Here is a 42572-nt window from a genome sequence, read left to right as displayed (position 1 = left end):
GACGCCCCCGAGAAGGACGGTCGCCGCGCGGTGTATGGATTCAGGCACTACCTCCAGGCGCTGCTGATCCGCAAGCTGCTCTACCTGCGTTGTCCCCCGGAGGGCATCCGCAAGACCCTGCAGGGAAAATCAGCCGGCGAATACAAGGAAATGCTCTTCGCCGACCTTCAGATCACCCCCAGCGAGCCGGCGGCCGCGTCACTGGCGTCCTCCCCTTCAAGCGAGCCACACGCCCCGGTGACCGAGTCGTGGACACGCATCGTCCTCGGGCCGGACGCGGAACTCAATCTCAGAAAAACCTCCCGGCGGATGGAACCCGCCAAACGCCGGCAACTGCTCAAACTCATCGAGCAGGAGCTGCGCAAACAATAACCCGACCCATCAACCCCCAACCCCACAAAACCCATGAAACTCCAATCACTCATCCCCCACAAAAACAAGCAGCTCGAACGCCAGCTCCGTGAGGACACCGGGGCACTCGCCATGCCCAAGGGCCGCCGGGTCGGACAACCCGGCCACGACATCGCCCGTGAACACCTCCTGGACCGGCTCGATGAAACAGGACTCGTCCCGTTTTCCGGCGAGAGCTTCGAGCTGCCCTACACCGCCAAGCTCTACGACACCGGGAAGCCACACACCTTCACCAACCTCGTGGGTGTTGTCCCGGGAACGAACCGGAAACTGCCGCCGCTGCTGCTCGGGGCGCACTACGACAGCGTCATCGACGCCCCCTGTGCCGACGACAACGCAACCTCGGTCGCCATGAACCTGGCCATCGCCGAGATGGCGATGGAATGGAAACTCGACCGCGACCTCATCATCGCACTCTACGATGCCGAGGAGCCGCCCTATTTCCTGTCGAAGTCGATGGGATCCACCCGTTTCCATGACGACCACTGCCGGGGGATGACCTTCGCCGGCGTGATTGTCACTGACCTGATCGGCCACGACCTCTGCATCCCGGACCTCATCGAGATCCCCACCATGATGAAACCGCTTCTCCCCAGCACGGAGAAGATCGTGTTCATGACCGGGGCGGAAAGCGACGGTGTGTTCCCGGAGATCGTCGAGGAAGTCTCGGCGGATCACAAGGGCGTCAGGATCTTCCCCACGCTGAACAGCTACGTGGGCAACCTGTCCGACCACCACGCCTTCGAGCGCAACGGGCACCCGTTCCTGTTCTTCAGTTGCGCCCAGGGGAAATACTACCACCACAAGCTCGACACCATCGACTGGATCAACTTCCCGAAGCTGGCCCACATCACCCACTTCATCGCCGACCTGCTCTGCAAGCTGGACGAGTTCCCGGCCGGGGAGCAAGCGGATGCCGATGACCCGGTGGAGTTCGAGATCCGCATGATCAGGAAAGCCCTGGGACCGAAGCTGCCGCTCATCCTGAAGGCCGTCGGTGTCACCATGCCGGAAACCCGCGACGACCTCGACGAACTGATCGGTTATCTTACAGGCAGCGTGTGTTGAGCCACCCGGCAGCAACGCCCCCCATCAAAACGCCCCACCACCCGTGGGGCGTTTTTTTTAGCTGCCAAAATGGGCATCAGGTTCCGATTTACCCGTTCGGCCGAATTATACCGATGGAACATTGGAAGCCTAGTCCCCCTCCCCCCTCGCAACTCTCCTGTTTCCTACCACTCACAGCCGGCCCAAAGCACCATAAGCATCTCGGAAAACCGGACTCTCACCATTGCCCGGTTGCCAGAGATTTTTGTGGGCAAATGAACTTATTATTCGCACAATCGCAACCTAACCATGAATGTGTTCCCAACCAATTTCCACCTTTACGGAGGCTCATAAATTTCTAACCATGAAAAAGAGCCTGGGAGTGACCATCCTACTCTTACTCTCAATTTCTATGCTTATGCCCACCCTACTCGACAAACCAACCACAGGCGACATCGTCCAGGTCCGCACCCGCCATTACGTCGTAGAAAACGCATCTTATGACTCATACGGCACGGTTGTTGACCTCGCTTGCATGGATGACGATGCCCAAGGCAACGAACTTCAGATTATCTGGGAACTTGAGCAGGATGGAAAAGTCATCACCAAACAAGCTTGGGATGCCATCGGCAGCAAAGGCTTCGACAGCCGGGAATACTTCGCATCCTTCTTCAACACCCTCCGCTGGCACTGCGTCACAGCCACCGACCCCCGTATTTTTCAATCCCCTTTCCGGGCTGGCATCCGTCTTGACCCCTATCAGCTTGAGCCTCTGCGCAAAGCTCTCATTCTCCCCAAGGTCAACCTCTTCATCGCCGATGACGTAGGTCTTGGAAAAACCATCGAGGCTGGTCTTATCGCGAATGAACTCCTCCTTCGCCGCCGCATTCAGAATATCGTCGTAGCCTGCCCGCCTGCCATGCTCGGCCAGTGGAAAGACGAGCTGGAAACCCGCTTTGGGCTCAGCTTCGAGATCCTCGACCGCGCTTATCTTGAAAAAATCCGTCAGGAGCGCGGCTACGGCGTGAACCCCTGGACCACCTTCCCCCGCTTCCTTGTCTCCCATCGCCTCCTCATTGATGAGAACTACGCATCGCCCCTTCGCGAATGGCTAGGAAACATCAAACCTGGAAGCCTTCTCATTTTAGATGAAGCCCACCACGCAGCCCCGGCCAGTGGTGCGAAATACGCCATCGATTCACGTATCACCCGCGCCATCCGTGATCTAGCAGCCCGCTTCGAGCACCGGCTGTTTCTCTCCGCCACACCTCACAACGGCCACTCCAACAGTTTTTCCGCACTTCTGGAACTTCTCGATCCACAACGTTTCACACGCGGCGTCCCGGTCACCAAGGCTAACCTCGAAAGTATTATGGTGCGTCGCCTCAAGGAGGACATCCGCCAGATCGCCGGTGGGTTTCCGAAACGCAGTGTGGTCGAGGAAAAAATCGATAACCTCCCCACCGATGCTCCAGAGCTAAAACTCGCAGAGCTTCTCGAAGACTACGCCCTAGCCACCTAGGAGCAGCTTGAACAATCAACCCGTAAGAAGCAAATCGAGTTTCAGCTCGTGCTCTCGAATCTCCAGCAGCGCCTATTCTCCTCCATCGAATCTTTTGCACGCACCTTGGAGGTGCATAAACGAAGCATCGAAAAAGCCACCGCGAAAGATCAGAACCACCCGCTCAGCCTTCTGACAGAGGGATTAAGCCGTGATAGTGACATGGCCGAACTTGAGGGAGTTCACACCGATGACGAGGATACCGATGAAGTGGAAAAGGCCTACCATGCCGAGATCGAATCCGCATCTGAAGCTACTGGAGTCAGTCCATCCGAAAGGCGTAAGGCCCTACTGGATCAGATCACCGATATCACATCATCGGCACGCTACGCCCCTGATGCACGTATTCTGAAGCTTCTTGATTGGATGCGCAAACACCAGTGCGAGGGGCTGGGCACTCCGGGTAGCCAAGCTGCCAAAGCCGGAGCTGAATGGTCAGATAATCGCGTCATTATCTTCACTGAATACGAAACCACGCTACGCTATATCCGCGACATGCTCCAAGCGTTCATCGCCGGCACTGAGAACGCCGATCAGCGCATCGAGATTTTTTATGGTGCGACCCCCACCGATAAACGCGAAGCGATCAAGCACGCCTTTAATACCGACCCCACAAAGCATCCTGTCCGTATCCTCCTCGCCACGGACGCCGCTCGCGAGGGTCTCAACCTCCAGGCATATTGCCAACACCTCTTCCACTTCGACATCCCGTGGAACCCCAGCCGATTGGAGCAACGCAACGGCCGTATCGACCGGAAGCTCCAGCCCGCCGATGAAGTCTTTTGTCATTACTTCCGTTATATCCAGCGACGTGAGGATCGCATTCTAGCGACCATCGTGCGCAAGACAGAAACTATCAAGGAGGAACTCGGCTCGCTCTCCCAGATTCTCGAAAACAAAGTCTTCTCGACTCTCCGCCGAGGTATTCGGCGCTCAGAGATCGACACACTAACCGCCAGTATCGAAGATGCCTCCGATGATTCAGAAAAACAGGCCACGATAGCCGACGAGTTGGAAACTCAGCGCGAAAGAAACGAGGAGCTGAAGCTTCAAATCGATGCCCTCCAGCGGCAGCTCGACCAATCACGAAAGTCGCTCCACTTCAAAACCTCGGCCTTCAAAACAGCACTCTCCAGCTCGCTCAAACTCTCAGGCTTCCCGGAGTTAGTCGAAAATGAGACCGGCGAAATTGATTTCCCTGTGGATCTCAGTGCCCGTAATATTGATCCCACATGGTCCACCACGCTCGATTCCCTGCGCACTCCTCCCAAGGACGGCAAACGGAACTACCAGTGGCGTAAAGACGCTGCCATCCGCCCCGTCACATTCACTCCGCCTGACACCATCGATAACGAAACGGTGCAGCTCCATTTGGGCCACCGCATCTCCCAGCGTCTGCTTTCCCGCTTTCTATCCCAAGGCTTCGTTCACCATGACCTTTCCCGAGCCTGCTTTGCCCAGTCCGATGATAAAATTCCCCGCGTTGTCCTGCTCGGCAAGCTTGGTCTCTATGGCCCCGGTGCCTCACGCCTCCATGAGGAAATCATTACCGTCACCGCTCGCTGGCTTCCAGAAAATGAACGCACCTCTGGCCTCACACCCTACGCACGCGATGCCGAGGCCCGCACTATGCAGATTCTTGAGGAGGCCATGTTCAATATATCCGGTACTGATGAACTCAGCCCCCAGGTCCACAAGCAGCTTACCACCTGCATGGCTGCTGATGTCGAGGCTCTACTCCCTCATCTACAGGAGCGCGGCGAAGCTGCCCAAGAGGCTGCCCAGAAACGCCTCGAAGACCGTGCCCGCATCGAGTCCGACGCCATGACCAACATCCTCGAAGCACAGAAGAAACGCGTCCTGACTGCCCTGAAAAAACACGAGGACCCCAACCAGCCGTTACTCTTTGATATCGAAGCCGCCGATGAGAAGAAGCAGCTCGAAGAGAACATGCGCTACTGGCGCAAATGGCTCGAAGGCGTCGATCTGGAACTTGAGCGCGAACCCGCCCGCATCCGTGATTTCTACCAAGTCAAAACCACCCGCATCGAACCCGTCGGCCTCGTCTACCTCTGGCCTCATGATTAGCCGCCAACCGCTCAAACAATAACACTTGTCTTCCGCCCCACATCGACTAATGTCCCAGTATGGAAATCGCCCAGAAAATGAGGGAAGCTCGCTCCCGTCACTTGTTGCACAGCTCAGAAACAGCTGTGAAGCAACTGCGCGTTTTTAAGGAGGCTACACCTATCACGCAGAAGAGATCGGAATCTTCCGGGACCTTGCGCGGCAAAACGGTCTCTTCCTCCCCGAAGCGCCGCCAGAGCTAGCCACCCCGCCTTGGGATGAGGGAAACGAGCACCAGGTTTGGTTCCAGCCGGAAACAGCCACTTACTTGAAGGCTACCTGGCCGGACCACTTCGGCATGCTCGTCGTCCACCGTCAGCACGAGGAGCCCGCGGCATCTCCCATCGACTACTTGGAGCGCTGGATGTGGCACAACCGCCTTTTCGGCGACAATGTGGAGTTCCTCGGTGCCCTGGATACGGACGCCGGACTCCGCCTCATCATCCGCCAGCCCGCCATCGAAGGCCAGCCCGCCAGCGAGGAGGAGATTGAGACATTCTTCACCTCCTCCGGATGGCAGCGCTTCACCATCGGCTCAGACATCGCATTCTTTGATCCCGCCCGGAGCGTCATCATCTCAGACACTCACCGGGGTAATATCATCGCCATGGAGGATGGTCTGCTTCTCCCCATAGACCTCCGAGTCCAGCCGATCTCCGGCGCTCTCCTTGATATCGTTATCCACCTCACCGCGCAGAACTAAATGCCCACCCCATACGACATTCGCGATCACCAGAACTGGCTTGGCTACCTCCAGCCAGACGGCCTCGTTGTCTCACCTGCCGCCCTCATCGACACTGGCATTTACTATGATCGAAACCTACGCCCTGTACAGCAGGATTTCCTCGATCACCTGACTGAGTTCCAGGGCTGGGATGAAGCATCAGAGCCAGGCATCTCAGACCTCCCTGCATTCTTCACCGGGTTCCTCCACTGGCAAAGTGATGATTTCGTTTCTGGCAATGATGTCCCGGATACCCTCCGCGCCTTTCTCAAGGGCTACAATGAAACCCTTATCCCCACCCACGCGGTCAAATCGCCCGATCACCCCGACACCTTCCAGCTGCTCGTCGTTGAAACCACCGCCGAGGATCTCGATAAACCCACAGCCGAGAACGAGCGCGGCTGGCACGTCTCCCCATCCAAGCGTCTGGAGCGCCTCCTGCGTGAAACCGATGTCCCTATCGGCCTCCTCTCCTCAAGCGCTCTCCTTATGCACCGATACCAAATTGATCGAGGTGCGAAACAAACTCAATGAGTCCAGCGGCACTTTGGGTGCCACACGCCGATCGGGACGCACCCAGCTAGATTTTTTAGCCGGGGCAGCACGCGGAATGCTTGATCACTGTGAAAAATCGAAGGACGACAGCAAGTGGTGGTCGGTTATTGGAAATTTTGAAGTGTCACAACCGAAATCTAACATTACATAGGCTATGCCAAAACTTTTCCAGGCGGATGACTTCCCCACCAGAAAGTCGATAACGAAATCTGCTATTGAGGAGAGCGGTAACGCCTTTTTCAGCGAATTCACATTCTTGGAATGCGTCTCAGAGGATGCTTACAAAGAATCCGTAATGACGTTGCAGAAAGACACCTCGGACAAGGTGATACTTCTTGATCTCGGTTTTCAGGAGAAAAACGAGGCAATTTGGAAGAGCGTGAAGAAGAATTTAGAACTCCTTTGTTCACTAGCGTTGCCCAGTGACGCTAAGCTCGGCTTTACCCCAAGGGATACAAGTGCCGGCCAACCCGATCAACTTCAACTGGTAAAAAAATCGGGTGAACAATTAGGAACGATTTTGGATTCACGGCTTGGTGGCCTCTCTCTTCTTGGAGTCATTGGTGGGAAATCCGAGAACGCGAAAATATTAGTTATCGTTGTATCTCAGCTTAACCCCGACGATATTCAATTGTTCCTGGAGACAATTCAAGCGGGCTTTGCTAAGGATGGCTGGACAAACTTGCGCCTTGAGAGAGATAGCTATTCTCGAAGTCCGAATCAGGCAAATAAAGTGCAGTCGATTCTTCAAGATGCTGAGAAACGATGGAAGGAGCTTTTCCCAACGCTGCACCCGGAGTCACGTGTAGAGAAGATGATCGGATCATGGCTAGAGCAGTATGGGAGTATGCCCCCGGTAGTGCAGCCAAAATTCTGCGCTCATGGAACTGCAGGCGAGCAATTTACAATTGAGGGGTCCCCTGAATTCTACAAAGAGATGCTACAATCTGTGTTGGGTGTCGATGAGGTGACAGCGAGCTCTGTCACCGATCCCCATTTGAAAGCTGTCTTTCAAATGGAGAGTCACGAAAACGCTTACTTGACTGTTGGGGATCGATCACTGGGCTATGGGAAAAACGAGATTTCTTCGGCGTTGCTGGCGTCGGTGATAGGCAGTCTATCGGGGATGGAAGTGGATCTAGCTGGATCGGACTGCACGCGTCTTCCTTGCCAGCCTGGGCTGCCCTTTCTGGCATCATTCCTTGTTCTCTTTGCCCGAATGCAAACGCAGGATGATGGCATGCTAGATACGGATTCTCCGATTTTACTGAGCGTTGCGGAGTCCGGTCCGAACCGTATTTCTCTACCACTGAGAAGGCGTAATGATTTTAAATGGGGTATTGCGAACAGTTGGAAAACAAAGATTGAGGAGTTTCCGACCAAGATCGCGCTTGAGCCAACGAAAAATGGGGGCGTATGTCCCGCATTGTGGGATGTGCTCGAAGCGCGTATCCGCGGAATTTGCTTCGAAGAAGACTCGGACGATGCGGAAGAGAAGCGCTTGATTGAAGGCAAGAAGCAGTTGTTGAAAGTTTTCGGCGGCCCAGGACGCGTCGTAGCTGGCATTAGTTTCGGTCCTCACCACATCCACATTCACTGGTAATGAGCACCCAAACTGACACGATCAATGCATCAGAGGCTGAACGCGTGGTGTTCGATCATGTCGGCGGACAGCTTTTGAGTTCAGCGGAGGCTGCGGGGTTTACAAAGGTTCCCGTCGAGAACGACGATGATGCGGGTGCTGCGGAGTGGCTGATTAAGCACAGTTCCTGGAACCTTGCATATGTTCACGTGCATGAGCCAGAGTGGCAGGAGCTTGTTGCGAAGGTCTCGCAAGGCCGAATCCTGGTGCGGTTTTCGAGTGATGGGTTCCATCCGATGCCGCTGGAGAGCGCGAATCCGCTTTGTCTCCGGTGCTTACGCAAGACGGAAGAGTTGAGGGACACGGAAGAAGCGAATGACGTGGGACGCCTTTCGGAGGCGCTTTTGAAACAAGACGCTTTCAAACAATTGGGAAAGGGGACTGTCGTGCCGCCTGAACTCGCAGGTTTGATTTCGTTTCGTATCCCGCATCGACTCAGGGCGCTCGAAGCCACGCTCGGTGCTTTCCTTGCAGCCAAGGCCGCGTCAGCAGGCGACGCGGATCTCCTGCGTGGGGTGTGTGATGCGTTGCAGATCAATGGTGATCTCCCCCAGCCACCCGAGGGATTCACCCGGATGCAGTCGATTTGGCGGCACCTGAATATTGTTGTAGAACCCGACGAAAAGTTCAAAGAGAGCTTAGCCGCCTTGGAGCGGGATCTATCAGAGGAATTGGGCGTCGATGATTTTAAGGGACATCCGAGTCTGGGGTTAGCGTTGAAGGATCTTTCGGAGAAGCTTTCGAGTTCGCAAGGTGATGACGAGCTGGACTCCAAAGTGGCTTTGGAAGCATTCAAGAAAACCCGTGACTATTTGAGAAAGTGAAGACTGTCGAAGAGTGGAATCGAGCAAGGTCGGACTTCAATCATGGCTGGTTGAAGAACCGGATGATCTTCGCCTTATATCGCGCCCAACGGATCCTTTCTGGCGCGGTTGAGGATCCGGCTGGACTCAATGATCTGATGTCCTTGCTCGCAGAGTGGCCCGAGCGGTGCAGCGAAGCGCTTGAACTGATCAGGCATTATTCAAAGTTTGCGACGATCAGCGCAGGCAAGCCTTCGGAGGTTGCGTCCGACTACGTTCTTGCGGTTTCCGCACTCCGTTGGCGGGAAACCGAGCATCCTGAGCGAAAGGCCGGTGCCGCTCAAGATGCGTTGAACGCCCTAGGCAAGGAGATTGAGAATCTTTCCGGGCTTTCACTGGAGAAAGTCAGAGAGCTCCATGAGAAAGCACGAAAACTTGCAGGGGCGGTATCAGACTTGTCGCTCGACGCCATCCCTATCCACTGATGCTCCCCCGCCTCCTCATCCTCGATGACCTCTTTGGCCGTAACTTGCCGGACGGACCGAATACCGACCGTGAAAGCCTATGCGCCCATTTCTTGTGGCAAGATGTGACTGGCGATGCCTCAACCAAGTCGAGCAAGCAGAAAGTGCTTCAACCCACGGCAGAAGCGGTCTTCTGCCGTGCACAAACTCCCGCAGCAGCCACCATCGGCGACACGGTTGAAAATGATCTAGAATCCGCCCTCGACGCCGTGCGTTGCGGTTGGCCAGAAGCACAGATGAAACGCCGCGGGCGCAAGCCCAAGGTTCCGCCTCCCCGCTGGTCCATGGTTCTCATCGATCTGTGTTTTTACACAGGATTAGTGACGGAAGAGAGCAATCGGCGCACCCCCGGAATGCCTGAGGGACGGCCGGGCGATGACGATCCTCGCTCTTATTTCGGCCTGACCTTGCTCGATGCTATTCACCGAGAGTTTCCCGAACTTCCCATCTTCATTCTATCCAGCAAGCCGCGCAAGGACGTGAGTCTGGAATTCAGCCGCCGTGGGGCACTGGGCTTCATCGACCGCAGCGCACTCGAGGGACCGGAACTCCTGGAACAGGCCTTGTGGAACCACGGCCTGCTTCCCGATCCCACAGGGGAAGTGGTAGGGCACTCGATTCCTTTGCTGCTGGCACTTCGCGAAGCCCGGCGGGCGGCGGGACACCGGGAAAATGTCATGGTTCGGGGCGAGCGCGGAACCGGCAAAGAGCTTCTCGCCCGCTACCTCCACCGCTGCGCCAAAGAAACCGCCACAACCCAGCGTGAAGCCCCTCTTCCTGAAAACTCCAAACTGAACACTGAAAACTCGTCGCGCTTTGTCGCGGTCAACAGCGCCGTTTTCACACCGAACCTGTTTGCCTCCGAATTATTCGGCATTCAGCCCCGGACGACAACGGGAGTGGACGGCAAGGTGGGCCTGATCGAAATGGCGAAGGGGGGTGACCTGTTTCTCGATGAAATTGCGGACATGCCGTCGGAAGTGCAGGCCGCCCTGATGCGGGTCTTGCAGGAGCGCCAGATCACCCGGGTGGGAGGACGTGAATCGCTACCGATGGACGTGCGCTTTCTTTCCGCCACCAATGCTGATCTGGAGGACCCCGACCATACGTTCCGCCCTGATCTTCTCGATCGCCTGCGCAGCGGCGGCACCATCTGGCTACCGCCACTGCGCGATCGCCCGGGCGACATCCCGCTGCTCGCCGAAAAACTCCTCCGTGAAGCCGAAACCCAGAGGGAAGGCATCCGCCCCCGCCAGATCATTCCGGAGGCGATGGAAAAGCTGCTTGCTCACGATTGGCCCGGCAATGTGCGAGAACTGCGTGGCGTGATTTTCGATGCCGTCACCCGTCACCCGGATGTCGAGCACCTGGTGGCGGATCATGTTAGAATCACATCGAAACTCGAAACTCAAAAACCAAAGGCCGACGATAAATCGCGCTCGGCCCGGTCGAAGGAGGAACAGGGAGCCGTTGAGTCATTGTCAGATTTACTGGAGCGTATGCAATTTACCAAGATCGATCCCCTGCTCGTGAACGACTGGGCTGGTCGATTGCCAGACCTTCAGCACGAGCAGGCGCGATTGGCAGCCCGCCTGTTGCAAGCTGCGTTGGAAGCAACCAAACGCCGCACCCCGGATCACCCTGATGACCCAAATCAAACACGACGCCACCGCCAACCTCTTCCAGCTCGCCGCCGGAATCAACACCCTCAAAACCATGCGCTGAATCTAGTGAATTGTTAGTTACGAACCGTGTTCCTCACTTCCACACCAACACCCTTTCCCACGCTCATTAGCGATGCCGGAAACCCGGAGGGACATGGACAAGCTCAGCGGCAGCATCACCGGCAGCCTGCGCTGAGCTGTTCGGACAAAATGCCTCCGTAAAAACGATTATTGGACAGGCGGCTGTGACCCCTCATCCACAATGGGTGATGGGCATTGTTGTTAATGCCCCATGTGGTCTTGATTACAAACCACTCCTTTAATCGTGCGAGCATCGTGTTCCCGTTATTTATATCTTTCAGATATTGAACTTATGAATGCTTTGAATATTGACGGCCTCGTCGCCGCAACCGCAACGCCGATGCACGGGGACGGCTCGATCAACCTCGACATGATCAAGCCACAGGTGGATTTTCTCGTCAACAAGGGCGTCAAGGGAATCTACGTGCTGGGCAGTACGGGAGAGGGGTTCTCCCTGACCGACGACGAGCGTAAAGCTGTCACTGTTGCATTTGTGAAAGCCACCGCAGGCCGCATGAAAACCTTCATCCAGGTTGGCCACAACAGTTGGCAGGCATCAGCCGAACTGGCCGCACATGCGGAGTCGGCAGGCGCGGACGCCGTGTCCGCCACCCCCCCCGGCTACTTTAAGCCCGAGGGCGAGCAGGGACTGGTCGATGGCCTGAAAATCATCACCGACGCCGCGCCCCGAACCCCCTTTTACTACTACCACATTCCCTTTCTTTCGGGTGTGAACATCAACGTGGGAAAATTCACATCCATGGCATCGGAGCAACTGGACAGCTTTGTGGGCATCAAGTACTCAGATGGCTCGACGCTCTACAATTTGCAAACGATGCAGGAAGCCGGCCCCGGCAAGGAGTTCCTCTCGGGCTCCGACGAAGCGTATTTAATGTCGGTTGCCCAGGGATACAAGGGGGCTGTCGGCAGCACCTACGGCTATGGCGCCAGCATCTATCAGAACGTGCGTGCCGCCGTGGAGTGCGGAGATTTCACCACTGCCCGCATGTGGCAGCAGCGCGCCCTGGTCATGATCGACACCCTTTTTGCTACTTGCGGAAGGGCCGGTTTGAAGGCAATCTGGGGTCTGGTCGGTGTGGACTGCGGCCCCGTGCGCTCCCCGCTGCCCGCAGCCTCCGCTGAACAGATTGAGGAACTCCGCAAACGCCTCGAGCACATGGGGTTCTTTGAGTGGGACACTGAAAAACTGCGCGCCACAGCCTGAGCCAGGCATCCACCCATTCGTCAGGCTGTCGCCGCGCTAGTGCGTGAGGCAGCTTTTTTACGTTTCCAAAACACACACCACAGCCAACCACACCATGCGCCTCGCCATACTCCCCGGGATTCTTTTCAGTTGTGCGGCGGCGATGGCGGGTGAAGCCATCCAATGGTCATCCACGGTGCCACCGCTGCCGGACAAGCATGGATATGCAGGCGGCTTTGCCGGTATCGTCGGACAAGATGAACACAGGCTGCTCGTCTTCGCGGGAGGTGCCAACTTCCCTTATGAAAATCCATTTGATGAGGCAAAAAATGCGGACGGCGGCCAGCCCAAGGTCTTCCATCGGAGTGCATTCGCCCTGTCACTGGGCCCCGGGGGATTGTCCCCCGACGGCGGGTGGAAGGCCGCCACACCCTTGCCACAGGCACTGGCGTACGGGGCGTCGGTTTCCCTGCCACATGACCACTCGGCATTGTTCATCGGCGGCAACTCCGGGACCGATGGAGCGGGTCATTCGGCAAAGGTCTATCGAATTACATCCCCCGGCGGGGCCATTCAATATGCACCCCTGGCGGACCTGCCGGTGGGGGTGACCAACATCGCCGCCACCCTGGTGGGCAAGACGGTCTATGTGTTTTCCGGTGACTCGCCGAAGGGGTCCGAGCCGCAGTTTCTGGCACTCGACACCTCGGATCATGACGCCGCCGCATGGCAGTGGAAGTCGCTCCCCTGGCCGCAGCGGGCCGATGGCACACCTGCACGCGCACGCGGCAACTACACCATCGGAAGCATGGGCGGAAAAGTCTATGTCTTTGGCGGCCGCTCGGCGCGCGACCCGTCGGACACCACCATGCACAAGGTGGATATCAACGAAATCCACGGGCTCGATTTTTTCCGCGACTGCTATGTTTACGCGCCCGGCACCAACACCTGGAAACGGATCGCCGACCTGCCCATGGGGATCTCGGCTGCACCCTCGCCGGCTGTCCCGGCGGGATACTCCCATCTGCTGGTGCTCGGCGGGGTTTCGGTGGATTTTCTGCGCGGGCTGCAGGACAAGGACAAGTATCCCAGCCTGAACGAAAGCCGCCAGGGGTTTCACCACCCGGGGTTTTCACGCACCATCCTGGGTTATCACAGCGTTACCGACACCTGGGCCAGGTTCGGAGAAATCCCTGACAATGTCCGCGCCACAGTCACCGTTCCGGTCGTCATTGACGGCGCGGATTTTCTGGTTCCATCGGGAGAGTGGAGCCCGAAACTGCGCACCCCCGCCGTCAGCGGCGGTCAGGTGGCCGCCGACAGACCGGCATTCGGAGCCGTGAACTGGACGGTCGTGGGCATCTATCTCATGGGGATGGTGGCAGTGGGTTACTGGTTCATGAAAAAGGAATCGGCTCGAACGACGGACGATTATTTCCGTGGCGGCCAGCGCGTCCCGTGGTGGGTGGCGGGCCTATCCATCTTTGCGACCATTCTTTCGTCCATCACCTTCATGGCCATCCCGGCAGTGGCCTACAGTGGCGATTGGAACCGCTGGATCGGTCAGTGGCCGATCCTTGTCCTGGTGCCGCTCGTGGTGTTCTTCTACTTGCCGTTTTTCAGAAAACTCAACCTGACATCGGCTTATGAATACCTTGAGGCGCGGTTCAATCTGGCGATCCGGCTCATCGCATCCGCCTCGTTCATGATCTTCCACGTCGGCCGCATTGCCATCGTCCTCTACCTGCCCGCCCTGGCGCTCTCCAGCGTGACCAACATGAACATTTACTTCGCCATCATCGCCATCGGCATGCTGTGCGTGATCTACACCGTGATGGGAGGCATCGAAGCCGTGGTGTGGACAGACGCCATCCAGGCGCTGGTTCTCATCGGCGGGGCGATGCTTTGCTTCGGACTGGTTGTCAGCAAGGTCGATGGCGGTTTGGGCGCGATCACCGCCACCGCCAGCGACGGCAAATTCCTCACCGCCGACTGGTCACTGGACGCAGCCAAGAACTTCAGCGCATCCACCCGGTCAGGCTGGTTGATTTTCCTGGGTTTCCTGTTCGCCTCGTTACCGAGCTACACATCGGGGCAGGATGTCGTGCAGCGCTACGTGACCACCCCGACGGAAAAAGAAGCCGCCCGGTCGTTGTGGCTGAACATTTTCATGACCCTTGTCGGCTCTGCGGTGTTCTTCGGACTTGGCACCGCCCTCTACGTTTTCTATCAACACCACCCATCACTGTTAGACCCTACCATGGCGAAAAACGACGGCATCCTGCCGTTCTTCATCATGCAAAACCTTCCCGTAGGCATCGCCGGACTGATCATCGCCGGGGTCTTTGCCGCGGCACAGTCCACGATCTCGAGTTCGCTGAACTCCGTGGCCACGACATTTGTCACCGACTACTACGGCAGGGTGATCTCCCCCGACAGCACGGACCGGAAACGGCTGTCCGTTGCCCGCTATGTGGTGGTCATCCTGGGTGTCCTCGGGGTCGCCTGTGCCTGCCTGGTGAGCGCGGGCAACATCAAGTCGGCCTTTGACGCCTTCAACATCTTTGTCGGCTTTGCCATGGGGCCTCTTGCAGCACTGTTCGCCCTGGGTATCTTTACCCGTCGGGTGAGTGGCAGGGCGGCACTCATCGGCACCATCGCAGGAGCCGTCGGTTTGGGTATTGTGCATCTCACCAACAACGCGGGAGCCACCCATATCTGGGGCTTGTTCAACGGCCTGATTTGTTTTGTCACCACCTGCTGCGTCGGCCTGGTTGGCTCCATCTTCCTGCCCGCGAACCCCGAGCAGGTCAAGGGGCTCAACATCCACAGCTAACCATCATCCAGCGATGTCCTCATACACCCGGGAACAACTAACAGGTCTGCGCGATTTCTACCGCGACAGCCTGCTGGATGACACGTTGAGGTTCTGGCTCCCCCGGTCGATCGATACCGAGCACGGCGGCTACCTGCTGATGCGCGACCGGGACGGCTCGCTGCTGGATGACGACAAATCGGTTTGGTTCCAGGGCAGGTTCAGCTCGATCCTCGGCGGCCTTTACAACACCGTGGAGGCCCGGCCGGATTGGCTGGATGGCGCCGGAACCGGTATCGACTTCCTGCGGCAACATGGCTTCGACGACGATGGCCGGATGTTTTTCCTCCTTACCCGCGATGGCCGCCCCTTGCGCAAGCGGCGTTATTTTTTCTCCGAGGCATTTGCCTGCGCCGCCTTCGCCCAATACGCCAAGGCCAGCAATGACGACGCCCTCGCGCAAGAGGCAAGGGATCTGTTCAGGCGCTGCACCGAATATGCCGACGGCACGCGTCCCCTACCCCCGAAGTTTACCGCTGAGCGCCCAGCCAAAGGCCTTGGTGTGCCGATGATATTCCTCAACGTGGCGCAGCAACTTTGCGATACCGTAGGGGATGATTTCGCAGCATCAAAAATTGACGATTTCATCAGCGGGATCGAGGGCTGTGTGCATGACGAACTGCAATGTGTGCTGGAATGCACGGCGCCTGACGGAAGTTTGATTGACCACCTGCAGGAGCGCACGATCACGCCTGGCCACGCGATCGAGGGCGCCTGGTTCATTTTACACGAGGCCCAACGACGCGGCGGCGATGAAAAACTATTGAGGCTGGGTCTGAAAATGCTCGATTACTCATGGCTGCAGGGGTGGGACGAGGAGCACGGAGGTATCATCTACTTCCGCGATCCCACCGGCAAACCGGTGATGGAATACTGGCATGACATGAAGTTCTGGTGGCCCCAGTGCGAGGCGATCATCGCCACGCTGCTCGCCTACACGATGACCGGCGATGAGAAATACGCACGCTGGCACAAGATGGTCCACGACTACGCGCACAAACATTTCCACGATCAAGAACACGGCGAGTGGTTCGGCTACCTGCACCGCGACGGACGGCGTTCCTCCGACATGAAGGGCAACCACTTCAAGGGCCCCTTCCACTTGCCCAGGATGCAGCTCTATTGCTGGCAACTGATCGAAAAACATCTGGCGAACGGCCACTGAAATTTCTGGTTTGATAAAAATACCAGTAAGATGTAGGCTGCGCTGATGCCACGCTTACCCCAACGCCATTCCCTACCGGCACAAACTGCCGAAATCATTTTGGAAATGATCAGCTCCGGCGAGTTGACCGACACACTTCCAGGAGAACGCACACTGGCAAGCCGATTGCAAATCGGCCGCGACACCTTGCGGGCCGCGCTCGACATCCTGGAATCACAAAAAGCCGTCTCACCACGCACACACGGCCAGAGAAGATCCATTCTTAAAAAACAGCAGGGAGACAAAGCGAAACGCACGCCTCGCATCGCATTCCTCTCGCCCAAGAAACTGCAAGAGCTACCGCCATGGATGCTGATCGAGCTGGATACGCTGCGCGAACTTCTCAACCATCGTGGGTATGAACTTGAGTATTTGAGCCCCGGGGTGTTCCACATCAAAAACCCGGCTCTGAGGCTTCAACAACTGGTTGACGACAATGCATTCGATTTATGGATTCTCTACCAGTGCCCACTGCAGGTACAGCAATGGTTTCAAAAGAACAAGCTGGCATCGATTATCCGCGGATATTCCAATGTGGGAATCGACATCCCGTCCATTGACGAAGACTGGCAGGCGTCGGCATTCCACGCAGGTGGTGTCCTGACACGCAACGGGCACCGCTCCGTCGGCCTGTTGATGCCGGACGCCAAGCTTGCCGGACTTAAAGCAACGGAAGATGGCCTGCGGCGCGCCGTCGAGCAATCCAATGTGGCGGGCACAGTCCACACCATGATCGATCAGGCGGAGCCTGGCAGTACACAGAACGTACTCGCCAGGGCATTCAAACTCAAGGACCCGCCAACCGCACTGGTAGGAACACGTTCCCGACACACCCTGAGCGCCATTTCCTGGCTCGCCCAGAACGGGCTGAAAATCCCACAGGACATCTCGTATATTTCCCTCTCATACGAGCCGTGGTATCCTTACCTGACTCCGACTATTTCCCACTACCACAGTGACCCGGCGACCTTTGCCCGCACCGTTCTCAAAAAAGCCACCGCACTACTGGAAAACAACAAAACCCTCCCATCAAAACTCCTGATGCCGGAATACTATCCAGGTGGCAGCGTGCAAAAAATCTGAACTCCACCAACAACCGGGCACAAACATCACCATCTGGTGGTTATTGCCAACCACTTATGTGGTATCGCCAAGCCGGTGATTTATTTCCTAGGCTGACACCAGCATGCTGCGTTTCAATATAATTATCTGCGTTTGGCTGACCGCTCAGCCGCTGGCGACCGCCGGGCTGAAACTCGCTGATGTTTTTACCAATCACGCGGTCATACAAGCAGGCAAACCCGTTACTGTCTGGGGCACATCGGATGCAGGCAAAAAAGTCACCGTGCGTCTGGCCGAGGTTTCACAAGCCGTCACGACAGACACCGCGGGAAATTGGCGAGCTATTTTCAAGCCTGTCAAAGCATCTTACCGTGCATTTGCTCTCACCGTGGCAACCGAAAGTGTAACCATTACACGCGAGAATCTCGTCGCTGGCGAAGTGTGGATCGCTACCGGGCAATCGAACATGAAATGGATGCTCAAGGACTCCACCGGAGGCAAGGAGGAGCTGAAATCATGTGCCGACCCACACTTGCGACTACTTCTCCATGAAGGAACACTCCACCCAGACAGCAAAAAATATTCGCGGGATTTCCTCACTCAACTTAACTGCGAAAATTATTACCGTTGCGGTGGCTGGCAAACATGCACCGAAAATTCAGCCGCTCATTTTTCAGCGGTCGCCTATTTTTTTGGCAAAATGCTCAGGGAAAAACTCGATGTCCCGGTCGGCATCATCGCCCTACCCGTCGGTGGCTCACCCATCGAAGCCCACCTGCCTGAAGACGCGTTTACATCGGATCAAAAACTAAAACCGCTTCTGCGCGAATGGTGGAAAAACCCTGACTACCCTCAATGGTGCAGGCAACGTGCCGCCCTCAACATCAGCCACTGGCTGGCAGATCCTGAACAAGGCAAAGACCCACCCCACCCGTTCGCACCCACATTCCTCTGGCAAGCGGGCATCGATCCCCTGCTCCAGTATCCGGTCAAAGGCATTATCTGGTACCAGGGAGAATCCAACGCCACCCTCGATAGAGGTCCAGGTAAAGCCACCCCGAAAGAAGTCAATCACCGTAAGCTCGTCGCTTTGGTAAACGCATACCGCCGCCACTGGAAAGATGAAACACTTCCGTTCTATCACGTGCAACTTCCCGGACTGAACCGACCGTGGGCGCTGTTCCGCGAAATGCAGCACGATGTTACCAAGGATCTCAAAAACGTTGGCATGGCCGTCACGATCGACCTCGGTCACCCGAGCAATGTGCATCCGCCTGACAAAAAACCGGTGGGCGACCGACTCGCTCGATTAGCCCTCCACCAAACCTATGGCAAGCCAATCGCATGTCGGGGACCGGAACCTGACAATCATGTAATCCACCAAGGAGCCGTTACCATCACATTCATCCATGCTGTGGGTTTGGCAACATCCGATGGAAAAAGTCCGCGAGCATTTGAGTTGGCTGGTGCCGATGATATTTTTCATCCTGCAAAGGCAACCATTTCCGAGGACAAGGTTGTAATATCAAGTGCCAAAGTTGGACGCCCCACAGCCATCCGATACGCATGGGCAAACAATCCCGATTCGAATCTCATCAACGCCGCCGGACTTCCGGCCGCTCCCTTTCGCCTCAAGTTCTAGCCCATGAAACCATTGCACCAAAGTGAAATTGATCGGGCCATGGCGACGGTTTGGAATTACCATCAGCTCGGCCACACACTTAAAGAGGCGGATATCATCTGGGCCTTGGGCAGCCATGATCTCCGGGTCGCCGACCGGACTGCCGAACTCTGGCACGATAGGCTGGCTCCGGTCATCGTGATGTCGGGCGGTCTTGGTAATTTTACCGAGGCCTCCTTCCCTGAACCCGAAGCCGATCTCTTTGCCAAGCGAGCCATCGAACTCGGCGTGCCCGCCGATTCCATCCTGATCGAAAACAAGTCCACAAACACCGGTGAAAACGTCGCCTTCACACAAGAAATTCTAACGTCCAGAGGCATCGATCCTAACTCCGCCATCGCGGTGCAGAAACCCTACATGGAGCGCCGCACATTCGCTACCATCCGCGCCCAGTGGCCGGAAATCAATGTGCAAGTCACCAGCCCCCGGCTCGATTTTGACAGCTACTGCAATGCCGACTTTCCAAAGGAAAAAGTCACCGCCATCATGATCGGCGACCTGCAGCGCATCATCGAGTATCCCAGCCGGGGATTCATGATCGAACAGGATGTGCCTGCCGAGGTACTGGATGCCATGCAGCATCTCATCCACGCCGGCTACGATGCGCATTTGCTACGTTAATTCGACAGACGGGTCGAGTATTTCAGGCCGGAGACCTCTCTAACTTGCCCGTCCCGAATCTGGACCGGTGAAAAGGAAAACACCCATTTCCAGCTCGGAGCTGATTTCACAAGTACCTTGTTCCAGCCTTTTTTCAGGTGGATTTTTGTCGGCGGCCTGCTGGTGTAGATTTCATCGGTGAACGCAAACTCCTTGCCCATCTTTCCAGGGTTCTTCCATTTGGGAGGATCGATACGTCGGTCGTTGATCCAGATCTTGCACAACGCGTTGGCATTCCAGTTCCCAGCCTTGGCCACACCCGCACGGTTGTCGGATGATGATGTGGTGTTGAAGCTGATCCACGCATCAATTTTCTGATCCTTGTCGCTGTGGATGTAGGTGTTTGCCCAGACGACCTCCTTGCCCTTTCGGAAAGTCTTCAGGTGACCGGGAAAACCGAAAAAGTGCTTCACGTGGATGGCTCCGCCGTGCAGTGGTTTGGTCCACCTATAGACATCATTATTCGCGTGATAAATATCCTTGATGATGCCCTTTTCCAGATCAGTAACTTCGTTATCCGCCACAGGCCCTAACAAGCGCCATTCCATCTGGTGGGTCTTGACAAAGGGAAAGGGTTTCCCCGCAAAAAACCGGTTCCGCTGCTCGGCAAGCCTGTTTTCAAAATCGGCAAAGGCCTGGTATTCCGCCGATCCCCTGGGCGGCACCTTTGCCCAGAACTCCGGCCGGTCCCTGGCGATGCCTTTCCAGACGGCTTCCGAGTAGGCCACCATGGCTGGCAGCACCGGGTTGTTAGTCAGTGAAAGTCTCTCATCGTCCACCCGGTTGTCCGGCCAGTGGGCGAGGATGCCGCCGAGGTGGATCTCATCGCCATGCGGAACCCGGCACGGCTGCTGGAAAAACATGCGCGGGGCAAAGTCGAGCGCCTCCAGGTGGTTGATGTAGTTCGCGCGGGAGTCGATATGGCGCATGCCCTTGACCGGAGACGAAGTTGCCCAGGTTTGCAGGATCTGCCTTTTGTCGCCCTTCACCAGCATCCCCTTCCACCAGCCGATGACCTCGCGCCCGTTCCGGTGGATCGCCTTGTGCAGCGCCGGTAGGTAACCGGCATTCACATACTCGTCCTTCTGCCGCACCTCGTCGGTGCCCACGTGGATGTAGGGCATGCGCTCCTTGTCAGCGAGGGTGCAGAGTTCATCAATCAGGCCGGTCATCGCCTCCAGTGCTCGCGGATCTTTCATGTTCTTGATACCGAGACCGTGGCGGAATGCCTCGGAGTGCCCCGGGGAGTCAAACTCCGGGATGATGATGATGCCGCGCGCCCAGCAGTAGTCGGACATCTCCTTAAACTCTTTTTGCGTGTAAAATTTACCTGCGTGCCGACCGAAGGCTTTGGCTGATTGCAGACCGGGGTATTTCTTACTCTCCAACCGCCAGCCGAAATGGTCCGTTAGATGCCAGTGAAAGACGTTCATCTTATACGCCGCCATAACATCGATCTGCATTTTCAACTGTTCGATCGATTGGAAATTGCGGCCAACATCGTGCATCAGTCCGCGGATTTTGAATGCGGGGTAATCGTGGATTTTACACGCCGCGACGCTTGCCATGCCGTCCTTGCGCACGATCAGTTGGCGCAGTGTCTGCACACCGTGATAGAGACCCAGCACCGTGTTTGCCGTGATAACCACACCTTGCCGACTCACCGTGAGAGAGTAAGCCGCGTCTTTCTGTCCCTGCCAATGTTGAGGAGTGGAAATTTCACCCAGTTTAAGCGTAATGGACTTGTTGGCGTCCGGAGTGACGGGCACTTTGTTCGTTTTTAACAACGCATCCAGTTCAGCACGCATCCTAGATGCCCGAAACGGACTTCCTTTGAGCGGGGCAACGTTCAATTTCACCCTGTCCAGAACCACAGCACCGTCGGCCCACTCCACCGTCTGGGGCATTGGGAGCAGTGCTGGGACCCGGCATGATTTGTAACCATCCTTACCACACATATAGATATGGTTGAGTTTCTTCGTTGAACCCATGCTCTCGGATCCGAAAACCAAAGGAATGATTGCAAATGAGATGATTACAGTAATGAGTGCGTTCTTCATGTCTTTTCCTGTGATGTGCTGCAGCTTGTCTACCACACCATTAGGAAGCAAGAATCCTGAACAGAAATACAGATTCAAAGGTCTGGACATCCTACCAGTTGCATCCCTTTGCCTCATACACGCGGAATGATACGCTTTCCCTATGAGACCGCTGCTGCCCCTGTTCCTATTTATCCTGTTCTCAACAGTCGCCCAAGCGACCCACTACAAGCTCTTTGTCCTGACCGGTCAGTCAAACTCCCTGGGAACCACCAATGGCGGGGAAACCGATCCCACATCGGGCACTGACCCCGCTGACCAGCATGTAAAATTTTTCTGGCATAACGTGGAGAATGCCACGACCACCATCGGCACATCGGGTGGAGTTTTCACCACGCTCCAAGATCAACAGGGTGGGGTCTATGCCGGCAGTGCCACTCACTGGGGGCCGGAAATGGAATTTGGTCGCACGCTCTACCGTGCAGGTGTCAGGAACTTCGGCATCATCAAGGCAAGCCGGGGCGGCGGTGGAAACACCTACTGGCTGAAAAACTCAGTGGACGACCATATGTATGACCACGTGATAGCGACGGTGAATACGGCAACCACGGAACTGACCAACAATGGCCATACCTTTGAAATCGTGGGCCTGCTTTACCTGCAAGGCGAAAGTGACAACAGCACCGAAGCCGCTGCTGCTGGTACACGCTTGAAAGCCCTTACCGACAACCTACGTGCAGACCTCAGCAATGCGGCATCTATGCACACCGTCTGCGCTGGAATCACGGCACAGGGAAATGCTGATGACGATACCACGCGGACGAACCAAGCTACTATCGCAGCGAGTACAAGCTACATCGATTATTTTGAGAACCTGGATCAACAAAGCAATCTGGCTCCAGATAACCTACACCTGAACAAGGCAGCCAAAATCGTCCTCGGAAATCGTTTCGCCCAGACTTTTCTGAACTCGGGAATCGTCGCTCGTCACTACGGCAAGCTTGTTTTCATCGGCGACTCGATCACCCAGGGAGGCAATGGCGACAACCCGAGCTATCGCTACCAAGTATTCAAAAACCTTGCCGACCAGGGGGTGCCAATCAGCACAACAGCCGGATACAAGTTCACTGGCAGCATTAGCGGAGGATATCTCAATAGCCCGATGACCACCCCGGATGTCAACGGACAGACATTTGAAAACAATCACGACGGGCACTTCGGCTGGCGGGCGTTCTGGATCAACGGACGTATCCCCCTCCCTGCAAACCGTCGCAGCAACAACAGGGGCGAAGGCACAATTGAAAACTGGACCGGCCAGGCTAGCCCCCAGCAATATGACATCAGCAGCCCTACAGCCACGGTTCCGTTTCCCGATCCCACAGCCAGCGGCACAGGCGTTTCCACGCCCTATACTGCCTATACGCCTGACACAGCTGTCATCATGATCGGCATCAACGATATCTCCGAAGGCAGCTCTGCCGCGCAGGTGCGCGATGACATTGGCACGATGATCGATCAACTTCAGTCCTCCAATGCGAACATAAACATCTTCATCAGTGAGACGCTGCACACCAATCAATCTTTTAACAACACAGTGGATACTCTCAACGCGCTACTCCCGGCACTCGCTGCCTCCAAGTCAACCTCTACTTCATCCGTCTGGGTGATAGAAACAAACACGGGCTACGATCCTGTTAGCCAAACATACGACAACATCCACCCTAACACGTCCGGTGAGGAATATGTCGGAAATCGTATTTCCGGGGGGCTGGGCATCATCGAAATGCCATCGCTCACCACGGACCCATCCCCTGTCGGTGTGGAAGCCAAGGCCGGCGAAGACCTCGGGTGTCTGAAGTTCGAGGGCGATGACATTTACAACACGGGAAGCTATACCAACAACTGGACAGCCACCGGCGATATCACAGCCACGCCTGTTGGCTTGGATGATCTTCGCCTGCACCACCCGGGAAGTGCAGGTGACGTCATCGACGGCACGAGCACCGGGTGGTCGGGCATCAACAGCGGGGTGTGGTCACTTAGCACCCGTCTAAAATTTGACGCAAACGCCAATGGTTTTATCCTTTGGTTGGGCACTGGCACTCATCGCATCCTCGTCGAGATCTATGGAGACCGCACACAGGACTTCGGGGCAAACAGCTTCAATGCTTCCCACAATAACCTCGATGGCAATTTCCACACGTTCAAGGTGACACATGATCCGGCTGGGAATGTCTACCACCTCTGGCGCGATGGCGTTTTACTGACTCCAGCCGCAGGCGCTCCATACGATCAGACCGCGGCAGATGACCGGCTCTTATTAGGCGACTACACGGGCGGAACCTTTGGAAACGGATTTGATGTCACTTTCGACTTCATCGACATCTGCCGTGGCTACGAGGGTAATGAGATTTACGACGGAAGTTCGTTTATCAACAGTTGGTCAACAGTCGGTGGTGTTTCTGCAAGCCCATCCGGCACGAGCGACCTTACCATCACAAACACATCCTCCGGCGGAAGCTGGTTAGAAGGGACCTCTACTGAGTGGCAAGACGAAAACGATGGTCATTGGACTTGGGAAGCGAGAGTAAAATTCAACACCAACCCCAATGGCTTCATGATCTGGCTAGGCACAGGAAGCAATCGCATCTTGGTGGAAGTTTATGCCGACCGCACTCAAGACAACGGCAGCAACACATTCAACATCAGTCACAATAACACAGACGGCGAATTTCACACATTTAGGATCACCCATGACCCCGGCAATGGTGTTTACCACGTCTGGCGGGATGACGTCAGACTCACTCCGCTGGCGGGCGTGGGCTACGACTCATCAGGAGCAGACGAACGCATGATCCTTGGCGATTACACCGGAGGCACGTTTGGAAATAGTTTTGATGTCACCTTCGACTACATCCGCTGGGACAGCAAAAATGCCTACCTCCCCCCGGCATCGGACACCGATGCCGACGGTATGCCCGACATCTGGGAATATATCCACTTCAATGACTTTATTTCGGGAGTCGCAGGAGAGGACGACGATAAGGATGGAAAAACGAACTCCGAGGAATACCAGGCGGACACCGACCCTAACAATTCCAGCTCACACCTGAGAATCAAGTCTATTGAGGCAACCTCACCGGACAACTACGACATCACGGTCCCGGACACTTCGCCAAATAGACAATACACGCTCTACGAGTCGGACGATCTAGGCATCACCGATGCCTGGGCACCTGTTTCAGGTCAAGACCCGGTCATTGGAAACGGTGGTAATCTTGTATTCACTCCATCAGACACCGATGACATAAAATTCTACCGGGTCAAGGCAAGCACACTGTAGCTCAGCCTCGTTGCGTCACAACGCGGTAGAAATTCCGCTCTCCCGTTGCGGCTGGCAATGTGATGCTCATCCTAACGCCATCTGCCTTGATTTCTGACATTCCCGGAACCACTTCCCAAGTTCCCTCAGCCATGGTTTCTGAGCCCTCCACCCGGTAGGATAAGAATGGCACCGATGACCAGGTGAGCACTAGGCCAGATTCCGTTTTTTGAATAGAGGCCGTTAGAACGGATTCATTGTCCAGTGGATGCGTCTGGGCGCGGTATTCGTCCAGGTTGCTCATGCCGTCTAGATCAGGGTCGAGGCTGGCATCGGCTCCGTTGTGTTTCTCCAACCCCACCGCATCCTCGTAGAAATCGGGAATTTGATCGGAGTCCGTATCCGTATCCCCAACCAGCCATACCAACGGAAAACGGGCAAACTCCATCTGTGCCACCGAGGAACTGGAACCAGTTTCATAAAAAATACCAATGTGCCCATCGGGCAGGATAGTCATGCAGGAATAAGCGGCTGGGCGGTCGTCTATTTTACGTTTATAAGGCCAGGTCAAACCTTCATCCAGACTGAGGCGAATGCTCATTTTTGAACGATTGGTATTGTCCGGATTGGAAAAAAGTAACGCCGAATACGGGTGGCCATCAAGTTTTGACCGGTAGCGTTCCACACTCGCCATGACAGTGGGGTCGGTCTGGTCATACCATGCTGTTCCCCAACTGCCATCCGCTATGGTTTCGGTATCATGGTTCCAGGAGTAAACACACCACAGTCGGCGTTTGCTGCCGTCATGGTTTCGCATTGAGATGAGTAAGTTCCCGTCATCCTGCTCGACGATTTGAGACTCTGTCGTCCACGGGCTACCTGAAGGGATCGCTGGGGTGGAATTGGCCCAGGTTACACCTCCATCGGTAGAATAGATAAAGTTGGACCGGGGTGTTCCACCGGCGTCCCTGTATTGAGATGGAAAAACCAGTGTGCCGTCACGCATACAAATTCCTTTTCCCGGGCCTTGAAAGTAGAGTTTCCAAGCTGCGTTTTTGATCTGGCTGGTGATGGAAACGGGTGCCGACCACGTGACCCCATCGTCATCTGAGTAATTCAGCACATACTGCCCGGTCTCGTCCGGAGTCAAGCCGGAGCCAGAACCACTCCAGCCATTGTTTCCTTTTGACCAGAGTGCCGCGCACCAGATACGCCCGGTGTTTTTATCCACAAGAATGCTGGGATCCCCCACTCCGTTCCCAAATGAACCTGGAACGTTTTCATCGTAATCCATGACCGTGATCATCGTACTCCATGTCAAGCCACCGTCCGTGGATCGCATCGCCCCCACATCAATATTTCCCGGAAGATCACCAAAGCCGTCATGGCGTATATCAAATACCGCAACCAAGGTTCCCGCGCCGGTTGTGGCAAGTCCGGGAATACGGAAGCCAGCCACGCCATCGTCTCCCCCTGCGCGGACGATGGTGGAGAAAAACTGTGAGTTGATCGTCAGCGCACCCGCTGGGGCGGTTACGGCAGGCGTATAGGTGCCCGCGTCAGCTCCATCGATGGTGAAGCCGGTGATTTCCGCGTCCAGAACATCGCCGAGAGCCGAATCACCGGACATTTTCACCGCCACCCAGAAGTGCGTCTCCGCATGAGTCACTGAAACACGTATATTGAAGCTCATTGTACCGCTGAACGGTGGGAGGATCGTATCGATCAGCGTTGCTTGTGAAGGATCGAAGACGGCAGAGTCACCACTTGAGTAGAGCCGTATTTCATCAATATCCCCCGTGTCCGTGGTACCGCCCAAATTGAACTCCAATGCGGTCAATGCGTAGGCCGGAGCGTTCCCCGTGGATGTGATTGCTAATGCCGCAATCCCATGAAACCCATAGATGGAAACATTACCGGGATTCTGAATGGTCGTTGCCGATTGATAAACTATAGGCAAATCGATTAAATCCCCCCACCGTCCCTCCATGTAGCTAACGACATCACTGCGCTCGGAAACGTCAAGCGAACGGGCATAGACGATGACCTCGGCCAGTTCATAAGCGAGTTTTCCTCCCGTCCCTCCGTTGGAAGCCAAAATAAGACCTCCCAGGCTGGTGTCCACCGCAACGGCGTGCGTTCCCACTTGGCTGCCGTCAATGTAGTGAGTCACTTGAGTTGAGCCACCAGACTCTGCGTAGGTGAACATGTGCGTTTGCCAGGTGTCGACTGATATCACAGTTGTGTCCGGATCCGCACTACCGAACGAAGCACCCGCGTCCTGCACACCCGCCTGCCAGAAGCCAGAACGAACCTGCGCCCTTGTTTTTCCCGGGTTGGTACTGCCGTCGAAAAGAAAACCGTCTACCGCCCCGCTGAGGCGGCAATGCAGCACCACCGTTCTGTTTCCCGCCACCGAACCCCAGTCTCCCGCCGACGCCCAGAGAGCCGATGCACCGTCAAACGACACCACCCCAACCGTGCCTCCTCCACTGCGACCAAGGGTAACAGTGCCTGGGGTGCCGATGACCCTGTCAAGATCCTGCCCGCCCGCCACCTGATCTACCCAGCCGACAACATTGCTGTCGGCATCCACTGTCACTCCCGCATCAGCTTTGTACCATGCATACCGGGTTCCAGGAACATCCGCGTTGAGGCATTGGCTTGCAACTAACAGGAACAGCCCGATGCATTTATGCGTGTTTCCTGACATGGTGATCGCTCCAGAATAATCGTTTGGGTGCTCAAAAAAGCCCGCCCCTTTGCAGGAAGCGGGCTTGGGATGAATGATCTTCATTTTTTACCGCGCAATTACTTGCGACGGCGCAGGATCAGCGCAAGCCCGCCGAGACCGAGCAGGGCTGCGGAGGATGGCTCGGGCACTGCCGTAAAAGTAAACTCGGGCAGGAAGGAGCCTTCCCATGAGTTGATGGCATTGTTCTTATAGGTTCCCGATCCTGCGGGCACGGATCCGTTTGGAGACATGGACAAGCTGCTTGAAACAGAGCGCGCCTGATAGCTGGCCAGCGCATCATCATCCAGGTCTGCATTAACCGTCGCGGCGTTCACGAAAAGATACTGGTAAGTGTTTGCCGAAACAACGGACACGCCGGAGAAATTAAACGTCGCGGATGTGGCGTTGCCTAGTGTCTGGGCATCGGAGAGACCCACAAAATCACCGATATCAGAGTCACCGACATAGGTGTATACCGCGATTTTCATCGAACTGTAGGTACCGCTCGCAGGACGCCCGGTAAGCTCGATGGACGCGATGTCAAAATTCGTCGGCACCGATGGCGTGACGGTGACAACACTGGAACTCAGGTTGACGGCAAAGCCAAAATAGCCGTTGCCGAAATTATTTGCCGCATTGACGTTCACTGCTGTCGTTGCGGCATTCGCTGCGAGTGTCATTGCAGCAAGGGCTGCGAGTGTGTATTTTGTTCTCATGTTTGTGTTTGATGGTTGTTCTCAGTCTGATGGTTGTTCTCAGTCTGAGGGGCACCTTACAGGCTGCCTGCCCCTCCGGCAACCTTCACGCACTGGTTTTTTTTGCATGCCAGTTGGCGACCCGCATGGCCCGGCAACACCAATGTGGGGTGGTACCGGCGCGACGGAATCCCCTTCCCCCGAAACCGCTTGTTTGCGGCAAGAGGGTGATTGGCCACGTCACTCGCTGCGCGATTCGTTGGACATGGGAAAAAGCGTCAGTCCCTTGATGGAGGGGCGTTTGTATTCTTCGTTCCAATAGACGATGCAGACTTCTATCCGTGTCGAGCGCAGACGCCAGGTCGAGGACATCAGCGGGCGCCAACCCTTTTTGCCGTCGTCGTAGGTCTCCACCATGATGGCTATCGGGCTGTTCCGCCCCTTGGTGACTTCCTTGGGTCGGAAAATAACGGGTTTCCCCAAGGGCAGATCGAGCTGCTCTCCGTCCAGCTTTACAACGGCCCTGCCTTTGGTCATGTTGAGGAAATACACCGAGCCTCCCTTTAATTTGCTGTCGTCAATGAGCAGCAGAGCGTACTTCGTTCCGTCGGGCTTTTCCGGTCGGGCAACAAGCAAGGCGGTGGCCCGGTTCACATTCTCCGGCAACTTCCCCAGCGCCAGCGGGTTGACCGGTTTCTCCGGGTCCCCCGAGTCAAGCCCCAGCCGGATCACGCCGTCCGCCGGGACGGCATGGAGCTCACCCGGTGAACGCGTGCTCAACGCCACGTCCTGAAGCCCGCTCCTGCCCAGCAGCTTGAGGGTTTCGGGCGTGCCCTCGGCTATCCCGGTGCATACAAAGCGCACCTGTTTTTTCACCTCCTTCTTTGCATCCCCCCCTGTTTCCGGTGTTTGGGAAAATCCGCTGCCCGGCAGTGCGGCGACGGCGAGGATCAGGAAACGGCGCGTGTTGACGAGCGGGAATTTATACATTGTTAGATTTCGTTAGGTGACAACCAGCGGAACGAGATAATCTTGAGGTGGCGTCCGAAGCGTTGGTTCACAAGCGTCAACGGGCTTGCTCCGGTGGCGTTCCCTTGCGCATCCAGCGCGATGGCGGGCACGGTGGGGTCATTGGCAGGGTCCACGTAAGCGGTCGTCCGCTGGACGGTCGCCTCACAATAGGCGCGCGCCAGCACCTTGCCGTTGCTGTCCGTGGCCTCGCCGTAGGCACGGATTCTGAAGGAATCGTCGCGGACCGTCAATGCGTTCCCCAGCGGCTTGAGGATGTCCGACTGCACGACGTAACCGGGAGCGCCGGTGAACAGGGAGCCTTTCCCCGCCTCCGGGAAGGGATAGAGGTCGGCCACCGCAGCGTCAACCATGTCCTTGCTGCCCTTGTAACGGTAGTTGATCGATTGCGGGTCGGGCGCCTGGTCATCGTAGTCGATGGCGGCCTGCAGTGCCCCGCGCGCGCCCAGCGCATCATTGGAAAGCCTGCGATTGATGAAGTCCGACATATTGAGGAACGGCCCGCGTTTTTTCACCTGCTGCACACATTGCCCGGCCAGTTTGCGCAGTTGGCCGTCATCAAGAAAACGCACACCGGTCCAACTGTAGAGGCCGTTCACCAGGGCGCCGTCCCGTGGGTCCGGCGACTCCGACGCCGCCGTCTCGGTATTGTAGCGGGTCACCACGGCCATGCCCTCGGGAACCGGGATTTTCTCCAGTCGACCGCCGCTGTCCCGATACGCGGCCTCGCGCTCCCGCAGTCCGGTAAACAGGGCATACCATGCATCCACCGAGGTGGAGTTGACGTTGAACGCCCCCCTGTTGACCAGATACACCGCCGAGCGCAGGTAGCCGTCCTCCTTTTCCAAATCCGCGATCACATCCGCGCCCGGGGTCTCGACGACAGGCACAAAATTCTCATTAGGCAGCGGCTCCCTCTTGTTGAACACAGCGTCCAACAAATCCGGCAGCGACTCCGCGGCATTGTCCGACGGACGCTGCGCATCAGCCAGTGAAGAGCTATACCACGAATCCCACAAGCCGTCGTTGACCAGAAGCTGGTGGTCCCAGAAGTCCGAGAAAGCAAAGCTGTCCTCGGGCGCGCCCCCACCCCTGATCTGCGAGTCCGGGTTGTGTTTGGAAATATCGTGGTATTGGTAAATCTGGTCGCCGGGTATCATCGGCACGGCGAAGGAGTTGCCGACGCCCACCCCCGGCACCCCGCTTTTGCAGGCGGTTACCTTGTGCCACCATGCGGTGTTCACATTCTTTGTTCCCCACTGCTGCCGGGAGACCGCGGTGCTCCACCCCGGCTGCAAACGCAGGCCGGAGAACCCCGCGAGCGACTGGACCGGGGCGGTTGGTATCTCGTAGGTTGCAATTGCTGAAATAGGAGCCTCCAGGGTGCTGCCCAGGTAGCCGTTCTTGCCGTTCGGATGGTGGCCTATCAGTTGACTGAGTTCAGCACTGCCGCTGACGGTCTGGAAATGCATCCGGTAAGCGCTGTTCATCCGCTGCAGCTCGAGCAGGTCCTTGTCCTGGTAACTCGCGAGCATCTGCTCGGCATCGATGCCGGGCGCCGCCTGGGACCAGGTTTTGTTGCGCCAGTCCTTCCTCCAGTCAATGGTGTCGTAAACCAGTTTCTCCGATGTCTTGAGCACCGGCCCCATCACCGCGATGGGAACGGGCCCCTCGTCCGCGAACTCCCACTGGGCGCGGGCGCTGACAGAGAAATCCGGGGAAATGGAGACGTAGTCCTGCCGGCTCCGCTCGGCCTGTAGATTCCCGGGGTCGGGTTTGGGTGTTGTCGCGAACCAGTCGATGGTCAGCCCCGTGGATGAACGGTTGCCACCGTAATTGGCAAGCACACAGAACGCCCCCGGGTTGCCCCCCCACCACTGGGCATTGGCACCGTCCCAATAGGGCTGAAGCTGGAGAGCCAGCTCCGGCTGCTCGTCCCGGGTCACCGCCGAGAGCACTTTAAGACGGGCTGAACCAGCCGCCTCGGGATCGAACCCCGGCTGGAAGGCCTGCGCATTCGCCGCCCCCCATTGAATCCCCCCGTCCAGACGCGTTTTGAATGAAAACATCATGAACTCGCCGGACCCAAGCGTCACATGGCTGGATCCGCCTGATGTCTGGAACGGCGATTCAAAGTCGAAGCCAAACCCGCGGTCGAGTCCATAGTCCGCCCCCACCCAGTAGTTCCAATGTGCAAATGTGGTGAACGGCTGGCTTGAACCGTTGATTCTCTTGTACGTCTTGAACCGGACCGGCATGATCTTGTAAGGCAGGGTGTGAATCGTGAACTCCTCATCGATTTCAAGGGGCACGTTGTAGGGGTTCCACAGCTGCACCACCGGCGAGTAGGTCAGGTAGCAGTCGTAGGTGTCCGCACCCTGGTCGTTCTTGCCGACCCTGGCAGTTTGCAGGTTGTAGATGGAGTAAAATTTCGAGATGACCGGCATCCTGCGATAGAAGCCCTCCGGCTCCGCAGGTGAGATTTTCTCACCGTAAGCCTGGGTTTTGGCAGACGGCACCGCTCCCGCCCAGTTGCTTGTGTCCTTGTACTGCCGCGCAAAGGCGTGCATCTGCTCAAAACTGGTGAACCCGCGCTCGGGGATCTTCGGGTTATACGCCAGTAAATCAGCCGACAGCGGACGCGGACTGAAGGCCGTCGTTGCGCTGCGGGTCAGCTCCGGCGGCAGCGTCGGCCGGTTGAAGAGCAGGCTCAGGTCCTTTTTAAGCCCCCCCCACCTGACGTCGGTCATCAGACCCACCCCGTGGGCGGTGAAATCATGCAGACCCTCGCCGATCACAGCGCGGTCCGCCCCCGCGACCGGCAGTTCACCGGTCGATATCAGTCTAGCCGCCGTGCGCCCGTCACGGGCAACAAGCGAAAGACCGTCCATGCCGGACAGGTCTGTGGCGGTGCCGTTGCCATGGGCCAACTCGGCCACGGCGGCCGCAGCCGGCGTGTGCGCGGTGTTCCGGGTGATGTCCGCCTTCTGGTTTTCACCACCCACCCACCACGCCATGCGACCGGACACCTTGCCCTGTGCTTGCAGGGTGAGCAGACCGGCCCTGACATGGTCCAGGGAATCGATGACGCTGCCCTCTCCCACCAGTTCGACCGAAGCCGCGTCGTCAAGGGTGCCCGTTTTTGCAAAAGCCAGGGAGCCGGCCTGTGCGGCATCGAGGGAAACGAGCCACTTGCGGAACATCGGAGGGCGACTGGGTGCATAGGTGTCCGCGATGGCAAGCGAACTGCCGTCAGGGGCTTCCGCCCGGGCATTCAGCCAGGCACCCCACGATTGCCAAACGCCTAACAAATGCGGATGCTTCACGCCATCCGTAGCGGGCGTGGCGTCATTGGAGTCCAAAATAGAGGCGCTCGCGCTGATCCGGGTGTCCGGCCCCAGTGAGCCCTGAATGTCGCCAATCGCCAGCATCAGAGCCATACGGGCATTCGCCCGGGCTTCCGCCACGGCGTCACCTTGGCGCACGTTGCGCATTTCAATCGCACTCAGGCTAAGCATCGCCAGAGCAATCATGACCAGCAGAACCATCACCGAAATGGTTGCTATCAGGGCAAAACCCTGGACCCGCTTCGAGGTGTTGTTAGATTTTGTCATCTGTTTCAACGATTCATTGTGAAGCTTACGCTAGATTCTGTGTATTTACAGTTCAAATTCATATTTATAAACTGCCCGCCGGACGTGTCCCGTCGTTTAGGACGCATGACGGATGAGCATGCAGGTGAAAAGCGAGCCATGCCGCCGTCGGGTTGCGTGCATGGACAGGAAAAACGGCCACCCCTCTCGGGATGACCGGGGCTTGGAAAGCTTGAAATCTACTGGCACGGATCTACCTCCGGCGGCGCAGGATTAAAGCGAGTCCGCCGAGTCCGAGCAGGGCTGCGGAGGATGGCTCGGGGACGGGGGTGACCGAAAGAGTGACATCGTCCACGGCGGGGAAGTTGCCATCACCGACAGTGCGCCTAAATTGCACGGCAAGGGATTGACCAATGAGAGCATCACCCGAACCAACCGTCTTGGATGCACTGAACATCTGGAATGCACCGTTGACCGTGACGTTGCCGGTGCCGTCGGTCGCAAAGGGAGTAAATGTGGTTCCATTGATATCGCCAAGGCTCCAGACGATGACGCGGTCAGTGGTGCCGCTGTTCCTTGCCCAAAATGTCAACTCGATCACATCCCCCAAAGCGATGGTGTGGCCGGTGTCATTCGTGGGGTTGGATGCAAGGCTGGTGGTCCCGCCGTAAGTGCCTGTTCTTTTCAGGGTTCCGTAAAGAGACGTGGTGCTGGTGGCAACGCCGTTGTTTGTCCAGTTGACCCCATCGTTGTATGTGGAACCTGTTCGTGTTTCAAATCCGCCGTTGCGGACGGCGGCATCGTGAACGCCGTTTGCCAGACCGTCATTGTAGTCAATGAGAATGGTCGTTGCTGCGGCAGATGTTGCCACTGTGGCGGCGGCCACGAGGAGTGCTGAAATTGTCTTTTTCATTGGTTGGTTGTTTCGTATGATAATCAGGCAGGCCGGACTTGGTGGAGTCATCCCACCGATCGAAGCGAATAATACCACGTTGCCGTCCCCATGCGAATACTCAGCAGTGGTTTCAATCTCAAACCAGCATGATGGTCTCGTTTCCGCCTGATATGGCAAACATCGGCTCTAACTGGTAGACAAGGTATCACCGCTTGCTCATGTTCTCACCAAGTCACTGCCGTTCAGTTACCGTATCCACCATGACCCAATCATCATTAGTCATTCTTACCACTCTTTGTGTCCTCCTGTGCCTGTCCAACCGTTCCGAAGCATTGCCCCATGCGGATATCGATGGCTGGAAACTGGTCTGGCGCGACGAGTTCAACGGCAGGAAAATTGACATCACCAAATGGTCACCCTGCGATCGTGGTGGATCGGACTGGAACAACACCATGACGAAGGATGCGAAAGTCTTCGGCATTGGCCATGGCCGGTTAAAGCTCCGGGGCATCGTCAACCGGAACCGATCAAAAGACAAATCCCCATTCCTAACAGGAGGAGTGACATCCAAAGGCAAGTTCGCTTTTAAACATGGCAAAATCGTGATCCGGGCACGCTTCGACAGTGCCAAGGGGGCGTGGCCGGCGCTCTGGCTGCTCGGTGAAAAGGGAGGGTGGCCGGGCAATGGCGAGATCGACCTGATGGAGCACCTGAACCACGACAACAAAGTCTACCAAACGGTTCACTCGGCCTACACCAAGAAACCCGGCGGCAAAAACCCCGCCACCTCGAAGACCACCGCCATCAAGCAGAACGATTTCAACACCTACGGCATTGAGTGGGATGAGCACAAGCTGGTGTTCACCGTCAACGGGGAGAAGACATTGACCTATCCCCGCATTGCCGCGAAGGGTGATGAACAATGGCCCTACAAACAGCCGTTCTACATCATCATGTCCATGCAGATCGGCGGGAGCTGGGTGGGACCGGCAGATCCCAAGCAATACCCAGCCGCCATGGAGATCGACTGGGTGAGGGTCTATGAACGGAAATAGTCCTGATTCTTAATAAAGGCTTCACATCAACGGGAGAGGTCAGCTAATGATCGTGTTTGTTATCGATGGTCGTTACCATGGTTGCCACTTTTTCGAATCTTTTGGCGATGATTTCGATTTTTCCTTTGCCTTGCTCCCCTTTTTTTGACCTGACGATGATCTGGGCGAGGCCGTTGAAGGCGGTGATTTCGGCCCTGGTGGGATCGGCGGGTTTCATCGTGGTGTGATCGGTGGGGTCACCATTGCCGATGGCGGCAATTTCGATCGGTCCGCTGACCCGGACATGCACCGGCAGGCGGGTGCGAGGGACTTCGCGTCCCCTGGCATCGAGCACGCGGATGGTGAGGTAGGAAAGATCCCGCCCGTCCGCCGCAATCTCGGCACGGTCCGCGGTGAGTTCCAACTTCTTGGCCGCTCCGGTGGTTTCCTTGGTGGCCTTCGCCCAGGGTTTGCCGTTTTTGCTGACCACGACCTCCAGTTTGCCGGATGCATATTTCACATCGTCCCAGGTCAGGCGGTAGTGGTGCGGCTTGCCTTTTTGACGCTTGCCAAGCGACCTGCCGTTGAGGAAGAGTTCCGCCTCGTCGCCGCTGGTATAAACATGCACGGGTGTCACCTTGCCCCGGCGCTCCGGCCAGTTCCAGTGCGGCAGGATGTGGGCCATCGGCAGCTCCGGACGCCAGCGCGCCTGGTAGAGGTAGAAGCGGTCCTTTTTAAATCCACAGAGGTCGAGAATACCGAAGTAGGAGCTGCGTGACGGCGCGCGGTTGCCGAGCTTTTTGAGCTGCTCCATGTATTTTTTCCGTTCCTCCGGGTTCTGAAAATTGAGGGCGTTCGACTGGTCCTGGTTGTACGGAGTGGGCTCGCCGATGTAGTCGAATCCCGTCCAGACGTATTCGCCGGCGAAACGCGGATACTTGTCCAGCATTTCAAACTGGAGGTCGGGCCGGTTCGCCCAGCCGGGGGCGTAGAGGTCATAGGAACTGACCTGGAACCGGTAGAACCCCTTGCCCTTGTCCCAACTGACCGGGAAAAAGTATTCGCCGCGCGTACTGACGGTGGAGGAGGTCTCCGAGGCATAGACAGCCATGTTAGAGAGGACCCTGTCCACCTGTTCGTAGGAGTGCAGGTGGTAGTTCACGCCGTAGGCGTCCACGGTTTTTGCAAATCCGTTGGTCGCGGCACCGGGGGCGTTAGAGCCCGCGGTGACGGGGCGGGTTTTGTCATACCGCTTGATCAGCCTCGTCAGTGTGGACGACACCCAGTGGTGGTCGGGGCTGCCCAGCTCAGGGATTTCATTCCCGGTGCTCCAGGCGATGATGCTCGGGTGGTTGCGGTCGCGCAGGATGAAGTTGCGCACGTCCTTTTCATGCCACTTGTCCCAGTCGATGTTGTAGCCGTTGACCTTGCCGTATTTCTGGAGTTTCCAGATGTCGAACAGCTCATCGATGACGAGAACGCCCATCTTGTCGCAGAGGTCTAGGAACTCGGGTGCGGGTGGGTTGTGGGCAGTGCGGATGGAGTTGCAGCCCATTTCCTGAAGCAGCTCAATCTGGCGCTGCATGCCCCGGGTATTGACGGCGGCGCCGAGCGGTCCGAGGTCGTGGTGGTTGCATACCCCCTTGAGCGTGACTCTTTTCCCATTCAATAAAAATCCATTTTGCGGGTGCCACTCGATGGTGCGGATGCCAAAGCGGGTGAGGTCCTGGTCGATGACCTTCCCCTCCTCCATCACGCTGGTGCGCAGTACGTAACGATGCGGTGTCTTGATATCCCAGCGTTTCGGGTCTTCAACAGTTAGAGTCGCCTTGCTGACATCCTCCGCGGCGAGTTCTTTGCTGGCGACGACTTTTTCCCCGTCGAGGATTTCGTAGCGCAGCGTATGCCCGGCGCGGTTTTCCAGGGTGGTTTCCACGGTCACGGTGCCTTTTTCACCGGTGATTTCAGGAGTGGTGACGTAGGTGCCCCAGTGGGCGATGTGGGTCTTGGGCGCATCCACGATCCAGACGTGGCGATAGATGCCGGCGCCGGGATACCAGCGCGTGGAGACCGGTTTGTTTTCCAGTCTAACAGCGATGGTGTTCTTGCCGCCGAACTTGAGGTGCGGCGTGGCGTCGATGCGGAAGGAGTTGTAGCCGTAGGCCCACTCACCGGCGAAGGTGCCGTTGATGTACACCCTGGCGTGGGACATGGCGCCGTCGAAGTCGATGTAGATATTGCGCCCGGCGGCTGCGGCGGGGACGTCAAACGTTTTCCGGTACCAGCCGATGCCCTCCCAGGGAAGTTTGCCGGTTTCGTTTTCAATCTCCATGCTGAACGGCCCCTCGATCGCCCAGTCGTGGGGAAGGTCCAGTGAACGCCACCTGGAGTCATCAAAGGCAACCTGATCCGGGCTGGCCGGGGCGTCGGAGTCGGCAGGCGACTGCGGCTTGACGGGTTTGTCGTTGGAGTCCAGCGCAATCAGCTCGCGCACACTGGCCCATGCGCCGCCACTGCCGTCCATCTGCAGCTTGATGTAGCGGGCGGTGGTCGGGAACTTGAGCCTCTGGGTCTCGCTGCCCTGCCGCTGTTTCCTGACAACCGGCTTCCATGCGGCTCCATCACGGGAGACGGCGATGGCGAAGGTGTTTTTGGTGGCCTTTTCCCAGATGACGCCGACCCCGGAGAGTTTGACCTCGCGGCCAAGGTCAAGGCGCAGCCATTGGCTCGCGGACTCATCGGAGGCACACCAGCGGGTGTCGGGGTCGCCGTCAATGGCATTGGCCGCCGGGTTTCCAAGCTGCGTGCTGGATGCGCTGATCAGGCTGGGTTTCGCACCCGGCTCGGGCAGCACAGTGCCGTCCGCCATCTTGCCGAAGCGGGCGAATTTCCAGTCGCCGTCAAATGACGTGCGACTGGTAATCTGCGCCGACAACAGCGAGGTGAGCGAGGCGGCGGCGCATGCGCTTATGATGATTTTTTTCATGTTGGACTGTTTAATGCGACGGCTGTTATTTTTACATCAGGCAGTGTGACTGACCTACATAAAAACCGGCCACCCCCGCGAAGGGGTGGCCGGGGCTTGGTGGTTTGGACTTTTTTGGGGAGCGTCGTGCCGACGCCCCTTACCATCGACGGCGAAGGAACGTGCGCCTCCTAGCCTCTCCGGCGGCGGAGGATCAGGGTAAGTCCACCAAGGCCGAGAAGGGCTGCGGAGGATGGCTCGGGGACGCTGGTCACGGTGAAGTTATCCATGAGCCAGTTGCTGCCAGCGTCAGTGTTTGCCACGTTTGCCCTGCCGCGGACCTCAGTCAGGTTGCCGACCAGCTCGGTGGAAGTCGTGCTTCCTTCCAAGGCGCCATCTTTGTAGAATGAAATCGTGGTAGTTCCTGCGGTCTGCTCCTGAAACCCAATACGCATCGTGGTCCATGTATCGGCAGTGAGTGTGAAGGGGATTGTATAATTATCCAAAGCCGATGAGCTCTTGGTCCCGCCAGGAGTAAGCGCATCGTTATAGAGTTTGAAACCACCTGTGTTTCCCATCTTTTCGAACTTAAGGGCGTAACCGCCCACCGCGAAGGAGAAAAGATCCGCCCAGTTCGCGCTGCTCTGGCGAAAGTCTAGCTCAATGGTGAACCCGTCGGAGGTATTCGCACCGATGCCGGCGTTGTCTTGGATTCTGAAGGTGCCGCCGTGCGGACTGTGAGAATAGGCGCTGCTGTCTTTGGTGGAGGCATTGTAGTTTTATTGTATCCACCTGTGGTTGCGACAGGAGTCGTGCCGCTTCCGCTGTTGCTGAATGCAATTCCGCCGGCACCTCCCGGTCCCAAGGTATTGAAGTCCAATACATACAAGGTGGCTGCAGAGACGCTTCCTGAGAAAGCGACCGACAGTGCGAGACAGGTGATTACCAGTGCGGCAATCGAAAAGGCCGCGTAACAGTTTTTTAGTTTCATAGTCGTGTGTTTCGGTTGAGTTTTTCGGTTGAGTTGGTGCCCATCGACGAAGTCGTTTCGCCTATGCGCGGAACACGCTGACGCGATCCTTCCCCAGTGCAAATGCCCAGCAGTGGTTTTAACCACCAACCAGTATGACCTGCGGCGGCGAAGGAGCGTGCGCCTCCTAGCCTTTCCGGCGGCGGAGGATCAGGGCAAGTCCGCCGAGTCCGAGAAGGGCTGCGGAGGTTGGCTCGGGAACAGGGGCGAAGGCACCTTCGTCAATACGTATGTAATCAACATCCCACTCACCTGCGATAGAACCGGAGTAATCACCGATAAAGGTGTTGTTATCAAAAGCAGTGCCATTCGTCCCGGCGATGGGTGTGGAAAGATCTGCGTTGAGAAGCGTGCCGTTAATCCAGTAGTAATAAGCGTTATCCGCGGCATCGTGTGCAATACGAACGGTTTGGAATCCACTCGTGAAATCAGATCCAACTAAATAATCGGATCCACCCGTGAGACGGATACGGTCGTCCAAAACCGTTAGTGCACTTGAGTTACTCTCCCCCAAATTTGCAGTGGCAATAGCAAACCAACCGTTGGTACCTTGGGTTCCGGATCTCTTTCTGAATCTAACCTCCAAGGTCCAGTCAGATGCGGAACCTCCTGACACGACCTCACGCCAGATACTACCTTCTCCACCGAGGTTGAAATCCCCGCGCCATAAGTTCTCGGTAGGAGAAGCGGTTTGATTGGAGGATGCAAGTCCGCCGGCGTAGTCTTGGGGAATGATTTGGCCGCCAGCAGCTGTCGGGAACCAGTCAACGCCGCCGCCCCCATTCTGATCCTGCGTGGATGCGTCAACGTTCATCTCGTAGAGGTAGTCAAACGTGGATGAATCAGCCGTTAGGGATATGGCAGCATTGGACATGAGTGTTGTTGCAGCCAGTGCTGCGATTATGTATTTCATTTTCATGATTGTATTAGTGGTGTTGGTTTTTCTTGCAAGAAGATCGGCTCAGAGTATTGGTCTGCTTTCCGTCCTCAAAGAGGACAATCGCTTCAACAACGGCAGATTAAACGGCATCTTGCGTCTCGGGCAACCGAAGTTGCGTGGTTTTATTTCAAGACCACTTCACCCTGGCAATGGCTCATTTGAGCAGGCCAGCGATCTTGAAACGCAGGTAGTAGATCTCGGTGGGACCTTCGTAATACACGCCGATATGATCCTTTCCCACAGGTGTCAGGCAGGAATAACCGCTGCAGCTGCGGGAGTCGTAGAGGGTGTGGTATTGTTCCGGCCAGCTCATGCCCTCATCCCTGGATACCTTGATGGTCATGTTGTGGCGCCCCCGTTGGGTATTGGGATTGGAAAAAAAGAACAAGGTTCCGTGTTTTTGATGATCCACCCTGAGCAGGCTCGCCATGCAGACGGGATCCTGCAGCGCTTTACGATCCGTAGGATGCATGGTCCATGTTTTGCCAAGATCCTTGGTCACGCCGACGGTGCGGTATCCGCCCCGGTTATCCCGGCAGTTGAGCATCAGTGACCCATCGGACAGCTCAACGACCTGCGCCTCGGTGGTATTCCCCTTGATTCCGGTGCCGAGATGCCATGTCTTGCCGTGATCCTTGCTCCACATGATGGTGGAAAAAGGGTAAGCGCGTTTTTTGCCGTTGGGGTGCTTGCTTTCATCCTGATACTGTGCGGCAAAGACAAGCGTGCCGTCCTTCATCGTGATGCCAGCGCCCGGGCCGTGCAAAACAAAGTGCCAGTCAGGGTTGGTCTTAACCTGTGAGGTGATGTTGATCGGCTTCGACCACGTAAGGCCGTCGTCATCGGAGTAAACGAGCATCACCTGCCCCGTTTCTTCCGGCTTCATCCCCTGCCCTGAGCCGTGCCACGACCGGTTTCCATGGCTCCATGTGGCTCCCACCCATATCCGGTTGTTCGACTTATCGACCAGGATCGCGGGATCGCCAATACCATCGTAGTTCCACTTCGGATCGTTACCCATGTCCATGATGATTTTCATCTTTTCCCATGTCTGGCCACCATCGGTGCTGCGGCTCATGCCGACGTCGATGTCACCCGGAAGATCACCGCCTGACCGGTAGCGCACGTCGTACACACCGATCAACGTGCCTTTGTTCGTGGTTGCCAATCCCGGGATGCGGAATGCCTTCGAGCCGTCGTCGCCCTGTTGCCTAACGGCATAACCAATGCGCTGGGCCCCCTCGGGTGATTCAATTTCCGGAACGAGTGTTTTTTTACCGCCCAATGCCACCCTGCGCACCGAGGCGTCAACCTGATGGTCCAAACTCGCGCTGTCGTGTAGCTCGACACAGACCCAGAAGTAGTTTTCTCCGGGCAGCAACTTCGCATTCCCTCTAAAAACAAATGTGTCCGCAGTATTTCCGGATACAGTCTGCTCAGTGGCATATACCTTCCCCACCCCGGGTTTAAGCAAAGAATCACCGTGGATGATCTGGATCGACTTCACGTCCTTCACCCGGGTGGTGCCCGCCAGGTCAATCTCGATGGCGGTGACGGATTGCTGTTTCAGCTGCCCCTGGGTGGTCATTTTCAAGGCCACCACGGGGTTTGTTTTCTTCCGGATTAATACCGGCAGAACCGGTTGCACGGTCGTCACCCCTTCAATCCGCATGGGTTTGGCCGCCGCAATGGACACCTCGTCGATGAGCACGCCACTGTCCTCGGGAGTTGTGGAACCAAATCGCACTTCGCCGGTGCCAGGAGGTAGGCTGGTCTTCACATGGGTCGGGAAGTTTTTTGTCTTCACTTCATTTGCACCGTTATAGACTTCCCTCCATCCTTTGTGCGTGCGCGCCTCGACAGTGAACTCGAATGGTCCGCGGGCAGTCCATCGTTCCGCCCAGAATGTTAGCATCGATGGCCCTTGCGTGGGCTCCGGCAGTGCCAGGCTGAGTCGTTTCTTTTTTCCACCGGTAAGGCGCAAGCAAAGCGTTCCCGATTTTGCATTCCCCCTGTGGATTTCACTATTTCCCCGGGCCGCCGACCATACACCAAGGGCTGTTTTGCATCGCGTAAGCTCCCCCTCCTTGAACTTTTCAAAGCTTTCCACCGACTCCGCTGATAGACCCAGCGGTGACAAGAGAATAATCGCGGAGATGAATTGCAGGATCAATGGTTGCATGGATGTAACTCTTACGAAAAGTAATGTTTGATCTGATCATCAAACGACTGGTCTAAAATCCAGACCACACATTAACTATGGAGAGGTATCATCATTAAGAACTTGCATGAAGCTTTTTTTATCTTCCCCAATCACAGGCACAGTATCAAACTACACTATACATATCAACTTCTCTTACTGGCTCACGTAAGGCTCCGCAATCCCGCCGGTTCCCGTGTCATAATACATTGCCAGGACGGGCTTTGTCCTGACGCCCGGGGTGAGGCGATTCTCAGTCCGGGGCATTTAC

The 42572-nt window shown here is 56.6% G+C and carries 26 protein-coding genes and 1 pseudogene; 17 read left to right on the top strand and 10 right to left on the bottom strand.

Annotated features, from left to right (window positions below; translation table 11 throughout):
- The 15 genes and pseudogenes from H7A51_19995 to H7A51_19925 form a co-directional block, all read left to right on the top strand.
- On the top strand, window positions 1-372 hold a 372-nt coding region (locus H7A51_19995; protein ID MCP5538498.1), incomplete at its 5' end, for a hypothetical protein.
- Window positions 373-405: 33 nt separating this feature from the next.
- A complete protein-coding gene (locus tag H7A51_19990; protein ID MCP5538497.1) occupies window positions 406-1479 on the top strand; it encodes a M28 family peptidase in 1074 nt (357 codons plus the stop codon).
- A 391-nt stretch (window positions 1480-1870) separates the two neighbouring features.
- A pseudogene (locus H7A51_19985) lies at window positions 1871-5107 on the top strand (DEAD/DEAH box helicase).
- Between the two features lie 175 nt (window positions 5108-5282).
- A complete protein-coding gene (locus H7A51_19980; protein MCP5538496.1) occupies window positions 5283-5849 on the top strand; it encodes a hypothetical protein in 567 nt (188 codons plus the stop codon).
- Window positions 5850-6404, top strand: a complete 555-nt coding sequence (locus H7A51_19975) for a hypothetical protein (GenBank protein ID MCP5538495.1) — start codon at window positions 5850-5852, stop codon at window positions 6402-6404.
- Between the two features lie 175 nt (window positions 6405-6579).
- Window positions 6580-8028 carry a hypothetical protein gene (locus tag H7A51_19970; protein ID MCP5538494.1) on the top strand — a complete coding sequence of 483 codons (1449 nt, stop codon included), beginning with the start codon at window positions 6580-6582 and terminating at the stop codon, window positions 8026-8028.
- Window positions 8028-8891: a hypothetical protein gene (locus tag H7A51_19965; protein MCP5538493.1), complete on the top strand. Its 864-nt coding sequence runs from the start codon at window positions 8028-8030 to the stop codon at window positions 8889-8891. Before H7A51_19970 ends, H7A51_19965 begins: the two co-directional genes overlap by 1 nt.
- Complete coding sequence (locus H7A51_19960; GenBank protein ID MCP5538492.1) at window positions 8888-9355, top strand: hypothetical protein; 468 nt, start codon at window positions 8888-8890, stop codon at window positions 9353-9355. Before H7A51_19965 ends, H7A51_19960 begins: the two co-directional genes overlap by 4 nt.
- The gene (locus tag H7A51_19955; GenBank protein MCP5538491.1) at window positions 9355-11136 is read left to right on the top strand and encodes a sigma-54-dependent Fis family transcriptional regulator; all 1782 of its coding nucleotides are present in this window, start codon (window positions 9355-9357) and stop codon (window positions 11134-11136) included. The genes H7A51_19960 and H7A51_19955 overlap by 1 nt, the downstream gene beginning before the upstream one ends.
- Before the next feature lie 295 nt (window positions 11137-11431).
- Window positions 11432-12364 (top strand): dihydrodipicolinate synthase family protein, encoded by a 933-nt coding sequence (locus tag H7A51_19950; protein ID MCP5538490.1) that lies wholly within the window; start codon window positions 11432-11434, stop codon window positions 12362-12364.
- Between the two features lie 94 nt (window positions 12365-12458).
- Complete coding sequence (locus H7A51_19945) at window positions 12459-15179, top strand: sodium/solute symporter (GenBank protein ID MCP5538489.1); 2721 nt, start codon at window positions 12459-12461, stop codon at window positions 15177-15179.
- A 13-nt stretch (window positions 15180-15192) separates the two neighbouring features.
- Window positions 15193-16383 (top strand): AGE family epimerase/isomerase, encoded by a 1191-nt coding sequence (locus tag H7A51_19940; protein ID MCP5538488.1) that lies wholly within the window; start codon window positions 15193-15195, stop codon window positions 16381-16383.
- 45 nt (window positions 16384-16428) lie between these two features.
- Entirely contained in the window at window positions 16429-17505 is a 1077-nt protein-coding gene (locus H7A51_19935) for a substrate-binding domain-containing protein (protein ID MCP5538487.1), read from the top strand.
- A gap of 103 nt (window positions 17506-17608) precedes the next feature.
- Window positions 17609-19126 (top strand): hypothetical protein, encoded by a 1518-nt coding sequence (locus H7A51_19930; protein ID MCP5538486.1) that lies wholly within the window; start codon window positions 17609-17611, stop codon window positions 19124-19126.
- A 3-nt stretch (window positions 19127-19129) separates the two neighbouring features.
- Entirely contained in the window at window positions 19130-19786 is a 657-nt protein-coding gene (locus tag H7A51_19925; GenBank protein ID MCP5538485.1) for a YdcF family protein, read from the top strand.
- On the opposite strand, the gene H7A51_19920 is transcribed toward H7A51_19925, so the two are convergent.
- A complete protein-coding gene (locus tag H7A51_19920) occupies window positions 19783-21732 on the bottom strand; it encodes a family 20 glycosylhydrolase (GenBank protein ID MCP5538484.1) in 1950 nt (649 codons plus the stop codon). The genes H7A51_19925 and H7A51_19920 overlap by 4 nt on opposite strands.
- 295 nt (window positions 21733-22027) lie before the next feature.
- Between H7A51_19920 and H7A51_19915 the strand changes: the two genes are divergently transcribed.
- Entirely contained in the window at window positions 22028-25207 is a 3180-nt protein-coding gene (locus tag H7A51_19915; GenBank protein ID MCP5538483.1) for a hypothetical protein, read from the top strand.
- Between the two features lies 1 nt (window position 25208).
- Here H7A51_19915 and H7A51_19910 read toward each other — a convergent pair whose 3' ends face one another.
- The 5 genes from H7A51_19910 to H7A51_19890 form a co-directional block, all read right to left on the bottom strand.
- Window positions 25209-27899 carry an exo-alpha-sialidase gene (locus H7A51_19910; protein ID MCP5538482.1) on the bottom strand — a complete coding sequence of 897 codons (2691 nt, stop codon included), beginning with the start codon at window positions 27897-27899 and terminating at the stop codon, window positions 25209-25211.
- A gap of 98 nt (window positions 27900-27997) precedes the next feature.
- Window positions 27998-28636 (bottom strand): PEP-CTERM sorting domain-containing protein, encoded by a 639-nt coding sequence (locus H7A51_19905; protein MCP5538481.1) that lies wholly within the window; start codon window positions 28634-28636, stop codon window positions 27998-28000.
- A gap of 219 nt (window positions 28637-28855) precedes the next feature.
- Window positions 28856-29605 carry a hypothetical protein gene (locus tag H7A51_19900; protein ID MCP5538480.1) on the bottom strand — a complete coding sequence of 250 codons (750 nt, stop codon included), beginning with the start codon at window positions 29603-29605 and terminating at the stop codon, window positions 28856-28858.
- Between the two features lie 2 nt (window positions 29606-29607).
- Window positions 29608-33258, bottom strand: coding sequence for a hypothetical protein (locus H7A51_19895; protein ID MCP5538479.1), 3651 nt, complete (start codon window positions 33256-33258; stop codon window positions 29608-29610).
- A 232-nt stretch (window positions 33259-33490) separates the two neighbouring features.
- Window positions 33491-34150, bottom strand: coding sequence for a PEP-CTERM sorting domain-containing protein (locus tag H7A51_19890; protein MCP5538478.1), 660 nt, complete (start codon window positions 34148-34150; stop codon window positions 33491-33493).
- A 242-nt stretch (window positions 34151-34392) separates the two neighbouring features.
- Between H7A51_19890 and H7A51_19885 the strand changes: the two genes are divergently transcribed.
- Entirely contained in the window at window positions 34393-35187 is a 795-nt protein-coding gene (locus tag H7A51_19885; protein MCP5538477.1) for a glycoside hydrolase family 16 protein, read from the top strand.
- A 43-nt stretch (window positions 35188-35230) separates the two neighbouring features.
- Here the strand turns inward: H7A51_19885 and H7A51_19880 are convergent, their stop codons facing one another.
- From H7A51_19880 to H7A51_19865, 4 genes are all read right to left on the bottom strand, one after another.
- Complete coding sequence (locus tag H7A51_19880; protein MCP5538476.1) at window positions 35231-38152, bottom strand: discoidin domain-containing protein; 2922 nt, start codon at window positions 38150-38152, stop codon at window positions 35231-35233.
- Window positions 38153-38322: 170 nt separating this feature from the next.
- Window positions 38323-38709, bottom strand: coding sequence for a PEP-CTERM sorting domain-containing protein (locus tag H7A51_19875; GenBank protein MCP5538475.1), 387 nt, complete (start codon window positions 38707-38709; stop codon window positions 38323-38325).
- A gap of 579 nt (window positions 38710-39288) precedes the next feature.
- Window positions 39289-40080, bottom strand: a complete 792-nt coding sequence (locus H7A51_19870) for a PEP-CTERM sorting domain-containing protein (GenBank protein MCP5538474.1) — start codon at window positions 40078-40080, stop codon at window positions 39289-39291.
- Between the two features lie 175 nt (window positions 40081-40255).
- The gene (locus H7A51_19865) at window positions 40256-42283 is read right to left on the bottom strand and encodes an exo-alpha-sialidase (protein MCP5538473.1); all 2028 of its coding nucleotides are present in this window, start codon (window positions 42281-42283) and stop codon (window positions 40256-40258) included.
- Between the last annotated feature and the right edge of the window lie 289 nt (window positions 42284-42572).

The sequence above is a fragment of the Akkermansiaceae bacterium genome (genome assembly GCA_024233115.1).
Taxonomy (GTDB): Bacteria; Verrucomicrobiota; Verrucomicrobiia; order Verrucomicrobiales; family Akkermansiaceae; genus Oceaniferula.
Note: the sequence above shows the minus strand (reverse complement) of the source record. Positions and strands in the feature narration are given on the sequence as shown.

What these genes read in the sequence shown, in the direction of transcription:
- H7A51_19895 (MCP5538479.1), bottom strand. Translation starts at nt 33,258, where the DNA reads ATGACAAAATCTAACAACACCTCGAAGCGGGTCCAGGGTTTTGCCCTG.
- H7A51_19870 (MCP5538474.1), bottom strand. Translation starts at nt 40,080, where the DNA reads ATGAAAATGAAATACATAATCGCAGCACTGGCTGCAACAACACTCATG.
- H7A51_19945 (MCP5538489.1), top strand. Translation starts at nt 12,459, where the DNA reads ATGCGCCTCGCCATACTCCCCGGGATTCTTTTCAGTTGTGCGGCGGCG.
- H7A51_19910 (MCP5538482.1), bottom strand. Translation starts at nt 27,899, where the DNA reads ATGTCAGGAAACACGCATAAATGCATCGGGCTGTTCCTGTTAGTTGCA.
- H7A51_19920 (MCP5538484.1), bottom strand. Translation starts at nt 21,732, where the DNA reads ATGCCCCAGACGGTGGAGTGGGCCGACGGTGCTGTGGTTCTGGACAGG.
- H7A51_19865 (MCP5538473.1), bottom strand. Translation starts at nt 42,283, where the DNA reads ATGCAACCATTGATCCTGCAATTCATCTCCGCGATTATTCTCTTGTCA.
- H7A51_19990 (MCP5538497.1), top strand. Translation starts at nt 406, where the DNA reads ATGAAACTCCAATCACTCATCCCCCACAAAAACAAGCAGCTCGAACGC.
- H7A51_19925 (MCP5538485.1), top strand. Translation starts at nt 19,130, where the DNA reads ATGAAACCATTGCACCAAAGTGAAATTGATCGGGCCATGGCGACGGTT.
- H7A51_19915 (MCP5538483.1), top strand. Translation starts at nt 22,028, where the DNA reads ATGAGACCGCTGCTGCCCCTGTTCCTATTTATCCTGTTCTCAACAGTC.
- H7A51_19935 (MCP5538487.1), top strand. Translation starts at nt 16,429, where the DNA reads ATGCCACGCTTACCCCAACGCCATTCCCTACCGGCACAAACTGCCGAA.
- H7A51_19880 (MCP5538476.1), bottom strand. Translation starts at nt 38,152, where the DNA reads ATGAAAAAAATCATCATAAGCGCATGCGCCGCCGCCTCGCTCACCTCG.
- H7A51_19890 (MCP5538478.1), bottom strand. Translation starts at nt 34,150, where the DNA reads ATGAAAAAGACAATTTCAGCACTCCTCGTGGCCGCCGCCACAGTGGCA.
- H7A51_19975 (MCP5538495.1), top strand. Translation starts at nt 5,850, where the DNA reads ATGCCCACCCCATACGACATTCGCGATCACCAGAACTGGCTTGGCTAC.
- H7A51_19900 (MCP5538480.1), bottom strand. Translation starts at nt 29,605, where the DNA reads ATGTATAAATTCCCGCTCGTCAACACGCGCCGTTTCCTGATCCTCGCC.
- H7A51_19940 (MCP5538488.1), top strand. Translation starts at nt 15,193, where the DNA reads ATGTCCTCATACACCCGGGAACAACTAACAGGTCTGCGCGATTTCTAC.
- H7A51_19885 (MCP5538477.1), top strand. Translation starts at nt 34,393, where the DNA reads ATGACCCAATCATCATTAGTCATTCTTACCACTCTTTGTGTCCTCCTG.
- H7A51_19955 (MCP5538491.1), top strand. Translation starts at nt 9,355, where the DNA reads ATGCTCCCCCGCCTCCTCATCCTCGATGACCTCTTTGGCCGTAACTTG.
- H7A51_19930 (MCP5538486.1), top strand. Translation starts at nt 17,609, where the DNA reads ATGCTGCGTTTCAATATAATTATCTGCGTTTGGCTGACCGCTCAGCCG.
- H7A51_19875 (MCP5538475.1), bottom strand. Translation starts at nt 38,709, where the DNA reads ATGGGAAACACAGGTGGTTTCAAACTCTATAACGATGCGCTTACTCCT.
- H7A51_19970 (MCP5538494.1), top strand. Translation starts at nt 6,580, where the DNA reads ATGCCAAAACTTTTCCAGGCGGATGACTTCCCCACCAGAAAGTCGATA.
- H7A51_19905 (MCP5538481.1), bottom strand. Translation starts at nt 28,636, where the DNA reads ATGAGAACAAAATACACACTCGCAGCCCTTGCTGCAATGACACTCGCA.
- H7A51_19950 (MCP5538490.1), top strand. Translation starts at nt 11,432, where the DNA reads ATGAATGCTTTGAATATTGACGGCCTCGTCGCCGCAACCGCAACGCCG.
- H7A51_19965 (MCP5538493.1), top strand. Translation starts at nt 8,028, where the DNA reads ATGAGCACCCAAACTGACACGATCAATGCATCAGAGGCTGAACGCGTG.